We start from the raw sequence: 44,548 nt of genomic DNA, 5'->3' as shown, positions 1-44,548 counted from the left end.
ACATCGCGGGGATGCGGGTGGTGGATGTCTCGGGCGTGGATGCGGCGCATTATCCGATGGGTTTGGTTGCGCACGTGGACGATCGGCTGCACCTGTCGATCAAGTACCTGCCCGAGTTGTTCGATCACCGGCAGATGGAGGAAATCCTCGACCGCGTGCTGCGCATCGTCCACACCGTCGCGACCGAACCGGACGTGTGCCTGGACCGGCTGCACCTGCTCGGCCCCGTCGAGCATGCTCAGCTCGTCCCGGTGTTCGGCGAACCCGGCGTCTCGCCGGCGACGCTGCCCGACCTTCTCGCCGCGGGAACAGGTGATCGCTCGGCGACCGCGATCGTGTGCGGAGATCGTCGCGTGACCTACGGTGAGCTCGACGACCGGTCGAACCGTCTCGCGCGCAATCTGATTGCACTGGGAGCCGGACCCGAGACCTGCGTTGCCATCGGCATGGCACGGTCGGTGGAGTCGGTGCTGGCGGTGTGGGCGGTCGCGAAGACCGGAGCCGCGTTCGTCCCCGTCGACCCCGGATACCCGGCCGGGCGGATCGAGCACATGCTCACCGACTCCGGCGCCTCGCTCGGCCTCACCACACCCGACGCGGTCGATCGCCTCCCCGATTCGGTGCCGTGGCTGCTCGCCGAAACGCCGGAAGATGCGGGAACGCCGGAAGACACTGGAGCGCCGGAAAACCCGATCGTCGACGCTGAGCGGGTCCGTCCACTGCGGGTGGACCATCCCGCGTACGTGATCTACACGTCCGGGTCGACCGGGATCCCCAAGGGCGTGACGGTCACCCATGCGGGACTCGCGAACCTGGTGGCAGAACAGTGCGCTCGGTTCGGGCTCGGTCCGCACGCACGTGTGCTGCACGCGGCGTCGCCGAGTTTCGACGCGGCGGTGCTGGAGATGCTGTGGGCCTTCGGATCCGGTGGATGTTCGGTGATCTCCCCGCCCGGGGTATTCGGTGGTCGGGAACTGGCCGACCTGCTCGCCCGGGAACAGGTCACGCACGCGGCCTTGACCCCCGCGGCGCTGGGCACGGTGGATCCGGCCGGACTCGACCGGCTCGACACGGTGATCGTCGGTGGCGAGACCTGCCCGCCGGAACTCGTCGCCCGGTGGGCGCCGGGCCGGACCATGGTCAACACCTACGGCCCGGCGGAAACGACGATCCAGTCGAACGCGGGGCACGCACTGCAGAGCGGGGAACCCGTCACGATCGGCCGCCCCATCCGCGGATTCGCCGAACTCGTGCTCGACAACCGGCTGCGGCCGGTCCCCGTCGGGGTGGTGGGGGAGCTGTACCTGTCCGGTCCCGGCTTGGCCCGCGGCTACCGCAATCGCGCCGGACTGACCGCTTCGCGTTTCGTCGCGGGACCGAAGGGGCAGCGCATGTACCGCACCGGGGATCTGGTGCGGTGGCGCCGCCGCGACGACGGGACGCTCGAACTCGACTACGTGGGCCGCTCCGATCAGCAGGTGAAGGTCCGCGGGTTCCGCATCGAACTCGGCGAGATCGAATCCGCGCTGCGGGCGTGCGACGGTGTCCGAGAAGCCGTGGCGACGGTGCACCGGGGTGCCGGCGATCGGCTCGTCGGATACGTGGTGCCGGAACCAGCCGCGGAGCTGGATCCGGTGGCGGTGCTGGCGCAGGTGGGGACGCGGTTGGCGCCGCACATGGTGCCGTCCGTCGTGTCGGTGATCGACGCGGTGCCGGTGACGGCGAACGGGAAGGTGGATCGGGCGGCGTTGCCGGAGCCGGACTTCCGTTGCGGTGCAACCGAATTCCGGGTACCGCGCGAAGGAACGGAAACTGCGGTGGCCGAGGCGTTCTCGGCCGAACTCGCGGTGACTCGCGTCGGCGCGGACGACAACTTCTTCTCCCTCGGCGGGAACTCGTTGACCGCCACCGGTGTCGTTGCCCGCCTGCGGGAATCGATGGGGGCGGAGATTCCGGTGCAGTGGATCTTCACGTATTCGACCCCCGCTACCCTCGCCCGCCGAATCGACAGCGGCGGCGCATCGACCGACCCGGACGCGGCACGAGCGGCGGTCTCGGTCCTGTTGCCGCTGCGCCCCGGTACCGCGGAACCCCTGTTCTGCATCCACCCGGCGATCGGATTGGCCTGGTGCTTCGCCGGCCTTGCCCAGTACCTCGGCGACGACCGCCCCGTCTACGGACTGCAGGCGCCGGCGCTCACCGAACCCGACACCAGGTTCGCGTCCCTCGAAGACCTCGCCGACCGCTACGTCCGGGAGATCCGGTCCGTGCAGCCGACGGGCCCGTACCACCTGGTCGGTTACTCGGTCGGCGGGCAGATCGCACACGAGATCGCGATGCGCCTGCGCAGCACCGGCGACGACGTGGCGACCCTCGCCATGCTGGACACCCGCGTGCTGACCGGGACGATCGCCGAGCGGCCCACGATCGGCCGGTTGCTCGAAGAGTTCGGCGACGTCGACGACCTCCCGGCCACCGGTGCCGAGCCGACCTTCGAGACCGTCGCGGAACTGCTGCACGCGAAGGGCGGCATCTTCGCTGCCCTGACCGCGGCCGACCTCGAAACCCTCTACCGCGTGTACGGGGAACTCGTCGACCTCGCGCTCGCACACCACCCCGGGGTGCTCGACGGCGTCGACCTCCTGTACTTCAGCGCCGCCGCGGACAGCGGCCGGGATCTCGATCGGGACACCGGCGCCTCCGCCTGGAAGGAACACGTGACGCAAGGTGTGGTCGAGTGCCCGGTGCCGCTGTCCCACGAGCAACTCACCGGTCCTGCGGGTCTCGCGGTGATCGGCCCGATCCTCGAGCGGCATCTGTCGCGGGCGCCGAGGGGGCATGGGCAGGCTCCTATCATCGGGGCATGAGTCTCGACCGTGCCCCGGCGTTCACCATGCGACAGCTGGTCGCTTTCGTCGCGGTCGCGGAAACCGGCACGATCAGCGCCGCCGCGGACCGCCTGCTGGTGTCCCAGTCGGCTGTGTCGCTGGCCGTCACGGAGCTGGAGAAGGCGATGTCCGCCCAGCTCTGTGTGCGGCGGCGCGCCCACGGCGTGCAGCTCACTCCGACCGGCGAATCGGTCCTGGTTCGGGCGCGGGCACTGCTGCAGCAGGCTGCCGATATCGAGGCCGAGACCGCGGGCGCCGGTGGTGAACTGAAGGGCCGGCTGGTCATCGGGTGCTACGCCACCGTGGCGCCTACGATTCTGCCGCCTCTGCTGTACGAGTTCCGGCGTAGCCATCCGGGCGTCACCCTGCAGTTCCGGGAAGCGATGGCCGATGAACTCGAAGCTGCGCTGGAGCGCGGAGAACTCGATGCGGTCATCGTGTACGACCTCGATATTCCCCGCCAGTGGCGAACGGCGACCCTGTGGACGCGCAATCCTGCGCTGGTGGTGTCGGCGGAACACCGTCTCGCGGACGATCCCGGGCCGGTCGATCTCGTATCCGTGGCCGACGAGCCGATGGTGTTGCTCGACGCCGCGCCGAGTTCGAACCACGCGCTGCAGGTGTGCGCCCTGGCGGGTTTCACTCCCCGGATCGGCTATCGCTCGGCGAACTACGAGACGGTGCGCGCGTTCGTCGGCCGCGGCTTGGGTTGGACCGTGATGCTGAGTCGGCCGAAGCTGGATCGCACGTACGGGGGCATGCAGATCGTTCTGCGTCCCATCGAGCGGCCGGCACTGGAACCGGTCCGCCTCGTGATCGCGTGGCGGCCCGATGTCCTGCTGAGCAGGGTCGCGCGTGCATTCCTCGCGTTCGCGACCGAGCGCGCGGCCACACTCTGACGCAATACACAGTTTTACTCATAAATATCACTCGGTTCTTGTTCTTTTCAGTGTTAGTGACGGCGGACATACTGGGTCCATCGCACCGCACCGCGGATGGGACGCACGCGCAGTCGCAGCGGATCCGACCGTCCGTTGCCATCCAGCAAGATTCGAGGAGATTTCCATGTCGTCAGACACGTCCGCTCTGCACCCCCCGGTCCTCTTCGCTCCCGAGTACGACGAATTCGCCCAATGGGTACGGGAATTCGCTGCGCCGCATGCGGACAGCTACCTCGAGCGGGCTCACAGCGAGGAATTCCCGTGGGATCTGGCCGAGAAGATGGCGGCCCAGGGCCTTCTGGGACTCGGGGTGTCCGAGGAGAACGGCGGGGTGGGGAGGATCGGCGAGAGCATGACCAAGACACACCTCGGAATCGCGCACGAGGAACTCGCGTACGCGAACTTCTACGCCTCGCAGCTCGCCTACACCAACAACCTCACCGGACCACTGCTCGAGCGCTTCCTCGCGCCCGACGTGGCGCGCGACTGGGTGCGCGGCATCGTCGAGGGCCGCCACGTCGTCGCACTCGGGTTGACGGAACCGGGATCGGGCTCCGACGCGATGGCCATGCGCGCCAAGGCCGAACGCGTGGAGGGCGGCTGGAAGCTCAACGGTGAGAAGACCTCCATCACGTTCGCGCCGCACGCCAAGGCGATGATCACGTTCGTCAAGGCGCGGGGCGAGGGGCCGGAGGACTCCGGCGTCACCGCATTCCTCGTGCCGCTCGACGCAAAGGGCGTGAGCATGCAGAAGTTCCCCGACGCCGGATGGAAGCCGCTCGGCCGCGCCGGGGTGTTCCTCGACGACGTGTTCGTTCCCGACGAGTACGTGATCGGCGGTGTCGGGAACGGATTCCGGCTCGTGATGAGCGAATTCGACTACACGCGCTCGGTCATCGGTCTCATGTCCACCGGCGTCGCGCGCAAGGCGCTCGACATCACGATCGAATATGTCAAGAGCCGCAAGGCGTTCGGGAAGCCCGTCTCGTCGTTCCAGGGGGTCTCCTTCCCCATTGCCGAGAACGCGACCAAGCTCGAGGCCGCGCGGTGGCTGACCTATCGTGCCCTGTCGCTCGCCGACGCCGGCAGGCCCTTCACGAAGGAGGCCGCGATGACCAAGCTCTATGCCACCGACGTGTCGCTGCAGACCATCCGCGATTGCGTCGTCGCCCACGGGCACTCCGGGTTCGCGGAGGAGCTTCCGCTGCAGGCCATGTTGCGCGACGTGTCCGGCCTCGAGATCGGCGAGGGTACTCCGCAGATCCAGAAGGTCGTCATCGGACGTGCCCTGCTCGGACGTGAGGCCACGCTGTGAGCCGCCGGGCCGCCGGACGGCGTGCTCTCGACGGGGTGCGGGTGATCGACCTGACCCAAGCGCTCGCCGGACCGTTCTGTACTTCGCTTCTTGCCGATCAGGGCGCCGATGTCATCAAGATCGAGCCTCCGCGTGGCGATTTCCTCCGGTACACCGGGCCGTTCGGCTCCGACGACGAGCCTCGCGACTACGGCGGGGTGTTCCAGTCCGCCAATCGCAACAAGCGCAGCGTCGTGCTCGACCTCAAGAAGCCCGAGGCCCGCAACGTTCTGCTGCGCCTGGTGAACGATGCCGACGTGCTCGTCGAGAACTTCAGTGCGGGCGTCATGGAACGCCTCGGACTCGGCTACGAGACCCTCGCGGCGCGGAATCCGAGACTGGTCTACGCCTCCATCCGCGGTTTCGGGGACAAGCCCGGCGGCGAAAGCCCGTACGCGCACTGGCCCGCATTCGACATCGTCGCACAGGCCATGGGTGGGCTGATGTCCATCACCGGCCGCGATGCCGAGCACCCCGTCCGTGTGGGTTCCGGTGTCGGTGACACCGTTCCCGGGCTGTTCGCGGCATTCGGCATCCTTGCCGCCCTGCGTGAGGCGGAACGCAGCGGTCGTGGCCAGTACGTCGACGTCGCGATGGCCGACAGCGTGCTTGCGATCTCGGAGGTCGTCGTCAACACGTACGGGCACACCGGGCAGGTGCCCACACCGATCGGCAACCAGCTGCAGGGTTTCGCCCCCTTCGACACGGTGGAGGCGTCGGACGGTGTCGTCGCACTCGGTGCTCCGCACAACCCGCAGTGGGCGAAACTCGCCGCGATCATGGGCCGGCCGGAGCTCGTGGACGATCCGAGATTCGCTACCGATCACGCTCGCTGGGAGAACCGCGAAGCCGTGTACGAGGTGGTCAACGACTGGACCCGCCGGCACACGGTTGCGGAACTGATCGACCTGCTGGGCGGCAAGGTGCCGCTGGGTCCGATCTTCGACGCCGAGGACATCTTCGCCGACCCGCACTTCGCGGCCCGCGACATGCTCCCGACCGTGGAGCACCCGGTCAGCGGCCGGGAAGTCACGGTGCCGGGGATCCCCGCCAAGTTGTCCCGCACCCCCGGGGCGATCACACGTCCGGCCCCGCTGACCGGTGAACACACCACCGAGGTTCTGAGAGAACTCGGTCTCGACAGCAACGATCTCGGTGCACTGGCCGCTGCCGGCGCCACCGTCCTTCCCACACTGCAGGAGCAGACCTCATGATCATCACCAAGGTCGAACTGACCCCGGTCTCCACCCCGCTGGTCAAGCCGTTCATCATGCCGGGAACCCGGATCACACACATTCATTCGGTGGTGCTCAAGGTGTACACCGACGAGGGCATCGTCGGCTACGGCGATTCCGGGGACACCTCGACGTGGTACCGCGGTGAGACACAGGATTCGATGATCGCGATGATCGCCAAGCACATCGCGCCGCAGTTCCTCATCGGCCAGGACCCGCTCAACATCGAGAAGATCGTCGGGCAGATGGACACCTTCGTCCGCGACAACAACCAGGCCAAGGCGCTCGTCGATTTCGCGTTGCACGATCTCAAGGGCAAGGCGTTCGGCGTTCCGGTCTACCAGTTGCTGGGCGGCAAGAACATCGAGGCATCGGTGCAGGGCTGGGTGGCGTCCGCGGGGCCGACGGACCAGATCGTGGCCGAGGCGGTTGCGGCTCACGAGCAGGGGTACTCGCTGATCAAGCTCAAGTCCGACGGCAACTCCGACCACGATGTCGACAATGTCCGCGAAGTACGCGCCGCACTCGGTCCCGGTGCACGTATCGTCGTCGATGCCAACGGTTTCTGGAACTACGATCAGGCACTCAAGACGATGCGCCGTCTCGACGAGTTCCGGATGGAGTGCATCGAGCAGCCTGTTCCGCACTGGGACATCGAAGGTATGGCCCGGCTGCGCGGCCGGATCGAGACACCGGTGTTCGCCGATGAATCCGCTCAGGAGCTGTACAACATCCGTGAGATCATCGAGCGCCGCGCGGCGGACGGACTGTTCATCAAGATGCAGAAGGCCGGCGGTCTCGTCAAGGCGCAGCGCTGGCTCACGATGGCGCGCCTCGCCGACATGGCGGTCTACAGCGGCTGCATGATCGGATCGGGTCTCGAGGCCAGCCCGTCCGCCCATCTGATGATCGCGAACAACTGGGCTTCGCAGTTCACCCACGAAAATCTCGGTCCGCTGATCATCAACAACCAGTGGGAGAACGAGAAGCAGGTCATCGAGAACGACATCGCCGCGAACGTGCCGATCTTCAAGGACGGCAAGCTCTTCCCGAACGAGGGCCCGGGTTACGGAATCGAGCTCAACGAGCGGTTCATCGCGGACCACATCACCCCGGGAATGGAGATCGTCACCGTCGGGCAGCTCGTCAGCGCCTGACACCCATCGGTATCGGCGCCGGCGGTCGGGGCATCCCGCCGCCGGCGTACCCAACTCGAGGAGAGCAAGTCCATGACAGAGCACCGAGCGGGCCCGCTGGCCGGCCTCAAGGTCGTCGAACTCGCGGGACTCGGGCCTGCCCCGTTCGCGGCGATGTTCCTCGCCGACCAGGGCGCCGATGTCGTCCGTGTCGAGCGGGCGGGTGCGGGATTCGCCATGCCCATCGACCCGCGCTTCGACACTCTCCAGCGTGGGAAGCGGATGCTGTCCCTCGATCTGAAGAGTGCCGACGGCCTCGCCGCCGCGCTCGAACTCGTCGAGCACGCCGACGTTCTCATCGAGGGATACCGGCCCGGCGTCACCGAACGTCTCGGACTCGGGCCCGACGCCTGCCTCGCTCGCAATCCCCGGCTCGTCTACGGTCGGATGACGGGATGGGGGCAGGACGGTCCGCTCGCGCAACGTGCCGGACACGACCCGACCTATCAGGCGCTGGTCGGGTCACTGCACGCGATCGGCCGCGCCGGGGGTCCGCCGCAGCTTCCACTGAGCCTGGTCGGTGACTTCGGCGGTGGGGCAATGTATCTGGTGTCCGGAATCCTGGCCGCGTTGTGGGAGCGTGAGCGGTCCGGGAAGGGTCAGGTCGTCGACGCCGCGATCGTCGACGGTGTGGCTCATCTGATGGCGAACCCGTTCTCGATGCTCGCCGGTGGTGCCTGGAACGACGAACGGGGCACGAACCTCATCGACTCGGGAGCGCCGTTCGTCGACGTGTACCGCACCTCCGACGGCCGGTACGTGGCCGTCGCGGCCCTCGAGCCGCCGTTCTACGCCCAGCTGCTTGCCGGTCTCCATCTCGACGGGGACGAAACGCTGCCCGGGCAGTGGGATCGGCGCCGCTGGCCCGAACTTCGAGATCGATTCGCCGCGGCATTCGCGACCCGGACCAGAGACGAATGGTCGGAGGTGTTCGCCGGTTCCGACGCGTGCGTCGCACCGGTCCTCTCCATGAGCGAGGCCCCCGCGAACGAGCACCTCGTCGCTCGCGGAACCTTCCTGGAACGTGAAGGGTGCCCGGAACCTGCACCGGCACCGCGATTCTCGCGGACGCCTTCGGGGTTTCCCGCCGCGCCTCCCGTTGCGTCCGAAGATGATCCGGCGCAGATACTGAGCGACTGGGCGGCGATGTCGCTACCGGGTCGCTGACCCGGGCGAACCCTCACCGTCCAGCGCGGCCGATCCGGCCGCGCTGGACGTTTTCGTGAAGGCATTCTTGAGTTTTCCTGTGCAATATCCCTAGTTGATTCTGCTATTCACATCATGTGATGTGACCCATACTGGTGCGGCACCTTCGAGTGCCCCGGACGCCGGCGTTCTGCTCGTCGCCGTTCTCTGTTCCGCCGGCAGGTCCGGCACCCGCAAATCAAGGAGTTCCTGATGGCATTTCTGGACGAATCCGCATGGCAGGGCCGGATCTTCACCGGGAGTTGGACGGCCGGCGGCGCGGGGGAGATCAAGGTCGTCGAACCCGCGACGGGTACGACTCTCGGAACCGTCGGGCTCGCGAACACCGATGATCTCGACGCAGCCGCCGCGCGAGCCGTTGCCGCACAACGGGAGTGGGCGTCCCTTCCCCATCCGGAGCGGGCCGCGGTGATGCGTCGTGCCGGCGAGTTGTGGCAGACCCACGCGGACGAGATCCAGCGTTGGATCATGCGTGAGTCCGGCTCGCTGCGGCCCAAGGCCGCGCTCGAGACCGACGTCGCCGCCCAGGAGTGCTTCGAGGGTGCAGCACTGCCGTCCCACCCGCACGGCGAGATCCTGCCGAGCGTCACTCCGCGGCTGCTGAGCACGTCCAAGCGGGTCCCGGTCGGAGTGGTCGGCGTCATCGCACCCTTCAACTTCCCGCTGATCCTGTCGATCCGATCGGTCGCCCCCGCACTCGCGACCGGCAACGCAGTCATCCTCAAGCCGGACCCGCGCACCGCCGTCTCCGGCGGCGTCGTACTGGCCCGGATCTTCGAGGAGGCGGGGCTCCCCGCCGGCGTCCTGCAGGTTCTTCCCGGTGGCGCCGATGTGGGAGCAGCTCTCGTCGAGGATCCGCGAGTCCGCGCCATCTCCTTCACCGGCTCCACCTCCGCGGGCCGCCACGTCGGAGCCGCCGCGTCCCGCCACCTCAAGAAGGTGCACCTGGAGCTCGGGGGCAACTCGGCGATCATCGTCCTCGACGACGCCGATCTCGACGCGACGGTCTCCGCCGCCGCTGCCGGCTCCTTCCTCCACCAGGGACAGATCTGCATGGCCACCGGCCGTCACCTCGTTCACACGTCCGTGTACGAGGAGTTCGTCGCCAAGCTCGCCGAGAAGGCGGCCGCGCTTCCGGTGGGTGATCCGATGACGGAGCAGGTCGCTCTGGGCCCCATCATCGACCGGGGGCAGCTCGACAAGATCCATGCGCTGGTCACCGCCTCGGTCGATGCCGGAGCCAGACTCGCCGCCGGCGGCACCTACGAAGGTCTGTACTATCGGCCCACCGTCCTCGCGGACGTGCCCCTGGACGCGCCGGCCTACGCGCAGGAGGTCTTCGGCCCCGTCGCGTCGGTCGTGGAGTTCACCACGCCGGACGAGGCTGTCGAGCTCGCCAACGACTCCGAGTACGGACTGTCCCTCGGCATCTTCACCCGCGACATCGGAAGGGGGCTCGAATTGGCGGATCGGATCCCTACCGGTATCGCCCACATCAACGACCAGACCGTGGCGGACGAGGCCAACATCCCGTTCGGCGGCTTCGGAGCTTCCGGCAACGGGGCTCGCTTCGGTGGCGCTGCGAACAGCTTCGAGGCCTTCACCGAGACACGCTGGATAACCGCGGTCCGTCAGGTCCCGTCCTATCCCTTCTGAGATCCCGCACCGAATTCCCCCGGTCGGCGCGCCTGCCCGGCCGCCCGACAGTTCCCCTCCGGACAAAGGACCATCCATGACGCTCGCAGAATCGGAGTCGTCCGCCCCCGTCGATACGATGAAACGGCGAAGCGATCTTCGTCGTGTGGTGTTCTCCAGCTACCTCGGCAGCACCATCGAGTTCTACGATTTCATCCTCTACGCGACCGCTTCGTCACTCGTCTTCGGACCGGTGTTCTTCTCGAACCTGAGTCCGGCAGCGGCGTTGATCGCGTCCTACGCGACCTTCGCGATCGGCTACATCGCGCGCCCCCTCGGCGGCATCGTATTCGGGCATTTCGGTGACCGGATCGGCCGCAAGAAGATGCTGCTGCTGTCCATGTCGATCATGGGCGCGGCCTCGTTCCTCATCGGGCTGGTGCCCGCGATCCCGACCTGGGGCGCGGTCATGCTGATCGTGCTGCGCGCCGTCCAGGGCGTCGCGATCGGTGGGGAGTGGGGAGGGGCGGCGCTGATGTCGCTCGAGCATGCCGGCGACCGCAATCGCGGATTCGCTGCCGCCTTCACCAATGCCGGAGGCCCGACCGGTGCGGTGCTCGGCACGCTTGCGCTCGCACTGGCGGCGACGCTTCCCGAGAACGACTTCCTGTCATGGGGCTGGCGCATCCCGTTCCTGTTCTCGGCGGTGCTGCTCGCCGTCGGTCTGTTCGTCCGCGCCCGGGTCGCGGAGAGCCCGCTGTTCCGAGAGGCAATGAAGGCGGCGGCCGAGAAGAAGGACCGGGCGGCGGAGCCGATGCCTCTGCTGGCGATCCTGCGTGCCCCGCGCACCCTCGTCCTCGCCGGGCTGGTGTGCACCGCTCCGTTCGTGATCCAGGCGTTGTTCTCGACATTCGTCATCGGTTACGCGGCCGAGAACGGTGTGTCCCGGTCGGAGGGTCTGAATGCGTTCGCGATCTGCCAGTTCTTCGCGATCTTCGGCATCCTCGGCGCGGCGCGACTGTCGGACCGCTACGGGCGCAAGCCTGTCATGCTGAGCGGGTTCGTCGGCATGGTGGTGCTGGCGTGGCCGCTGTTCCAGCTCGCGTCCTCCGGCAACTTCCTGCTGGTCGTGCTGGCCTTCGTGATCAGCTGCTCGGTGCTGCAGTCGCTCACCTTCGGCCCGATGCCGGCGTTCCTGGCCGAGCAGTTCGGTACCCGGTCCCGATACACCGGGGCGTCCCTCGGCTACCAGATCGGCAGTCTCCTCGGCGCCGGGTTCACCCCCGTCATCGTCGCCTCGTTGTTCGCGAGTTCGGGAACGATCACCTCGGTCGTCGCCTACCTGGTCGCGTTGTGCGCGATGAGCGCCGTGATTCTCGCCGTGTTCGTCAGGGAGAGCAAGGACGTCGACCTGACCGCCGGCTGACGGCCCCGTGCCCGGTCCCCGCACCGCATCGTCGGTGCGGGGACGTCGGTGCGCCTACGGTGACACCATGAGCCCAGTCGATCCGGTGCCCCACTACACGCTCCGTCAGCTCGCGGCGTTCGTCGCGGTCGCCGAGTGGGGGTCGATCGCCGGTGCCGCGGACGTGCTGAGCATGTCGCAGTCGGCGGTGTCCTCGTCGATCACCGAGCTCGAACGTTCCCTCGGTGCTCGCCTGTGCATCCGCCGGCGTGCCCGCGGCGTCCAGCTCACCCCCACCGGCGAAGGCGTTCTCGAACGGGCCCGGATCCTGCTGCATCAGGCGGGGGAGTTGCAGGCCGACGCGCGCGCCGAGGCGGGTGAGGTCGTCGGGCGCGTCAAGGTCGGGTGCTATCCGTCGCTGGGACCGACCGTCCTGCCCCCGCTGCTCGAGGGGTTCATCCGCACCCACCCGCGCGTGCAGCTCGATTTCCACGAGGACGACCAGACCCAGCTCACCGCCCAGCTCGGGTCCGGGGAGGTGGATGTCGCCGTGATGTACGCCCTGGATCTGCAGCCCGGGCTGGGCACGGTCGTGATCGGGCACCGCAACCCCCGGGTGCTGCTGCCCGCTGCGCATCCCCTGGCGGTGGACGGTGGGCCCATCCGGCTGCGGGACCTCGGGGACTCGCCGATGGTGTTGCTCGATTCACCGCCGAGTTCGAGCCACGGGCTCGGGGTGTGCCGTGCGGCCGGTTTCACCCCGAACGTCGTATACCGGACCCGCAACTTCGAGACGTCCCGGGCGTTCGTCGGGCGGGGGCTGGGCTGGACGCTGCTGTTGTCGCGGCCGCGCAGCGACATCACCTACGAGGGCCTCGAGATCGCCGTCCGCAACGTCACCGACCCCGTCCCCGAGCCGGTCGACGTGGTGGTGGCCTGGAAGGACGGGGCCCTGTTGAGCCGGGCGGCCCGGGAATTTCTCACCTTCGCCACAGGGCCGATCGTCCCGTCCGAAGTGCAGAAACAGCCCTACTTCGAGAGAGTCGTGGAATAACCGGGAAATTTCGCGCTTTTCACGGGGTTGTGGGGGCGTCATCGTGGTGTCGGCGGTCACGTTTCCCGCCCTCCTCGAAAGGTCCCCATCCATGACGGTTATCGACAAGCGCGACGCGTCCGGCACTGCCGCGACCGCGCGTAAGGCCGCTGTCGGAAGTTTCGTCGGCACCGCGATCGAGTGGTACGACTTCTTCATCTACGGCACCGCCGCGGCACTCGTCCTCGGTCCCCAGTTCTTCCCCGGGTCCTCCGACCTGGCGGGCACGCTCGCGGCGTTCGCGACCCTTGCCGTCGGATTCGTCGCCCGTCCCATCGGCGGCGTCGTCATGGGCCACTTCGGCGACAAGGTCGGCCGCAAGTCGATGCTGGTGATCTCGCTGCTGCTGATGGGATGCGCGACCGTCGCGATCGGCCTGCTGCCGAACTACGCGGCCATCGGTGTCGCCGCTCCGATCCTGCTCGTCGCCCTGCGTTTCGTGCAGGGACTCGGCGTCGGCGGCGAGTGGGGTGGCGCGGTGCTCGTCGCCACCGAGAACGCCCCCGCGGGCAAGCGCGGCCTGTACGGCGCCGCACCCCAGATCGGGGTGCCCGCCGGTGTCCTGCTTGCCAACCTGGTCTTCCTGCCGCTGTCGGTGTTCATGGACGACGCCACGTTCGACTCGTGGGGCTGGCGCGTTCCGTTCCTGCTCTCGGCCGTCCTGGTCGGTGTCGCGATGTGGATCCGCCTCGGCCTCGAGGAGAGCGCGGAGTTCCAGACGGCGAAGGACGAGACCGTCGAGACCCACGCGAAGCTGCCGATCGTCGAGGTCCTCACCAAGCACTGGAAGACCGTGCTCCTGGCCGGCGGCACGTTCATCGCCACCAACGGCATCGCCTACGCCTACATGGTCTACGTGCTCAAGTACGGCGAGAAGGAACTCGGCTTCTCGCAGACGACGATGCTGAGCCTGCTGATCGCCTCCTGCCCCGTCTGGATGGCGGGCATGGCGTTCAGCGCCTGGCGCTCCGACCTCATCGGCCGCCGCACCGTCTACATCCGCAGCTCCGCCGCGCTCGTCATAGCCGCCGCCCTGTTCTTCCCGCTCATGGACACCGCGATCCTGCCGGTCATGTTCCTGGCGATGGCCGGACTCGGCTTCACACTCGGCTGCTGCGCCGGACCCCAGTCGGCACTGTTCGCCGAGCTGTTCCCCCCGGCCGTGCGCTACAGCGGCGCGTCCCTGGGCTACCAGATCGGCGCGATCCTGGGCGGCGGTCTGGCCCCGATGATCGCCACCACGCTGTTCGCGAAGACCGGCACCTCGTGGTCGATCACCGGCTACTTCGTGCTGATCGCGCTGATCAGCCTCGTGAGCATTCTCGTCCTCCGCGTGCCCTCCACGCCCGCACGTCCCGCCCGTCTCGAGAAGGAAGGGATCTGACCTCGTGTCGACCTACTACCAGCCACGCAAGTACCCCGCATCCTCGTTCGCGTCGATGGAACCCACCGACGACGCGCTGCCCGTCGTCGTCGTGGGTGCCGGCCCCGTCGGCATGGCCACGGCACTCGGCCTGGCCCAGCGCGGCATCCCGGTCACCGTCATCGAGGCCGCCGATCAGGTTTCCTTCGGCAGCCGCGCGATCTGCATCTCCCGCCACAGCCTCGAGGCCGCGGCCCGTCTCGGCTTCGGCGAGGAGCTCGAGAAGATCGTGCTGCCGTGGGTCGGCGGCCGCAGCTTCTACCGCGACCAGCAGGTCCTGCAGTTCAAGATGCCGCTGCGCGATTTCGACGTGCGCCCGCCGATGATCAACGTCTCCCAGTCGGAGTACGAGCAGATCGTCGTCGACACCATCGAGCAGAACCCGCTGATCACCCTGTACTGGTCGGCGAGCATCGCCGGCATCCTGCGCGGCGAGGACGAGGTCACCCTCGAGGTCGACACCGCCGACGGCAAGCGCCACCTGCGCGCCCGCTGGGTCGTCGCCGCGGACGGTGGACGCAGCCGCATGCGTGAACTCGCCGGGTTGCGTCTCGAGGGCACCAACTACGAGGGCCGCTACGTCATCGCGGACATCCACTGGGAGTCCGAGCTGCCCGCCGAGCGCATGGTCTGGTTCGACCCGCCGAGCAACCCCGGCTCGACGATCATCATGCACAAGCAGCCCAAGAACATCTGGCGCATCGACTACCAGCTCGACCCGTCCGAGGACGCCGAGATCGAGACCCAGGAAGACGCGATCCGGGCGCGGATCACCAAGCACCTGGACTGGCTGCAGAACGACCTGCCGTGGACGCTCGAGTGGCACGGGTTCTACAACGCCCGTGCGCTGGCCCTGCGCGACTTCACCCACGACCGCATCCTCTTCGCCGGCGACGCCGCGCACCTCGTGCCGATCTTCGGCGTGCGCGGGCTCAACTCCGGCATGGAGGACGCCGAAACCCTCGCCTGGCAGCTCGCCGCCGTGATCCACGGCAACGCCGAGCCGGCACTGCTCCGGGCGTACTCGGCCGAGCGGCACCACGCCTGGGAACAGAACGTCGCGAACGCCGGCAAGTCCACGCTCATCATGTCGCCCGGCAGTCACGGCTACCGCACGACCCGCGATGCCGTGCTGGCCCTCGCGGTGCACCGTCCCGAGTTCGGGCACCTCATCAACCCGCGGCAGTCCAGCGCGACGCACGCGCGGCTGTCCCCGCTGACCTGGCCCGTCGCCGCGGGCGTCACCGGTGTGCTGCCGGGCGACCCGGTGGACGACCGGAAGGTGCGCGTCGTCACCGCGACCGGCACGGAGGACTCGTCGCTGAACGTGGTTCGCGGTACCGGTTTCGCGGTGCTCGGTGTCGGCCTCGACGCCGACGGCAGCTCGGCCCTGGTGGCCGCAGCGGCCGAGCTCGGTGCGGCACTGTCCCCGGAGAGCGTGCGGGCCGTCCTCGTCGGCGGTGCGGTCGAGACCGCCCCGGCCGAGGCGACGGTGCTCGACGCACCGGATCTGATCGAGGCTCTCGGCGCGACCGCCGGTGAGGCGTTCGTGATCCGCCCCGACGGACTGCTGCTCTGCCGCGTCCCGGTGGCCGAGCTGTCCGGTGTCGCCGCCGCCCTGCGTTCCGGCACCGCCCCCGACGGTCCGGCCGTTCCGGCACGTCCCGCCGAGGCCGTCACCGAGGACGAGGCGCGCCGCGAGAACGTGTGGCTGGGCCTGTCCGCCGCGATCGACCAGGCCGACGAGTCCGACCGCGAAGGCTTCCTCGCCCGGCTCGCCCTGGTGCTCGGTTCGCAGGTCGGACGCCGCGAGTTCGAGGAGGCCGTGGCTGCTGCGGCGGACACCTCCCCGGTCCGGGTCGCGGAGCTCACCCCGCAGGCCTGACCGACCACACCCGAATGCCGCACCGGCCGCGCCGGTGCGGCATTCGGCTTCCAGGGATTTCCAGTGCTTTCGGGACCGTCTCAGGGGTCGAGAAAGTCCAGCACGTCGCCGGGCAGCTGCCTGATGCGCACGACACCCACGTGCCCGACCCCGGGGTAAAGCGCCAGCTGTCCGTTCGCGACGCCGTCCGCGGTCTTCGCGAAGAGATCCGGGCTGTAGAAGCCGTCGCGGTCGCCGCCGACGACCAGCACCGGGCACCGGATGTCGGCGAGCCGGTCCGACAGGTCGAAGCGGTCCTCGGCATCGATGACGATCAGCATGTCGTCGTAACTGTGTCCGTCGTGCCCGCGCCCGCGCATGGCGGGTTCGAGCAGCCAGCCGGCGATCCACAGCAGACGTCGCGACCAGCCGTGCGCGGCGGTCGCGGCGGCGAGCCCGGCCATCGCGCGGCGTGGACGACCCGCCCGTACCTCCGCGGCCGCATCCCGCTGGACCCGACGCCCGGGGCCGAGCCGATGTGCCGAGGAGATCAGGACGAGCCGGCGCACCACGTCCGGGTGGTCCGCGGCGAGCTGGAGCGCGATGCTCCCACCGGTGGAGGTGCCCATCACGTCGACGGGCACGTCGAACCTGGCACGTAGCGCGGTGGCGTAGGCACGAGCCAGGTCCGCGATCGTGGTGCCCGCGGCCAGGCCCGTCGGCCGGTTGACCCACCACACCTCCCGGTGTGCGGCGTACGGAGCCATCGCACCGAGCTGCGCCTTGCGGTCGAATCCCTCCGGCGCCCGATGATCAGAGCTCAGGCCCGGTAACAGCACCAACGGCGCACCCGACCCGAGCCGCATGCAGGCCATGCCCGAATCCCAGGTCTCATCGGATGCCTCCATCGGCCGTGCCCCCGTCGCCGTGTGTGCGGTCGCGAACTACGGGGGAATCTAGCGCCGGTGGCGCTACCGCGATCGCGGGTTCACGAATTCGTGCCGAGAGCGTCGAGGAACGCGGAGATCGGTGTCAGACCGTTGTTGAACTCGATGGTGCGGTGCACCGTCGCGGGACGGTCGAGCACCGCGGCGGCGACCGCTGCGACGTCGGCCCGGCTCACCGTGCCCCCGGCCGCGGCCGAACCCGTGTCGATCAGCCCGGTCGGCGGATCGGACGTCAGCGACCCCGGACCCAGGATGGTCCAGTCCAGGTCGGTGCCACGCAGATGGGCGTCGGCGGCCGCCTTCGCCTCCGCGTACGGGAAGAAGCTGTTGTCCTCGGCGACGCCGTGGTCCGGTCCGGCCCCGAAATAGGACACCATCACGTAGCGCCGCACACCCGCCTGCTGCGCCGCGGTCATCGAGGCGATCGCGGCATCGCGGTCCACCGCGTAGGTGCGCGCCGGGTTGCCGCCGCCCGCGCCCGCAGACCACACCACCGCATCGTGACCGCGCAGCAGATCGGCGAGCGCCGTGACGTCGAGGTGCTCCACGTCGGCGACCAGCGGGTTGCCGCCGGCTGCGCGTACATCGTCGGCGTGGTCGGGATTGCGGATGAGAGCAGTGGTCTCGTGCCCCGCCTCGGCCAGGAGCCGTTCGAGGTGCAGGGCCACCTTCCCGTGTCCGCCGACGATTGCGATGCGTGCCATGCCTATTCCTCCGGGACGTTCGAACCGAGCAGGGTGATCATCATCAGATTGTGGATGCGCGGTGCTTCCTGCTGTGCGGCGGCGGGCCCGAGGAACACGCCGAGATCGGACACCAGGTTGAGCGCCCCGTACATCAGGAACCGTGATTCGACGACGGACAGACCCGGGCGGACTTCGCGGAGGAGGGCCGCCCACTGCTCGATGTTCGAGCGTTGCCGCAGCCGCAGGTCCGCGCGGGGGCCGGGTGCGACGTGGACCAGCTCCGCAAAGTACACGGACATCAGCTCTCGTTGCGAGAACGACAGTTCCACGTACACCGCGGTCAGTGCCCGCACCGCGTCGACCGGATCGGAGGCGGTGCGAAGCTTCTCGGCGACCGCCGCTTCGAGCCCGTCGATGGCCCGGTAGAACGCGGCCGCGAGAATGTCGGCCTTCGACGGGTAGTAGCGGTAGACCCCGGACGCCGGCAGGCCGACCGCGGCGGCGATCTCCTCGACCCCGATCTCGGCGTACCCCCGATCGTGGAAGAGATGGACCGAGGCCCGCAGCAGATCCTCACGTATGTTGCTCACCGCGGCCGGCTCGGGGACGGCCGCGGGAACGGTCACGCTCGTGCCGGACGAGCCGGCGTCGCATTCGGCGATCGCGGTGCATGCGCCGAGCAGGAGTTGCTCGGTGCGTCGCGGGGAGAGCACGAGGCTGTGCGCAGTGATGCTCCCGATCACACTGAGCATCGCGGCGACGGTGACGAAGGCGTCCCGGTCGGACAGCTCCGGCCGGATCCGCATGACGCATTCGCGGATGACGCGGTTCACCTCCCACGATCGCGTGCGGATGGGCAGCCGGTCCTCCTTCTGCAGGTACCGGCGTTTCCACCGGTAGATGCCCGCGGTGCGGCGATGCGTGATCGTGGTGCCGATGATCGCGGACAGATGTGCGCGGAGCTGATCGTAGGCGCTGCCCGGGAGCGGATCCGACGATTGCTCGAGTGCGGCTTCGAGTGCGTCGAGGAGGATCAGGGCCGAGTTGAGGAAGAGCGCGTACTTTCCCGGAAAGTGGCGATAGAGAGCGGATTTGGTGATTCCCACTTCGGCGGCGATGTCCTCGACGCTCACCCCGTGGTAGCCGCGCTCGGCGAAGGCGATCGCGGCAGCGGTCGCAATCCGGTCGCGACGGTCCTTCGGCCGCGACCGGCGCTCGACCCGGGGGGAGGAAGTCTTGCTGACCACGCGCACCTGCCTCTGTTCGCTCGGTTTGCCCTGTCGGTGTTGCCCGGATGACGCTCGCTGGGGTGTGTCGCTCCGTGAGAGCATATGCCAATTCCACGATTGCGAATCGCTGTCCACATATATTCGGCCTCGCCCCGTTCCTGTTACAGGGTCTTTCGGCCTGCACTGCTGTGAGCAGGAATTACTCGCGAAGAGGGATGCCCGACCAACGAACAACTCCTGCGGAATGATTGTTCACAAAAGTGGAAGTTCTGCGGCTGGGTGGTGATAGCCTCCTCCGCGTCCGTCGCATCCGGATCTGCAACGGATGCACATCCGAGGGGGTAGGGCATGGATGCGCTGCAGGGGACACCCGGCGTCCCGACCTACTGTCCGCCCATCGTTCAGGAGTCCGATCGGTGCTCGATGTCGCACGCAAAGTCCTGTCCTACGAGATGTCCGTCGCCGAGTTCATCGGTCTCGTCGTCCTGGTCGCCATTCCCTACGGCCTGATCGGTGTCGTCTGGACGCTCACCCACACCTCGCATCTCTCCGACATGGAGGGTGTCGACCTGGTGATCTCGTTCCTCGGTTCCATCGTCTGCTGGCCGGTGCTGACGTTCTCGAACGTGTGCATGACCTAGTCGCCTGTGCGACGGGCTGCCTGCGCGGTGCGGCGGGCAGTATCGGCGTTCTCCTAACCGTCCGATCGGTGCATCGTAGTCAACGTCCGCCGCTCGGCGAAAAGCGCTGACGGAAAACAGATATTCCCAGGTTGTGAGCGGTGCGGTACGTCTTGGCTTCCATGGGCACACCCGCTCCGTCTGATGAGAATCGCGGTTCACTTAGATCTTGCCCAGCGTCGGTGGGTGTGTCACACTTCACCCTGAATCGACGTCTGCTTCCGTACCCGATCGACGGAGCCACCCCTGTGTGAAAACCGAAGGGATGCAGTAGATGACCTATGAATTGCCGGCTCCTCGTGGGCCGGTTCGCGACGTCGCGACCGAGGGGGGTTTCCTCATCGGATTCGCCGTGCAGTCGCTGGTCGTTCTCGCCGTCGCCGTGCTGCGACGCCGGCTGTCGCTGTACGAGACGGTGACCCAGACGCTCTTCATCGGGCGCGTGTGCACGGGACCGTCGCTGCTGCTGATGATTCCGGTCGGCGTGTTCATCGCAGTGTCGGTCGGCGAACTCGCCGGCCGGATCGGTGCCGGTGGCTACTCCGGCGCCGTCGTCGCCTTCATCATCGTCGGCCAGGCCTCCGCCCTCGTGTGCGCGCTCATGCTCGCCGGTGTGGCGGGCTCGGCGATCTGCACCGATCTCGGCTCGCGCAAGATCCGCGAGGAGATCGACGCGATGGAGGTCATGGGTCTCGACGTCCTCGAGCGCCTCGTCGCGCCCCGCCTCGTCGGTGCCGTCGTGGTCTCGCTCGCGCTGTGCTCGATCGTCACGCTCGGTGGTGTCGGCGCCTGCTGGCTCTACCACATCTACGTCCAGCATCTTCCCGCCGGTACGTTCATGGCGACCTTCGCCGAATACGGCCGTCCCGCGGATTTCGTTATGGCACTGGTCAAGTCGGCCGTGTTCGGTCTGCTCTCCGCGCTCGTCGCGACGTTCAAGGGACTGCACACCAAGGGCGGCCCGCGCGGTGTCGCCGACGCGGTCAACGAAGCGGTCGTCATCGCGTTCGCGCTCGTGTTCATCGTCAACACCGCGCTCTCGGCGCTGTACACGGTCATCGTTCCGGCGGTGGGTGAATTCCGTTGACCCTGACCGCCCGAGAACCTGTCCACACCGCGACCCGCGCGGTTCACCGCGTCGGCGACAATCTCGCCACGCTCGGCATGCACGTTTCGTTCTACTTCCGCACGATCGCGTCCATTCCGTACGCGCTCAGCAAGTTCCGCAAGCATGTGATCGCACAGATCAGCGAGGTCAGCTTCGGTACCCAGTCCTTGCTGTCCGGTGGCGGCACGATCGGCATCGTGTTCGCGATGTCGCTGGCCGCAGCCATGATGCTCGGTGTCGAAACGCAGCGCGGCCTCGAACTCGTCGGCATGACGACGATGTCGGGCATGCTGTCGGCGGTCGCGAACACCCGCGAGCTCGCGCCCGTGGTCGTGGCGATCGCGTTGTCGGCGAAGGTCGGTGTCGGCTTCACCGCGCAGATCGGTGCGATGCGGATCTCCGACGAGATCGACGCACTCGACTCGATGGCCATCAAGTCGATACCGTTCCTCGCGGCCACCCGCACGCTCGCCGCGATGGTCTGCGTCATCCCGATCTACATGATCGGCCTGCTCGCCAGCTACCTGTCGACGCGCCTCGTCGTCGTCGTGTTCAACGGCGCATCAGCCGGCACGTACGACTACTTCTTTCATCTGGTCCTGACACCCCAGGACCTGCTGTACTCCGGAATCAAGGCCATGGTTTTCGCGATGGTCGTCAGCCTCGTGCACTGCGCCTACGGGTACTACGCGTCGGGTGGTCCGGCGGGTGTGGGTGCCGCGGCCGGCCGTGCCCTGCGCACCGCGATCCTGTCGATCGGTGTCCTCGACGTGTTGCTGACGTTCGCGCTGTGGGGTCTGGTTCCCGAAGTTCCCGGAATGGGGGTGTGACGTGGATCGACCCACATCACGTGAAAAGACCAGGTACGTCCTCGTCGGAGCGGTCAGCGTCTGTGCGGCGCTGGCCGTCGCGGTGGGCATGGTGCTGCGCGGAACGGGAACCTTCGAGGACACGAACGACGTCTTCGTCGAGGTGCCCGCGGCCGTCGGTCTCGTCAACGGGGGCGCACCCGTGCGGTACCACGGCGTAGAGATCGGGCGGATCGCTTCCGTCGAGGCCGGTTCGGCCGAATCCCAGGTGCGCTTGGCGATCGACTCCGCTGCTGCGGAACTCGTGCCGTCGTCGGTGCTCGCCCGGGTCGTGCCCCGCACGTTCTTCGGTGACATCTACGTCGAACTCGTCGACCCGGTCGACGATCCGGCCGGCAGCCCGGACGGCATCGAGACCACCGCGGCGTCCGGCGTCGGCACGCTCGGGCAGGTCGAGACGATCGCGGTCGATTCCGGCCCGGAAGCCGTTGCGATGTACGACGTGTTCACGAAAATGGCCGGCGTGCTCGACGACATGCGCCCCGACCAGCTCTCCGTCGCTCTGAGCGCCCTGAGCAGCGCACTCGACGGCAACGGCGAGACCATCGGCCGCACGATCGACCGGTTCGCCGCGGTCAGCGATCAGATGGCCCCGGCCGCAGCCGAATTCCTCGACACCACACCGCAGTTCGTGGAGGTGATGCGGTCGCTGTCGGACGCCACCCCGGACATCGTCGGCATGGTCGCGTCCGCGGCCGAGGTCTCCGGTGCGATCGTCGAGAACCGTGACCGGCTGGCCGATGCCTTCGGCGCGGCGACGCTGCTCGCCGCCTCGGTCGACGGATTCGCCGGTGAGCGCCGGGACGCGATGATCACCGTCACCGACTCGATCGGGACGATCCTCGCGACGACCGCCGCCAATCCGAGCGGCTTGTACGAAACCCTCGAGAACGCCGGACTGTTCGGCAACGCCGGCGCACGGGTCTTCGCCAGCGGGCGGTTCAACATCACCGCGGTGCCGTCCTTCGCCGATCCGATGCCGTACACGTCGGCGGACTGCCCGGTATACGGTCCGCTCACCGGCCTCGAATGCAACAGTCCCGGCAACGGCACCTACGACGCGCCGAAGCGAATCGTCGGCGGCCCCGAGGAAGCCGAACCGCTGAGTCTGCTCGAGGACGCACTCGGTGTGGCCGAGGCGACCGTCCCCGCCTCGCTCGACGAGGCCGGCGCAGCGCTGAACCCGGCGCTCACGTTCATCCTCGGCCCGCTCGTCCGTGGAAGCGAGGTGCAGATCCCGTGAAACTGAAGCGTTCCCAGATGGTGTCGCTCGTCGGTTACTGCGCCGTCGGTGCGATCTGCGGATCCCTGGTGTTCAACACCCTCGCGGTCCCGGTCCGCGGTTCCACCGACCACTACGTCCTCGAATTCACCGACGTCGAAGGTCTCAACGTCGGCAACCCCGTCACGTTGTCCGGTGTTCGGGTCGGCCGGGTCGACGCGGTCGACGTCGCCGACGCCGACGGTGGTGCTGCGCTCGCGCGGGTGACCGTCGAGATCGAGGGCGATCAGGTGCTCACCCGCGACGTTCAGGCCGCGGTGCGCTACGGCGACATGCTCGGCGCCCGGTACGTGGCCATCACGATGCCCGAACCGCACGTCGACGCGCCCGGCTCGTCCGAGGTGCTCGAACCCGGATCGGTGGTCCCGATTTCGCAGACGACCCCGCCGGTCGATCTGACGGCGCTGATGAACGGGTTCCGGCCGCTGTTCGAGTCGCTGCCGCCCGAGGAGGTGAACGTCCTCGCGCGCAACATCACCGACACGTTCAACGGGCGCAGCGACGCCGTCGCACAGTTCCTGGACCGGGTCGCGACCCTGACCGGCAGCCTCGGCGACCGCGAGGGCATCCTCGGGGAGGTCGTCGACAACATGACGCGGCTGCTCGGCACGCTCGACAACCGCAGCGACGAACTCACCTCGCTCGTGAACGGGCTTGCCGTACTGGGTGATTCCGTCGTCGGTGACGGCACGCGCATCGCCGGGTTCCTCGACTCCGGAACCGCGACGGTCGACGAGCTCGCCGACATCATGGCACAGTCCGACGGCGCGTTCGCGCGCTCGCTCGCGAGCCTGGCCTCCGTCACCGACACCTGGATCGCGAACACCCCGGAGTTCGAACGCATGGTGGCGAATCTCCCGAACTTCGCACACCAGATCAACCGCACCGGTCAGTACGGCAGTTTCGTCAGCCTCTACCTGTGCAACTTCACCCTGAAAGCAGGCGACGCAGAAGTGAACATCTTCGGTCCTACCCACTCGCCGGTGTGCCGATGATCCTACTGACACGACTCATCGACCTCATCGTCCGCGGCGTCCGATCGCTCGGCGGGCACAACGGGCGGATCCTGCAGAGCTTCGCCTGGATGTTCGTCCTCGTCGGCCTCGGCGCGGGTGTCGCCCTCGTCGCGATCGGGATCACCTACATCGACGATCTCGTGGACGTGCTGGAGAACTCCGCGGCAGCTGCGGCGGGGGAGGGAACGCTGCCATGATGTTCCTGGTCAAACTCATCGACGTGTTCGTCGGCGCACTCGAATTCCTGTTCGGGTTCGGCCGCCGCCAGAACACCACGCACATGCCGCTGGTGCTCGGCACGATCGGCATCGTCGTCCTCGTCGTCGGTCTCGGCGCCGCGATCGGCATCCCTCGATTCTGGTACCACGCCCGAACCGAGCCGTACACAGCGGAATTCGCGAACGCCGCCGGTCTCGCGACGGGCGATCCCGTGTACGTCGCGGGTGTCCCGGCCGGCCGGGTCGAGAACATCGAGCTCGCAGGCGACCACGTCGACGTCGAGTTCCGCCTCGAGGACAACCGCACGGTCGGCAACACCTCCACCGCGTCGGTCCGCCTCGAAACCGTCCTCGGCAAGCGTTATCTCGACGTCCGCCCCGGCGGTGTCGACGACGGCGGCGACACCATCCCGCTCGAGCGCACGACCGTTCCGTACTCGCTCGACGAGGTCGGTGCCGGTGCCGAGCGGGTCTCCCGGGAACTCGATCTCGAGGCGATGGAACAGATGATGACCACGCTGTCGCAGGTGATGCCGTCCGACAGCGGCCAGGTCGAACGCACCCTCACCGGGATCAGCGCGGCCTCCACCGCGTTCGGACGTCACAGCGAACAGTTCGACCAGCTGCTCGAGATGTCGCGCCGGCTGTCGGTGATGGCGGTCGACCAGCAGGACTCCCTCGTCGAAACCGCCGCGGACGCACGCACTCTGGTACAGACCATGTCGGTCCGTAAGGAAGCGCTGACCGGGCTCGCGAACAATCTCCGCGCCGTCATCTCGACCCTGTCGCAGACGTTCACCGAGAACCGTGAGGAGGCCGACCGGCTCGTGGCCAACCTGGTCGCCGTCACCGGCACGTTGCAGCGCAACTCGGACAACATCGCCGCGCTCATGACGCAGCTGCCGCCGGCGCTGCGCACGGTCACCGACGCCACCGGCAACGGCACCTGGGCCGACGTCACCACACCCGCTGCGGTTCTGCCCGACAACCTTCTGTGCGCGATGGGAGTGATGCAGGAATGTCGGTGATTCAGGACATGCCGGGGAGCGAACAGCCCACTCCGGCCCGCTCGTCGAACCGCAAGAAGATCGTTTCGCTCCTCGTGGTCACGCTGCTGCTGATCGTCGCGCCGATCTGGTACATCTTCGGGCGCACCGATCGGGTCACCACGGTGCACGCCGACTTCGAGTACGTCAACGGAATCTACACCGGCAGCAAGGTCGCCGTCCTCGGCGTCGGTGTCGGCACCGTCACCGACATCGAACCGCAGGGCACCTCGGTGCGGGTGACGATGACCGTGCCCGAATCGGTGAAGCTTCCCGCCGACGTGAACGCCTACGTGATGAGCCCGGCGATCATCAGCGAGCGCTACATCGAACTGGGCCCCGCCTACACCGACGGCCCCCAACTGCCCGACCAGTCCACGATCCCGGTCGAACGCACGCATTCGCCGATCGACATCGACGGCATGCTCGGCAGTCTCTCGACCCTCGTCGACTTCATGGGACCGGAGGGCGGCGACGTCGGCTCGGTGCTCGCGAGCGGCGCGCAGACGTGGGGCGGCCAGGGCGAGGCGTTCAACAACGCCGTCCGCGACCTCAGCTCCGCCTCCGGTGTCATCGGGGGAACCTCCGAGGACTTCTCGGTGCTCGTCGAGAACCTGTCGACGCTCATCGAGGCGATGGATGCGCGGCAGGTGTCCCTGGACAGCATGGTCGACGACATGTCCACGCTGTCGACGGTGTGGCAGGACGCGGACCTCGACATCACCGTGCCGCTCGAGGAACTGCAGACGGTCTTCGCCGAACTCGACAGCTTCGTCACCCAGCACCAGGAGAGCTTCGGTGCGATCTCGGCGAACCTGGAGGGACTCGGCGACGCCCTGACCGGCAACCAGGCCGGACTCGCGGAGTTCATGGATCTCGTGCCGCTCATGATGCAGAACCTCGAGAAGACGGTCGGCCCCGACGGACGCAGCCGCATCCGGCTGAACGTGTCGACGAACCTGACCCAGTTCGCGGTCGCCGGCCCGCTGTGCGCCGAGCATCCGCTGCCCCTGTGCACCGGCGCCGGATTGACCAACCCCATCACGTTCCCGATCAGCGCATCCGACCCGCTGGGAATCGTCACCGCCATCACCGGAGGGAACCCGTGACCCCGACATCCACCGTTCCGTCCCGGCGAGCGGTCCGTCTCGCCGCGCTGGCGGTCGCGGTCGCCGGCACGGTCGCCGTGTCGGGCTGCGGTTACGGCATCCAGGACCTTCCGGTCGGCCGGTCCGCGGGTGCCGGTGCGTTCGACGTCGATGTGCATCTGGCGAGCGCCGACGGCATCGTCCTCGGTGCCGACGTCCGGTACGGGCAGCAGATCGTCGGCCGCGTCGCGTCCCTGAACACCACGACCAGCGGTGCCGGCCTGCAGGTGTCGCTGCAGCGCGAACTCGAGGTCCCGAGCAATGTGCTTGTCTCGGTGGAGATTCCGTCCGCGCTCGGCAGTCCGTACCTGCGGCTGATCAACCCTGTCGACGCGGCGCCGGACCGGTTGTCCGACGGAGACGTCATCGACGTGGACAACACCGATCTCGGGCCGCGTGTCGAGACGATGCTCGCCTCCCTGGGCAACGTCGTCAGCGGCAGTGGGATGGATCAGCTCGCGACCGTCGTCGACGAACTGAACGTCGCGTTCACCGGACGGTCCGACCGGGTGCAGGCACTCGCCGACACCGCGACCGACCTGATGACGCGGGCGATCGACCAGCAGACCGCGTTCGACGAGGCGATGACGCTGGCCGCCGACGTCACCCGCCGCATGGCGGACGAAGAGCAGACGATGGACGCATATCTCGCGAACACCGCCGAAGCGGTCGAAGTGCTCGTCACACAACGTGATTCCATCTCCGCGCTGCTCGACTCGACGACCCGCCTCGCCCTCAACGTGCAGGCGCTGACCGGTGCCGTGCCGCAGGGCCCGGCAGGGTTCCTGGCCGACGCCGGGACGGTCGCGTCCACCCTGCAGGCGTTCAACGACCGCATGGGCGGCACCCTCGCCGCCATGAACGCGTTCATGGACGCGTTCGGAAAGTCCGTGCGCGGTGACTACCTGGTGTTCGACGGTGCGCTCGAGATCCCGGAGAGCATCGACACGATCCTGGCCGGCGGCTACTTCACCGGGACACCGCCGGAACCGTCACCCACGTCGCTGCAGGAGATGCTCGGAGGAGGCACCCGATGAAGAGAATCGTCCTCGTCCAGCTTGTTCTGTTCGTGCTGACCGCCCTGATCGTGGTGCCCTACGGCATCTACTACATCGTCGGCCCGCGGGGACTCGGCGACGAGATGCGGCTGTCCGCCCACGTCGACGACGCGCTCGGGGTCTCGGAAGGCACCGTCGTCACCTATCGCGGTGTCCAGGTCGGTGTCGTGTCGGCAGTGTCGGTCGACCCGCAGAGCGGTGGCGCCCGGCTCGAGTTCGAGCTCGAAGGTGGCACCGAGATCCCGACCGACTCGATCGCGAAGATCACGCAGGGAACGCTCGCCGGCATGCTCAACGTCGACATCTTCCCGCGCGTCGATCACGGTCCGTACCTCGCGGACGGTGATTCGATCGAGATGCCGGCCGAGGAGCAGCCGGTTCAGATCGCCGAAACGCTGGCGAGCACGGCGGCGCTCCTCGACACGGTCGAACCCGGCACCATCGCCACCGTCGGTGCCGAACTCGGCGCCGCGTTCCAGGGTCTGGGTCCCGATCTGGCGCGGCTCATCACCGACGCCGACGATCTGTCCGGCCGCCTCGAAACCCACGCGACCGATCTGACCCAACTGCTCAGCCGCACAGCAGGTTTGATGTCGACGATGGCGAACAACTCGGAGGAATTCGTCGACGGGATGGCCGCGGCGCGCACGATCGCGGACACGTTGTACGCCAACGAGGACCGGATCAACGAGATGATGACGACGACCCCGGACGCCATGCGCCGCGCCGACGGTGTGCTTGCCGCCAACGAGGAGTCGTTCGCGGCGGTGCTCGCCAACCTCGTCGACGTCGCACCGATCATCTCGGATCGTTCGGCCGCGCTGCAGACCGGCCTGGTCGCCCTTCCTCGTGGCCTGGCCGCGCTCGAATCCATCGTGCACGGCGACCGCGCGGACTTTGCGCTCATCGCCACCCAGGGTCCGGTGTGCGTGTACGACACGCCGCGCCGTGCGCTCGGTGACGAGTCGTCGGTCACGGTCGACCTCACGCACTACTGCCCGCCCGGCGAGGACCACGGCCAGCGCGGCGCCCAGAACGCGCCGCGGCCGAACGATCTCGGTGTGGCGAACCGGACGACGCCCGGCACGCTCATCGGACCGCCGGCCGTCGCCGATCCGATCCTCATCCCGGCAGGCGAAGAACTCGCGGCCTTCTGGCGGATGCTCCTCCAGGGCATCGGCAGTGGAGGGAACTGACAAGTGGTAAACGCACATCCCGCGCCGGTCCGGCGCACCCGTCCGAACAGAATCTGAGGAGGACCCGATGCCCGCGCATTACCTCGACGACGCCGTGGATACCGAACCCGTGCTGACCTCCGCCCGCACGCGAATCAAGATCACCAGCGGCCCGAACCGGTGGAGCCGCAAGAAGCACGCCCTGTCCGACGCTATTGACTTCTGGTCGTTCGCCGGCGCCGCCGCGAACGTCATCATGCAGCTCGGCTGGCCCGAGGTCGCATACGGCGTCATGGAGAGCAAAGTGACGTCCGGCTCGCTCGTCCACCATCCGTGGAAGCGGGCCCGCACCACGACGCAGTACCTCGCGGTCGCGATCCTGGGCACCGACGAGGAACGCCTGGCGTTCCGCGAGGCGGTCAACGGTGCGCACCGGCAGGTGCGTTCGGACGAGAACAGCCCGGTCAAGTACAACGCGTTCAACCGTGAGCTGCAGATGTGGGTCGCCGCGTGCCTCTACGTCGGCATCGAGGACAGCTACCAGCTGCTGCACGGTACCCTCGACGAGGAGCAGATCGAGGACTTCTACGCGACCGCCTCGAAACTGGGTACGACCCTGCAGGTCACCGAGGACATGTGGCCCGCTACGCGTGCCGACTTCGAGCGGTACTGGAACCGCGGCTGCGAACGGGTCGTGTTCGACGAGACCACCAAGCAGTTCCTGAACGATCTCGTCGGGTTGAAGATGATCAACTTGCCGATGCGGCTCATGTTCGGGAATCTGCTGAAGTTCCTCACGATCGGGACCCTGCCGCCGTACTTCCGTGAACAGCTCGGGTACAGCTGGAGCGAGGACGACCGCCGCCGTTTCGAGCACCTGTTCGTCTTCGTCTCGTTCGTCAACCGGTTCATCCCGAAGTTCATCCGGCACGGCGGCAGCCTGGCGCTGATGGTGGACCTCCGCCGTCGCATCCAGTCCGGCAAGAACATCATCTGAGGTCGGGAGTCCGAGCTCACGGTGGTTGCGCACTCGACCGACATCGACCCGGACGGGCTGCTGCTCCGGTATCTCGGCGATCGGCGGTTCCTGCTCGCGTTGCCGCGCGCGGTGGGGCTGCAGATGCTGCATCCGGCAATCGCCGCGGGAATGGAACATTCGCGTACCCCGCGCCGGCTGTGGCTGCACAAACGGCACACCGTTCCGCTGCTGATCCGGATGGCGTACGACGACACGGACCTGTCGTCGATCATCCGGCGCGGGCACGAACACATCAAGGGCGTCGACGATCTCGACCGCCGTTACCACAGTCTGAACCCGGACCTGTTCCAGTTCCAGCACGCCACCTACGTGGACACGCTCGTCACGATGATCGAGACGTTCGTGCGACCGCTGACAGTCGGCGAGCGGGAGGATCTGTACCGCGACTGCGGCGCGTGGTTCCGGCGGTACGGGATCAGCGACCGGGGGTTGCCGGACACGTGGGCCGAGTTCCCCGGCTGGTTCGACGACACCTGCCGCACGGTGCTGCAGCGGACCCCGCGCGGCGACTTCTACCGGGATCAGGTGTTTCGTCCGCGGGACTGGGTACAACGCCGGGTGCCCACCCGTGCGGTGCGCGCGTTGATGCATCCTGTCGCGCAGGAAATGTGGGGGATCGAGGTCACCGCGGCCGACCGGCGGGCGTTGCGCCGCTATGTGCTGCGGCGCAAGGCGGTCGCCGCACTCTCGCGTCGCCGGCCCGCCGCTCCCCGGCTCTGAAACCGACTACCGCCCGTAACATACGGCTGCCATGATGTGCCGATGACAACTGGCTTCCTGGAACTGCGGCACGTCGAATGCGAGGGTCCGGCGGACTACCTGCCGGCGCTGGAGGAGTTCGGTCCGGTGCACACGGTCCGGTTGTGGCGAGAGCCACTGCCCGAGACGATCGACTACCCGGGCATCGTGGTCATGGGTGGCCCGATGGGCGCGAACGACGGTGCGGTCGTTCCGTGGATCGACGACGAGATCGCTTACCTGCGTTCGGCTCTCGCAGCGGACGTTCCGGTGTGGGGTGTGTGTCTCGGGGCGCAGTTGCTGGCCGCTGCGCTGGACGCGAAGGTCTACTCCGGTCCGGCGCCCGAGGTCGGGGTGTGCGATGTGGAACTGACCGCGGCGTCCGCTGCGGACCCGGTGTGGGGTGAGCTGCCGGCGAGTTTCCCCACCCTGCAGTGGCACGGCGACACGTTCGATCTGCCGCGCGGGGCGACGCTGCTCGCGTCGTCGCCGGCGTATCCGAACCAGTTGTTCCGGCACGGCCGCAGTTACGGCGTGCAGTTCCACCTCGAGGCCGGTCCCGATGTCGCCGCGGAGTGGCTCGCGATCGACGAATACCGTCGCGCACTCGAGGAGACCCTCGGCGCCGGCGCCGCCGAGTCGGTGCTCGCCGAACTCCGGTCGGTGCATTCGCAGTCGTCCGCGCAGGCACACGCGGTCATGACGCGGTGGCTCGAATCGATCGCCTGAGCGTCGAGCGTCCGATCAGCGACCGACCCGCTCCAGCGCGGCGTCGACGAGATACTCGGCGATCGCCATCGACGACGTCGCGCCGGGGGAGGGCGCGTTGCGCAGGTGAACGAGCCGTCCGTGCCCGGTGACGACGAAGTCGTCCTCGAGGCTGCCGTCGGCGTTCATGGCCTGGGCGCGGATTCCTCGTGGTCCGCGCACCACGTCGGCGACGGTGAGGCCGGGAACGTATTTCGCTGCCTCGACGACGAATTCGCGAGTGCTCACCGCGGTCCGCAATTCGCGTAGAGCGGCGGGTACGTTGCGCACGGCGAACCGCGCGAAGCCGGGGAAGGCGAGTGCCTCCCACAGGTCCCGCGCGGAGCCGGATCGCCGGTCGTAGGCCTCCCGTCCGGGGGAGAGGAATGCGTTGGGGCCCAGCATGATCGAACCGTCGATACGTTTGGTCAGGTGCACGCCGAGGAACGGATAGCGCGGGTCCGGCACGGGGTAGATCAGCCCGCGCACGGTCGTCGAGAGTTCGGGTCGCAGCAGGTAGTAGTCGCCGAAGAACGGCACGATCCGTGGCGTCGCCGCATCACCCGCGGCGCGGGCGAGCCGGTCCGATTGCAGTCCCGCGCAGGTGATCACGAGATCGAAGGCGTCGGTGCCGGATCGGGTTCCGACGAGGACCTCGTCGCCGCGCGTAATCAGTTCGGTGACCTCGGTGCCCGTGCGGATGGTGCCGCCCGCCGCGGTGACGTCACCCGCGAGAGCGGTGGTGATCGCGACGTAGTCGACGATCGCGGTGTGAGGGGAGTGCAGCGCGGCGATGCCGCGGGCGCGCGGTTCGATCGCCTCGATCTCGTTCGGCCCGATCCTCCGGATGCCGGGCACCCCGTTCTCGGTGGCCCGGGCGGTGATCGCGTCGAGGCGGCCGAGTTCGGAGTCGTCGAGTGCGACGACGAGTTTGCCGCACTCCTCGTAGGGCAGATTCCGCTCGGCCGTGTAGTCGCGCAGCAACTCCACGCCGCGACGGCACAGTCGTGCCTTGAGGCTGCCGGGTGTGTAGTACAGCCCGGCGTGGACCACGCCGCTGTTGTGTCCGGTCTGGTGCGCGGCGAGGTCACGTTCCTTCTCGAACACGGTCACGGTGGCACCGCACTCGGTGAGCCGGCGTGCCGTTGCGGCACCGATGATTCCGCCGCCGACGACCGCGGCCCGTAGCGCACTCATGCGCGCAATGGTAGGTGCCCGCCCCGAAAAGAGAATGTCAGTTGTACGGAAAAGTGTTACGGTCGGGCATGGGTTACAAGTACGAGAACGTCGCCACCGACCTGAAGCACCGGCTGGCGTGGAAGGAATGGGCCGTCGGGGACCAGCTTCCCGGCGTGCACGAACTCGCCGCCCACTACGGGGTCTCGCCGTCCGTCGTGAAGGACGCGCAGGACGTGCTGCGGATGGAAGGACTGATCGAGACGCGCCGCGGAAGCGGGTCCTATGTCCTGGCGATCCCGGAACCGGGGGACATGACGCTCGGGATGCACCGGCAGCTCGCGGCTCTGCGCGAAGACCTGGCCACCGCCCGGGAAGCGCTGGCGAGCGCCGAGCGCCGCCTCGCGTCACTCACGGGCGGGGAGTGAGGCGAGGCGGCGCTCGACGACAGGATCAGCGGTTGCGGTCCGAGCTGTAGCCCCACAGCCAGTCGGTGTACTTGTAGCTGGACGTGTCGCGCGTGCGGAACAGCTCGTTGCGGGCTTCGCGGCCGGCTCCGTCGAGGTGCCACAGGTCGCCCCACATGCGTCCGGTCGTCAGGATGCGGTTGCAGCGCGGTGCACGTTCGGCGTTGACGTCCTGGAGGATCTTCGGCCAGTTCTTCGTGTCGCCCTGCAGATCCTCGGCCGCGTAGTCGGCGAGGCACTTGGCGTCCTCGAGCGCCATGACGGCGCCGGACGCGAGGTACTGCAGCGGCGGGTGCGCGGCGTCGCCGAGCAGGATCATGCGGCCGTCGACCCAGTTGTCGATGGGGTTGCGGTCGAACATCGGCCACCAGCGGTCGGTCCACAGGTACTTCAGCGCGGTCTGCACGCTCTCGTGGCAGTGGTCGTAGGCGTGGGCGAGTTCCTCGGGGCTGCCCCACATCTCCTCGCCGCGCAGGAACGCGGGCGACTGGAACACCGCGACCTGGTTGAGCATCTCACCCTGACGCAGCGGGTACTGGATGAAGTGGCAGCGCGGGCCGATGTAGCCCACGACGTCCTCGATCTCCTCGTCGAGCGGCACCTCGTGCATCGGGAAGGTGCCGCGGAAGGCGACGTACCCGGAGCCGACCGGCTTGTCGTCGGAGAGCTTCGGACGCAGCCGCGAGTGCAGACCGTCCATGCCGAGCGCGACGTCGCCGACGTGTTCCTCGCCGTTCTCGAGGATGACGCGCACGGTGTCGCCCTCGGTGACGACGTCCTGCACCGGCGCGTTGACGCGCAGGTCGGCACCGGCCTTGCGGGCCGCGTCGACGAGGACCGAGTGCAGATCGGAGCGGTGCACCACGAAGTACACGCCGCCGTAGTGCTGCTGGTAGTCGCGGCCGAGGTCGACCTTGGTGAGGATCTCCGCGGTGACGGCGTCCCGGAACACGAGGTTCTTGGGGAGCACGCCCTTGGCGATGACCTCGTCGTACACCCCGAGCGACTGCAGGATGCGGGAGCCGTGCGGGCCGATCTGAAGGCCGGCGCCCACCTCGCCGAACTCGGGAGCACGCTCGAACAGGGTGACCTGAGCACCCTTCTGGGCGAGGGCCAGGGCGTTGGCGACACCGCCGATGCCGCCACCGGCAATGAGAACTCGTGCGTCCTTCAGATCGGACATGACGCTCCTTCGGTCGTGAAAGCGGGGATGTGGAGTCCGGGATCGCGGCGCGATCGGTGACTCGGGATCGCAGGGCGATCGGTGACTCGGGATCGCAGGGCGATCGGTGATCAGTGGGTCAGGATCGGACCGCGCAACGTCCGATCGCTGGTGGGGAACTTCTTCCAGATCACGGTCAACAGCAGCGACGAGATCAGTGCGCTGATGCCGAAGAGGACGAAGTTCGAGTCGGCGCCGAGTCCGGCGGCGAGCAGCCAGCCACCGAGCTGCGGGGCCGCGACGGCGCCGATGCGTCCGACGCCGAGTGCCCAGCCGAGTGCGGTGCCACGGAGATGGTCCGGGTAGTAGGAGGCGACCGCCGCGATGATCAGCGCCTGCGTGCCGTGGGTGCCGACACCGGCGAGCACGAAGATCAGGTAGACCACGGCGACCGGCGGGTCGAGCAGCAACGTCAGCAGGGCGGCACCGGCGACGAGCGCCGCGACGATACTGGTCGGCACGGATCCGAAGCGCACCCCGCCCCAGGCGGTGATGAACGAGCCCGCGACCGCCCCGAGGTTCAGAGCCAGCGAGAACGTGAGCGCGTTGCCGAGATCGGTGCCTTCACCCTGCATGAGCTTGGGCAGCCACGTGCCGAGGCCGTACCAGGCCAGCAGCGTCACGACGGTGACGGCCGCGAACATGATGCTGATCGTGCGGAACCGCGGGCCGAGGAGTGCCTTGAACCCGCCCTCGGAACTGTCGGGATGGGCCTCCAGCAGCGAATGATTCGGCAGCACCTTCACCGCGAGCGGAACGAGGATCACCAGGGGAACCAGGGCGAACGCGAACATCGGGCGCCAGCCCCAGTGGGGGATCACCGGGATACCGATCAGGGCCGCGATCGAACCGCCGATCGGGACGCCCGACATCATCATGGTCGCGACGGCGGCGCGCCACTTGTTCGGCACGAGTTCGGCGGCCAGTGCGTTCGACGTGGGCACGAGACCGCCCAGCCCGATACCGGCGATCAGCCGCAGCAGGCCGAAGACGATCGGTCCCGGTGCGACCGCGCAGAGTGTCGTGAAGACCGACAGAACGACCACGCAGCCGATGACGGCCTGCTTCCGTCCGATCGCATCCGACAACCGGCCGGCGAGGACCGCGCCGATCATCATGCCGACGAACGCGAGGCTTCCGAGGGTGCCGGCGGTCGACGCGCTGATGCCCCACTCGGCCTGCAGGCTCGAGATCACGTTGCCGTAGACGATGAGGTCGTATCCGTCGAAGACGACGAACAGCCAGCAGACGATCACCGCGATCACGTGGGCGCGGGGCAGGGTGATGCTGCCGGTGGCCCGCGCCGGTGAAGCCTCGTTGGGGGAAAGCATTCTTCAACGGTGGGTGCGGGGCACCTGTCCGTGCAATAAAGTTCTGCTATGCAGAACAAGCCGAGGGACACGATCCGGAAGCCGACGTACATGCTCGAGTCGGTCGACAACGCCTTGCGCCTGCTCCAGTTGCTCCGCGACGCCGGGGCGCTCCGGTTGAAGGACGCGGCCCAGGAACTCGGTACGGCCCCGTCGACCGCGCACCGTCTGCTGGCGATGCTCGTGTACCGGGGGTTCGCCGTGCAGGACGAGAAACGGATGTACCACCCGGGGCCGGCGCTGGGTGTCGGTCCCGCCCGGCAGGGATGGACGCGCGACTTCACCGACATGTGCCGGCCCCACATGGAGGCACTCGCGGCACTCACCGGCGAGACGATCAACCTCGTGATCCGCGTGGGATCCCAGGCCCGGTTCTTGTGGACCGCCGAGACCGAATCGATCCTGCGTGTGGGCGATCGCCGAGGTCAGGTGCTACCTGCGGAGCTCACCGCCGGCGGGCGCATCCTCCTGGCGGAACTCCCGCGTTCGGTCCTCGAGCAGCTGTATCTGCGGCCCGCGGACGAGCCGAAGATCAGCCAGGGGCCGACGCCCGCGTACGAGACCGACCGCCGGATGGCCATCGGCGAGTTCGAGGAGTTCGTGCACGAACTCGAGGCCGCGCGCCACGTGGGGTTCGCGGTCAACGTCGAGCAGACGGAGGCCGGCGTCGCGGCGTTCGGAGTGGCCATCCGCAACGCGCGCGGCACGGCCATCGGGGCGATCACGGCCGCGGTGCCGATCACCCGGTACCGGCAGCACCTGCGGGGAAAGCTTGTCGCGCAGATGCAGGCGGCGGTGCGGGGGATCGAGGTCGACATCGCCGACATCGAGGGAGCGGACGCCCAGTATTCTGCACAGCAGAAATAGTTGGCTTGTCGTGATTCGACCCACCTAGGTTGGGAACAGCGCCGGACAACGAGATGCACCGTTGCCGAGAGGAGAATTCATGACTGCCACCGAGCCTGTCGATCCCGAGCTTCTGAAGCTGTACGACGACTTCGAGACGGAACACCTGAATCCGTTGTGGACCCAGCTCGGCGATCTGATGCCGATGGTCCCGACCTCCAAGGCCGTGCCCTTCGTCTGGAAGTGGTCGACGCTGTACCCGCTGGCGCAGCGCGCCGGCGACCTCGTGCCGGTCGGGCGCGGTGGTGAGCGTCGTGCGATCGCGCTGGCCAACCCCGGTCTCGGCGGCGTCCCGTACGTCACCCCGACGTTGTGGGCGGCGATCCAGTACCTGGGCCCGAAGGAAACCGCGCCGGAGCATCGTCATTCGCAGAACGCCTTCCGCTTCGTCGTCGAAGGTGAAGGCGTGTGGACCGTGGTCAACGGCGACCCGGTCGCCATGCGCCGCGGCGACTTCCTGCTCACGCCGGGCTGGAACTTCCACGGCCACCACAACGAGACCGACCAGCCGATGGCGTGGATCGACGGCCTCGACATCCCCTTCGTGAACTACACCGACACCGGATTCTTCGAATTCGGCTCCGACGGCGTGACCGACGAGGGCACCCCGGACATCTCCCGCTCGGAGCGGCTGTGGGTGCACCCGGGTCTGCGTCCGCTCGTCGGCGTCGACCGCAAGACCAGCTCGCCGATCGCGTGCTACCGCTGGGTGTACACCGACCGCGCGCTCAACGAGCAGCTCGCCCTCGAGGACGAGGGTTACGCGGCCACCCCGGAGCCGGGCCACGCCGCGATCCGCTACACCAATCCCACCACCGGTGGCGACGTCATGCCGACGATCCGCGCCGAGTTCCACCGCCTGCGGGCGGGGGCGCAGACCCGCGCCCGCCGCGACGTCGGCTCGGTGGTCTTCCAGGTCTTCGAGGGACAGGGCCGTTTCCACCTCGCGGACAAGAGCCACGACGTCACCAAGGGCGACATGATCGTGGTGCCGTCCTGGACCGAGTGGTCGCTCGAAACCGACAACGGCATCGACCTGTTCGCCTTCTCCGACGCGCCGATCGTGGAGCGTCTGCATTTCAACCGCACCATCATCTCCGAAGGAGCCTGACCCCCATGCGACTTGCCACCCTCCGTCTCGACGGCGGCACCGCCGCTGTCCGCGTCGACAGCGATTCCAGCGCCACCGTGATCGACGGCTACGCCGATCTGTCGGCCCTGCTCGCCGACGCCGACTGGAAGTCCGTGGCCGAGCAGGCGTCGGGCAAGACCGTCGACCTCGCCGCCGCCGACTACGCGCCGGTCGTTCCCGCACCCGGCAAGATCGTGTGCGTCGGACTGAACTACGCGACCCACATCAAGGAGATGGGCCGCGACCTGCCGGAGTACCCGACCCTGTTCTCGAAGTTCAAGGAAGCCCTCACCGGCCCCTACGACGACGTGGTCGTCCCCGCCTACGCCGCGTCGCAGCTCGACTGGGAGGCCGAGCTCGCCGTCGTCATCGGCAAGCAGGCCTACCAGGTCGACGAGGCCGACGCCGCGGAGTACATCGCCGGCTACTCGGTCATCAACGACTACACGATGCGCGACTACCAGTACCGCACGCTGCAGTGGGATCAGGGCAAGACCTTCGAGAAGACCAGCGGTTTCGGTCCGTTCCTGGATACCGACTACCAGCTCGGTACCGCCATCGAGACCCGTCTCGAGGGTGAGGTCATGCAGTCGTCGAACACCAACGATCTGGTGTTCACCCCGGCCAAGCTCGTCGACTACATCTCCCACATCGTGACCCTGCAGCCGGGTGACGTGATCATCACCGGTACGACCGGTGGTGTCGGCCACGCCCGCAAGCCCGCCCGCTACATCCAGGACGGGGAGGTGTGCGAGGTGACCATCGAGGGCCTCGGCACCGTCAAGAACAAGACCGTGATCAAGTAGGACGTCGTGGGATTCAACGATCTCGAACTGTCCGAGCGGCTGCTCATCGCACGTCGCGGAACCGCCTACCTCTCGCAGCGTCTCGCGGAACTGACCGACGACGAGCTCGACGGCCCCACCCTGCTCGAAGGATGGACCCGTCGTCACCTCGTCGCGCACCTCGGCTACAACGCCGCGGCGCTGTGCCGGCTGATGGATTGGGCCGCAACGGGTGTCGAGACCCCGATGTACGAGTCGACCGAGCAGCGCGCGCAGGAGATCGCCGAGGGTGCGACCCTCAACCCGGCCGCATTGCGAAACCTGTTCGCGCACACCGTCGCCCGGTTGGATGAGAAGTGGCGGAACCTTCCGGAGTCGGCGTGGCAGGCGCAGGTCCGCACCGCGCAGGGTCGGACGGTGCCGGCCGAGGAGACCGCCTGGATGCGCACCCGTGAGGTGTGGATCCACGCCGTCGACCTCGGCAACGGCGGCCGCTTCGGCGATTTCCCTGCGGTGGTTCTCGATTCGCTGCTCGACGACATCGTCGGCATGTGGCGGAAGAAGGACCTCGGTGCGGGTCTCGTCCTCGAGGTCGACGGACGCGAACCGCTGCGGGTGATCGAGGACGCACCCGTCGAGCACACCGTGCGCGGTACGCTCGCCGGCGTCGTGCGCTGGGCCGCCGGCCGCGGCGCCGTCGGTGTCACCGGTGGAGAGGCCACTCCTCCCCGCTGGCTCTGACGCCCGCCCCCACTCCCGGTGATGGGACCGTTCACCTGCTCAGACCGGGTGAACGGTCCCGTCATCGGTTTCGGGCGGAGTCGTCGGCAACTTCATCAGGTCGACGATGTCGTCGTCGATCCCGAGTTGCAGCGACGTGAACATGCGGGCCAGCGTGTCGTAGCTGCCGATGGTGAAGATCAGATCGAGGATCTGCTGCACATCCAGGTGCTCTGCCAAAGTCTGCCAAGTGGATTCGCCGATTCCACCGTCGAGGACGAACTCGTCGACGATGCCGAGATCATCGGAACCGTGTACTTCGCCGCGCTGCAGGGGATCGCGGTGATGGCGAACAACAGAACGATCGACCCGCTGCGTGACGAGTTGATCGTCGAGGTCGTCGATTCCCTGCTGCACGGCTTGGCTCCTCGCACGCGCTGAGGGGCAGTTCCCCGGAGATCCGGGAAACTGCCCCTCGTTACGAGTGCGGTGTCGGAGCCGTCAGCGTGGATCCTTCTCGCAGGCGATGCCGTCGCTGTCGCCGTCGAGCTTCGGCGCGTAGCCGGATTCCCCGCGGTAGAGCGGGGCGACACCGGCGTTCCACGCCTCGGTGCAGTTCTTGTAGCCGGTGCTCGGGGCGGGCCTCGGCGCGGGCTGGGCCGGTGCCTGAGCTGCAGGAGGTGCCGGGGGAGCGAGCGGTGCCGGAGCCGGGGCCGGAGCCGGGGCCGGAGCCGGCGGCGGAGGCGGAGGCGGTGCGAACAGACCGGCGGATCCGCTCGGGAAGATGTCGGCGACACCCTTCGGCAGCAGATCCGTGAGGCTGAACGCGTTCGCGGTCGTGGGGGCGACCACGGTGAGCGAAACGCAGCCGAGCGCGGCAACCGCGATACGGCGGAACTTCATTCGTGCTGTTCCTTTCGGGAAACGGTTCGGTCGGCCGATCGGCCGACCGAACCGGACTATCGCGGCATCCGGGACTGTCGTTACGAAGTCCCGGATGCCGTGCGCGGCTCCCGAATTCCGCGCGTGTCGCGTATCAGGCCGGCGCGACGACCGCCGGATCGATACGCATGACCGAGAATCCCGCGACCGCTCCAGCACCGAAGCCGGGCGCGAATACTCGGACGGGCTCCGTGATCACACCGTCGCGGACGGCGTCGGCGACCGCGAGCGGGATGCTCGCCGACGACGCGTTGCCGACCTTGTCGATGTTGAAGTACAGCCGGTCGGCTGCCAGGCCGGACGCGGCGGCCAGTTCGAGCACCATCGTCTTGTTGGCCTGATGCGGAACGACCACGTCGATGTTGTCGAGCAGGGTGCCCTGCCGTCCGTCGGGCGCGGGGAGTTCCTTCAGCTCGTCGAGCATCTGCCCGAGGTACCGGCCGGCCAGCGACTTCACCTCGGGTCCGTAGACCGTGATGGCGTTGTCGAAGTCCGGGTTCGGCCAGATGATCGAGTTGATCTCGCTGGCCGGACCTCCGGCGAAGGTCTGCAGGTACTCGATGTCGCCTTCGGTACCCTCCGGCGCGACACCGAGGACGATCGCAGCCGCGCCGTCACCGAAGATCATCCGCGACGGTCGGACGTTGCCGACCTTGTCGGAGAACTTCTCGACACACACCACGAGCACCGGTCGCTGGACCTGCTGCAGAATGCGGGTCGCCTCGGAGAGGCCGTACGGCAGGCCCGCGCACGCCGCGACCAGGTCGTACGCCGCGTGCGTCTGGCCGATACCCAGTTCGCCGCAGAGCCAGGTGGCCAGCGACGGAATGGGCCGGGAGCTGGTGCACGTGCACACGAGGACGCCGCCGATTTCCTCGGGGCCCCGATTTGCATGGGCGAGAGCCGATTTCGCGGCCTTCAGTGCGAGCTCCTCGAAACTGCCCGAGGTGTAGCGGCGCTCTTCGATCCCCGTCTTCGCGGTGATCTCGTCCGCCGTCATCGGCGACCAGCTGTAGGCCGAGTTGCGGATCAGGTCCTCGTTCGTGCAGACGGTGTCGCCGTGCACCGCCGACAACGCCTCGATCCGCGGCTGGACGGCGAAGTCGCGCCGCACGTCGATCGGCGGGAACGGACGCACCGGTTCGACCGGCTCCTGCGCCGAGTACGGGGACACCGGTGCGAGCAGCGTGTCGGACGCAGGCTCGGCCAGTGCCTTGGCGATGAAGCGCTGGACATGACGATCACGCGGATGCAGGACCACCACGTAGTCGTCGTCCTTCAGGTCCTCGACCGCAACGAGCTCGGCCTGGGTGCGATCCCACGGCTGCTGGTTGTGCAGCACCATCGCCCAGCGGTGCAGGGCCTCCAGCTCCGCGACGTCCTCGCTGACGTCGAGGATCTCGTCGTAGCTGTAGCGACGGAAGTCGGGGTCGTAGTCGCCGAGCCGCAACGTCATGTTGCTCGGATCGGCAAGCAGTTGCGCGACGGTGGGCTTGACCGTCGGAAGGTCGGACGCGACGTTCTTGCGCGCGGCGAACACGTCGAAGAGGACGTCGAAGACGTGCTCCTCGGCGGTGGCGTCAGGCCCGGAGGGAAGTGCGCGGAACGCGTCCTCGATCTCCGCGGCGCGGGCTTCGCTGCCGGGCCACGGGGTCATCACCGGCATGTAGACATCGTCGCGGGTGCGCGGGACGTCCGCCCAGCGCATCGGACGCTTCTCGAACATGGTGATGACGAAACGATTCGCCCAGTACACGTTCAGTGCCATGTCGCGCATGAGGTCGGTCTTCGACCGGTAGGCACCTCGTTCGTTGCGCGCGATCATCTCCGAGACCGTCGGCGCCTTCGTGTCGAAGTCACGCCGGATGATCGAGTCGAGCTGCTCGAGACTTGTGATCGTCGAGAAGTCGAGATCGGGAAAGAAGTTGCACGGAAATACGATTCGACCGTGTCGATTCACTTCGAATTGCTGCATGTGGACGATTCGCCGTTCGGGATAGTTGTGGAACTGGAGATGATCACATGTCGAGGCCGCCGTTGACGCCCCACACCTGGCCGGTGATGTAAGAGGAGGCGTCGGCGGCGAGGAAATGCACGACTCGTGCGATCTCGTCGGGATGGGCGAGGCGCTTGACCGGGATGCTCTCCTTGATCTGGTCGAGCACCTTGTCCGGGATGGCGTCGACCATTTCGGTGGCGACGAAGCCGGGGGTGACGGTGTTGATGGTCAGGCCGATGCCACCGTCGTTGAGCTTGCCGGCGCGGGCGAGGTGGAACGCCGCCTCGCGGGCGAGGGTCTTGGTGAGGCCGAAGAGCCCGGCCTTGGACGCCGCGTAGTTCGCCTGGCCGATGTTGCCGGTCTCGCCGATGACGGACGAGACGTTGACGATGCGCCCGGTGCCGCGGGGGAGCATGTGCTTCATCGCGGCCTGCGCGAGGTAGAAGGCCCCGGACAGGTTCACGGAGATGACGGTGTTCCAGTCGTCGTCGGTCATCTTCGGGACGGTGCGGTCGATCGTGATGCCGGCGTTGTTGATCAGGATGTCGAGACGGCCGTGGCGCTCGATCACCTCGTCGATGGTACGGCGGCACTCGGCGGGGTCGGACACGTCGCCCTGGTGCACGCTCATGCCGGCACCTTCCCCGGCCTCGCGGTTGAGAACGTCGAGGAACTGCGCTGCCTGTTCGGTGTTGCGGCCGTAACCTGCGGCCACGGTTGCACCCTGGGCGGCGAGGCTGCGGCTGATGGCCGCACCGATCCCGCGGGTTCCGCCTGTCACGAATGCGACGCGTCCGCGGAGCTTGTTACCGGGTGCGGTGGCAGTGGTGGTCGACGGTTCGAGGGTGCTGGTCATTTCGTATTCTCCTGCTCTGGTCGTCCTCGACGCGAGGTGGTGTGTCGATGCGAGCGCGAACCGTCGTCGGGTTCGGCCGGCACCCCGGCCCCTCTCCTCGGATGCCCCTGCTGCTTTCCGAGGTTGCGGCGAAAACCGCTGTGGGCCGAAAGGATCGAAATCTCAATCGCGGGGGTGGTTGCTGACAACAACGATCCTGCAGCATCCCCCGCGGTTTGTCATGTCTGTCTCGCGGTCAGGACTTTGGGCCCCACCGAAGCGGTCTGAAATTCGAAAAATGCGGGTGCAGAATAGATTTGGACGTTCGATGGGCCCGTCTCGGGCATCGAACTGGTCATACGTCCAGCATGTACCGATGGGTACGTGCCAACGGCATGTTCGGGTGGACTTCACCAATTGTTTACCTGCCGAGGGGAACTGGCGTACGTGAGTTTCGAGGTTGAAGTATCAAGATAATGAGCAACATTCGGTCGGTATGTTTTGAAAATCGTTGGTACAAGCGAAAGTACGACGTGCGAGTGCATCGGTGGCGGGTAAGGCTGCCGACCGCGTGTGGAATGCACTGAGTGCAGCAATAGTTCGAGGTCACGGACCGGAAACATTTGTCCGTGTTGACTCCTCAAGAAGTGACCCGTCCGATGTGAACATGGTCACATTGGGGTTTGACTGGCGCTCGGTGCCACACCGATCCGAGGTATCCGTCCGATTTGACACGCCGTGCCGGAGAGGGGGCCATCGGGTGCACCCACAAGGGCCCACTAGGGTGACGGACATGGGTGACAACCAGACGGTCCGATTCGGCGACGTCCGGATGGAGGTGCTCGTCGACGGCGCCGGTCCCACCGTCGTCCTGCTGCCGTCCCTCGGACGCGATTCCCTCGACTTCGATCCTGTCGCACACGATCTCGCCGCAGCCGGTTTTCGGGTGCTGCGTCCCCAGCCGCGTGGCATCGGCGCGAGCACGGGCCCGATGGACGGTCTGGACTTCCACGATCTCGCTCGGGACGTCGCGGAGGTGCTCGAGCGCCTCGATGCGGCACCGGCCGTGGTGGCCGGTCATGCCTTCGGCCACTACGTCGCCCGTGTGCTGGCGGCGGACCGGCCCGACCTGGTGCGCGGCGTCGCCGTCCTCGCCGCCGGCGCCCGACGTTTCCCCGGTTCGCTGACCGCACGCGTCGCCCGGTGCTCGGATCTGACCCTGCCGGACGAGGAACGCCTGGAAGAACTCGCCGCGGTGTTCTTCGCGCCCGGTCACGACCCGTCCGAGTGGCTGGGAGGCTGGTGGCCCGAAGCGATCATCGCCCAGCGTGCCGCGATGGCGGCGACCGACAAGGAATCGTGGTGGACGGTCGCGCCGTCGCCGCTGCTGGACGTACAGGCCGGTGAGGACGTCTTCCGTCCGGCCGAGACCCGCAGCGAGCTCGTCGACGAATTCGGCGCCGACAAGGTCACCACGGCCCTGATTCCGGGCTGCGGGCACGCGCTGATCCCCGAGGCTCCCCACGACGTCGCGCGAGTGGTCGCGGACTGGATCCGCACCCTCGACTGACCCCGGTTCTCCCGAGCGAACCTGCCGCCCTTCCGAGCGAACCCCGCCCCCTTCCGAGCGAACCCCGCCCCCTTCCGAGCGAGTGGCACATTCGGTCGGTCTGCGGGCTGTTGCAGAATCGCGGGTCGGTCTCGCCGTGACGCGGCGGGGCCGACCTGCGGCTTTGTGTAGAATCCGTTGGTGGCCAAAGGATATCGA

The 44,548-nt window shown here is 67.7% G+C and carries 40 protein-coding genes; 30 read left to right on the top strand and 10 right to left on the bottom strand.

The genetic code is table 11. From position 1 onward, the window contains the following. The 11 genes from ACWDTS_RS25870 to ACWDTS_RS25820 all read left to right on the top strand — a co-directional run. On the top strand, positions 1-2,867 hold a 2,867-nt coding region (locus ACWDTS_RS25870), incomplete at its 5' end, for an amino acid adenylation domain-containing protein (RefSeq protein WP_450119298.1). Continuing rightward, on the top strand, positions 2,864-3,787 hold the full coding sequence (locus ACWDTS_RS25865; RefSeq protein ID WP_197253108.1) for a LysR substrate-binding domain-containing protein: 924 nt from the start codon (positions 2,864-2,866) through the stop codon (positions 3,785-3,787). The genes ACWDTS_RS25870 and ACWDTS_RS25865, both read left to right, overlap by 4 nt. 166 nt (positions 3,788-3,953) lie before the next feature. Then, positions 3,954-5,144 (top strand): acyl-CoA dehydrogenase family protein, encoded by a 1,191-nt coding sequence (locus ACWDTS_RS25860; protein ID WP_197253107.1) that lies wholly within the window; start codon positions 3,954-3,956, stop codon positions 5,142-5,144. Next, positions 5,141-6,397 carry a CaiB/BaiF CoA transferase family protein gene (locus ACWDTS_RS25855; RefSeq protein WP_197253106.1) on the top strand — a complete coding sequence of 419 codons (1,257 nt, stop codon included), beginning with the start codon at positions 5,141-5,143 and terminating at the stop codon, positions 6,395-6,397. Before ACWDTS_RS25860 ends, ACWDTS_RS25855 begins: the two co-directional genes overlap by 4 nt. After that, complete coding sequence (locus tag ACWDTS_RS25850) at positions 6,394-7,575, top strand: mandelate racemase/muconate lactonizing enzyme family protein (protein ID WP_420750764.1); 1,182 nt, start codon at positions 6,394-6,396, stop codon at positions 7,573-7,575. The genes ACWDTS_RS25855 and ACWDTS_RS25850 overlap by 4 nt, the downstream gene beginning before the upstream one ends. Positions 7,576-7,647: 72 nt before the next feature. Then, positions 7,648-8,781, top strand: a complete 1,134-nt coding sequence (locus ACWDTS_RS25845) for a CaiB/BaiF CoA transferase family protein (protein ID WP_450119297.1) — start codon at positions 7,648-7,650, stop codon at positions 8,779-8,781. 231 nt (positions 8,782-9,012) lie between these two features. Further along, on the top strand, positions 9,013-10,476 hold the full coding sequence (locus tag ACWDTS_RS25840; protein ID WP_450119296.1) for a benzaldehyde dehydrogenase: 1,464 nt from the start codon (positions 9,013-9,015) through the stop codon (positions 10,474-10,476). A 76-nt stretch (positions 10,477-10,552) separates the two neighbouring features. Further along, entirely contained in the window at positions 10,553-11,881 is a 1,329-nt protein-coding gene (locus tag ACWDTS_RS25835) for an MFS transporter (RefSeq protein WP_197253102.1), read from the top strand. A gap of 67 nt (positions 11,882-11,948) precedes the next feature. Next, a complete protein-coding gene (locus ACWDTS_RS25830) occupies positions 11,949-12,914 on the top strand; it encodes a LysR family transcriptional regulator (RefSeq protein WP_450119295.1) in 966 nt (321 codons plus the stop codon). Between the two features lie 91 nt (positions 12,915-13,005). Then, positions 13,006-14,337, top strand: coding sequence for an MFS transporter (locus ACWDTS_RS25825; protein ID WP_450119294.1), 1,332 nt, complete (start codon positions 13,006-13,008; stop codon positions 14,335-14,337). A 4-nt stretch (positions 14,338-14,341) separates the two neighbouring features. Then, entirely contained in the window at positions 14,342-16,261 is a 1,920-nt protein-coding gene (locus tag ACWDTS_RS25820; RefSeq protein WP_197253100.1) for an FAD-dependent oxidoreductase, read from the top strand. An 80-nt stretch (positions 16,262-16,341) separates the two neighbouring features. Here ACWDTS_RS25820 and ACWDTS_RS25815 read toward each other — a convergent pair whose 3' ends face one another. The 3 genes from ACWDTS_RS25815 to ACWDTS_RS25805 form a co-directional block, all read right to left on the bottom strand. Further along, entirely contained in the window at positions 16,342-17,148 is an 807-nt protein-coding gene (locus ACWDTS_RS25815; protein WP_231610899.1) for an alpha/beta fold hydrolase, read from the bottom strand. Positions 17,149-17,228: 80 nt separating this feature from the next. Then, a complete protein-coding gene (locus ACWDTS_RS25810; protein ID WP_197253099.1) occupies positions 17,229-17,891 on the bottom strand; it encodes an SDR family oxidoreductase in 663 nt (220 codons plus the stop codon). A gap of 2 nt (positions 17,892-17,893) precedes the next feature. Continuing rightward, positions 17,894-19,120, bottom strand: coding sequence for a TetR/AcrR family transcriptional regulator (locus ACWDTS_RS25805; protein WP_450109080.1), 1,227 nt, complete (start codon positions 19,118-19,120; stop codon positions 17,894-17,896). Between the two features lie 434 nt (positions 19,121-19,554). Here ACWDTS_RS25805 and ACWDTS_RS25800 point away from each other — a divergent pair, with 434 nt between their 5' ends. The 13 genes from ACWDTS_RS25800 (at position 19,555) to ACWDTS_RS25740 (ending at position 31,208) form a co-directional block, all read left to right on the top strand. Beyond that, positions 19,555-19,743 carry a hypothetical protein gene (locus ACWDTS_RS25800; RefSeq protein WP_231610900.1) on the top strand — a complete coding sequence of 63 codons (189 nt, stop codon included), beginning with the start codon at positions 19,555-19,557 and terminating at the stop codon, positions 19,741-19,743. 313 nt (positions 19,744-20,056) lie between these two features. Next, positions 20,057-20,869, top strand: a complete 813-nt coding sequence (locus ACWDTS_RS25795; protein WP_248675354.1) for an MlaE family ABC transporter permease — start codon at positions 20,057-20,059, stop codon at positions 20,867-20,869. Further along, positions 20,866-21,720, top strand: coding sequence for an MlaE family ABC transporter permease (locus ACWDTS_RS25790; protein WP_197255530.1), 855 nt, complete (start codon positions 20,866-20,868; stop codon positions 21,718-21,720). Before ACWDTS_RS25795 ends, ACWDTS_RS25790 begins: the two co-directional genes overlap by 4 nt. A gap of 1 nt (position 21,721) precedes the next feature. After that, positions 21,722-23,002 (top strand): MCE family protein, encoded by a 1,281-nt coding sequence (locus tag ACWDTS_RS25785; RefSeq protein ID WP_450109081.1) that lies wholly within the window; start codon positions 21,722-21,724, stop codon positions 23,000-23,002. Beyond that, positions 22,999-24,036, top strand: a complete 1,038-nt coding sequence (locus ACWDTS_RS25780; RefSeq protein ID WP_248675351.1) for an MCE family protein — start codon at positions 22,999-23,001, stop codon at positions 24,034-24,036. Before ACWDTS_RS25785 ends, ACWDTS_RS25780 begins: the two co-directional genes overlap by 4 nt. Beyond that, a complete protein-coding gene (locus tag ACWDTS_RS25775) occupies positions 24,033-24,254 on the top strand; it encodes a hypothetical protein (protein ID WP_197255532.1) in 222 nt (73 codons plus the stop codon). The genes ACWDTS_RS25780 and ACWDTS_RS25775 overlap by 4 nt, the downstream gene beginning before the upstream one ends. Continuing rightward, positions 24,254-25,303 (top strand): MCE family protein, encoded by a 1,050-nt coding sequence (locus tag ACWDTS_RS25770; protein ID WP_197255582.1) that lies wholly within the window; start codon positions 24,254-24,256, stop codon positions 25,301-25,303. The genes ACWDTS_RS25775 and ACWDTS_RS25770 overlap by 1 nt, the downstream gene beginning before the upstream one ends. Positions 25,304-25,311: 8 nt before the next feature. Further along, on the top strand, positions 25,312-26,430 hold the full coding sequence (locus tag ACWDTS_RS25765; RefSeq protein WP_197255584.1) for an MCE family protein: 1,119 nt from the start codon (positions 25,312-25,314) through the stop codon (positions 26,428-26,430). After that, entirely contained in the window at positions 26,427-27,506 is a 1,080-nt protein-coding gene (locus tag ACWDTS_RS25760) for an MCE family protein (protein WP_197255534.1), read from the top strand. Before ACWDTS_RS25765 ends, ACWDTS_RS25760 begins: the two co-directional genes overlap by 4 nt. Further along, entirely contained in the window at positions 27,503-28,723 is a 1,221-nt protein-coding gene (locus ACWDTS_RS25755; protein WP_197255536.1) for an MlaD family protein, read from the top strand. The genes ACWDTS_RS25760 and ACWDTS_RS25755 overlap by 4 nt, the downstream gene beginning before the upstream one ends. 67 nt (positions 28,724-28,790) lie before the next feature. Continuing rightward, positions 28,791-29,699 (top strand): oxygenase MpaB family protein, encoded by a 909-nt coding sequence (locus tag ACWDTS_RS25750; RefSeq protein ID WP_450119293.1) that lies wholly within the window; start codon positions 28,791-28,793, stop codon positions 29,697-29,699. Between the two features lie 21 nt (positions 29,700-29,720). After that, positions 29,721-30,461, top strand: coding sequence for an oxygenase MpaB family protein (locus tag ACWDTS_RS25745; protein WP_450119292.1), 741 nt, complete (start codon positions 29,721-29,723; stop codon positions 30,459-30,461). A 42-nt stretch (positions 30,462-30,503) separates the two neighbouring features. After that, the gene (locus tag ACWDTS_RS25740) at positions 30,504-31,208 is read left to right on the top strand and encodes a type 1 glutamine amidotransferase (RefSeq protein ID WP_450119291.1); all 705 of its coding nucleotides are present in this window, start codon (positions 30,504-30,506) and stop codon (positions 31,206-31,208) included. A 15-nt stretch (positions 31,209-31,223) separates the two neighbouring features. Here the strand turns inward: ACWDTS_RS25740 and lhgO are convergent, their stop codons facing one another. Next, on the bottom strand, positions 31,224-32,423 hold the full coding sequence (lhgO, locus tag ACWDTS_RS25735; protein WP_450119290.1) for an L-2-hydroxyglutarate oxidase: 1,200 nt from the start codon (positions 32,421-32,423) through the stop codon (positions 31,224-31,226). A gap of 68 nt (positions 32,424-32,491) precedes the next feature. On the opposite strand from lhgO, the gene ACWDTS_RS25730 reads away from it, so the two are divergent. Then, a complete protein-coding gene (locus ACWDTS_RS25730; protein ID WP_450119289.1) occupies positions 32,492-32,830 on the top strand; it encodes a winged helix-turn-helix domain-containing protein in 339 nt (112 codons plus the stop codon). Positions 32,831-32,855: 25 nt separating this feature from the next. On the opposite strand, the gene ACWDTS_RS25725 is transcribed toward ACWDTS_RS25730, so the two are convergent. Further along, the gene (locus ACWDTS_RS25725; protein WP_450119288.1) at positions 32,856-34,052 is read right to left on the bottom strand and encodes an FAD-dependent monooxygenase; all 1,197 of its coding nucleotides are present in this window, start codon (positions 34,050-34,052) and stop codon (positions 32,856-32,858) included. A gap of 110 nt (positions 34,053-34,162) precedes the next feature. Further along, complete coding sequence (locus tag ACWDTS_RS25720) at positions 34,163-35,422, bottom strand: MFS transporter (protein ID WP_450119287.1); 1,260 nt, start codon at positions 35,420-35,422, stop codon at positions 34,163-34,165. 48 nt (positions 35,423-35,470) lie between these two features. Between ACWDTS_RS25720 and ACWDTS_RS25715 the strand changes: the two genes are divergently transcribed. The 4 genes from ACWDTS_RS25715 to ACWDTS_RS25700 all read left to right on the top strand — a co-directional run bounded on the left by ACWDTS_RS25715 (position 35,471) and on the right by ACWDTS_RS25700 (position 39,025). After that, entirely contained in the window at positions 35,471-36,328 is an 858-nt protein-coding gene (locus ACWDTS_RS25715; protein WP_450119286.1) for an IclR family transcriptional regulator, read from the top strand. A 79-nt stretch (positions 36,329-36,407) separates the two neighbouring features. Further along, positions 36,408-37,478 carry a cupin domain-containing protein gene (locus ACWDTS_RS25710; RefSeq protein ID WP_450109087.1) on the top strand — a complete coding sequence of 357 codons (1,071 nt, stop codon included), beginning with the start codon at positions 36,408-36,410 and terminating at the stop codon, positions 37,476-37,478. Positions 37,479-37,483: 5 nt separating this feature from the next. Further along, positions 37,484-38,305 carry a fumarylacetoacetate hydrolase family protein gene (locus ACWDTS_RS25705; RefSeq protein ID WP_420750789.1) on the top strand — a complete coding sequence of 274 codons (822 nt, stop codon included), beginning with the start codon at positions 37,484-37,486 and terminating at the stop codon, positions 38,303-38,305. 6 nt (positions 38,306-38,311) lie between these two features. Beyond that, complete coding sequence (locus ACWDTS_RS25700; protein ID WP_197255558.1) at positions 38,312-39,025, top strand: maleylpyruvate isomerase family mycothiol-dependent enzyme; 714 nt, start codon at positions 38,312-38,314, stop codon at positions 39,023-39,025. A 39-nt stretch (positions 39,026-39,064) separates the two neighbouring features. On the opposite strand, the gene ACWDTS_RS25695 is transcribed toward ACWDTS_RS25700, so the two are convergent. From ACWDTS_RS25695 to fabG, 4 genes are all read right to left on the bottom strand, one after another. Next, positions 39,065-39,421, bottom strand: a complete 357-nt coding sequence (locus tag ACWDTS_RS25695; protein WP_197255561.1) for a carboxymuconolactone decarboxylase family protein — start codon at positions 39,419-39,421, stop codon at positions 39,065-39,067. A gap of 84 nt (positions 39,422-39,505) precedes the next feature. After that, on the bottom strand, positions 39,506-39,907 hold the full coding sequence (locus tag ACWDTS_RS25690) for an excalibur calcium-binding domain-containing protein (protein ID WP_450119285.1): 402 nt from the start codon (positions 39,905-39,907) through the stop codon (positions 39,506-39,508). A gap of 133 nt (positions 39,908-40,040) precedes the next feature. Next, positions 40,041-41,921 carry a 3-oxoacyl-ACP synthase III family protein gene (locus ACWDTS_RS25685; protein WP_450119284.1) on the bottom strand — a complete coding sequence of 627 codons (1,881 nt, stop codon included), beginning with the start codon at positions 41,919-41,921 and terminating at the stop codon, positions 40,041-40,043. Between the two features lie 43 nt (positions 41,922-41,964). Continuing rightward, positions 41,965-42,801 carry a 3-oxoacyl-ACP reductase FabG gene (gene fabG / locus ACWDTS_RS25680; protein ID WP_450119283.1) on the bottom strand — a complete coding sequence of 279 codons (837 nt, stop codon included), beginning with the start codon at positions 42,799-42,801 and terminating at the stop codon, positions 41,965-41,967. Positions 42,802-43,573: 772 nt separating this feature from the next. Here fabG and ACWDTS_RS25675 point away from each other — a divergent pair. Beyond that, on the top strand, positions 43,574-44,350 hold the full coding sequence (locus ACWDTS_RS25675; RefSeq protein ID WP_450119282.1) for an alpha/beta fold hydrolase: 777 nt from the start codon (positions 43,574-43,576) through the stop codon (positions 44,348-44,350). The last annotated feature ends 198 nt before the right edge of the window (positions 44,351-44,548 follow it).

It is taken from the genome of Rhodococcus sp. NPDC003383 (assembly GCF_053589115.1).
This window is presented reverse-complemented; position numbering and strand designations above follow the sequence as displayed.

Bases quoted from the DNA above. Each gene is read 5' to 3' on its own strand.
- ACWDTS_RS25865 (WP_197253108.1), top strand. From the start codon at position 2,864: ATGAGTCTCGACCGTGCCCCGGCGTTCACCATGCGACAGCTGGTCGCT.
- ACWDTS_RS25860 (WP_197253107.1), top strand. From the start codon at position 3,954: ATGTCGTCAGACACGTCCGCTCTGCACCCCCCGGTCCTCTTCGCTCCC.
- ACWDTS_RS25850 (WP_420750764.1), top strand. From the start codon at position 6,394: ATGATCATCACCAAGGTCGAACTGACCCCGGTCTCCACCCCGCTGGTC.
- ACWDTS_RS25845 (WP_450119297.1), top strand. From the start codon at position 7,648: ATGACAGAGCACCGAGCGGGCCCGCTGGCCGGCCTCAAGGTCGTCGAA.
- ACWDTS_RS25840 (WP_450119296.1), top strand. From the start codon at position 9,013: ATGGCATTTCTGGACGAATCCGCATGGCAGGGCCGGATCTTCACCGGG.
- ACWDTS_RS25835 (WP_197253102.1), top strand. From the start codon at position 10,553: ATGACGCTCGCAGAATCGGAGTCGTCCGCCCCCGTCGATACGATGAAA.
- ACWDTS_RS25830 (WP_450119295.1), top strand. From the start codon at position 11,949: ATGAGCCCAGTCGATCCGGTGCCCCACTACACGCTCCGTCAGCTCGCG.
- ACWDTS_RS25825 (WP_450119294.1), top strand. From the start codon at position 13,006: ATGACGGTTATCGACAAGCGCGACGCGTCCGGCACTGCCGCGACCGCG.
- ACWDTS_RS25815 (WP_231610899.1), bottom strand. From the start codon at position 17,148: ATGGAGGCATCCGATGAGACCTGGGATTCGGGCATGGCCTGCATGCGG.
- ACWDTS_RS25810 (WP_197253099.1), bottom strand. From the start codon at position 17,891: ATGGCACGCATCGCAATCGTCGGCGGACACGGGAAGGTGGCCCTGCAC.
- ACWDTS_RS25800 (WP_231610900.1), top strand. From the start codon at position 19,555: ATGTCCGTCGCCGAGTTCATCGGTCTCGTCGTCCTGGTCGCCATTCCC.
- ACWDTS_RS25795 (WP_248675354.1), top strand. From the start codon at position 20,057: ATGACCTATGAATTGCCGGCTCCTCGTGGGCCGGTTCGCGACGTCGCG.
- ACWDTS_RS25775 (WP_197255532.1), top strand. From the start codon at position 24,033: ATGATCCTACTGACACGACTCATCGACCTCATCGTCCGCGGCGTCCGA.
- ACWDTS_RS25770 (WP_197255582.1), top strand. From the start codon at position 24,254: ATGTTCCTGGTCAAACTCATCGACGTGTTCGTCGGCGCACTCGAATTC.
- ACWDTS_RS25765 (WP_197255584.1), top strand. From the start codon at position 25,312: ATGCCGGGGAGCGAACAGCCCACTCCGGCCCGCTCGTCGAACCGCAAG.
- ACWDTS_RS25755 (WP_197255536.1), top strand. From the start codon at position 27,503: ATGAAGAGAATCGTCCTCGTCCAGCTTGTTCTGTTCGTGCTGACCGCC.
- ACWDTS_RS25750 (WP_450119293.1), top strand. From the start codon at position 28,791: ATGCCCGCGCATTACCTCGACGACGCCGTGGATACCGAACCCGTGCTG.
- ACWDTS_RS25740 (WP_450119291.1), top strand. From the start codon at position 30,504: ATGACAACTGGCTTCCTGGAACTGCGGCACGTCGAATGCGAGGGTCCG.
- lhgO (WP_450119290.1), bottom strand. From the start codon at position 32,423: ATGAGTGCGCTACGGGCCGCGGTCGTCGGCGGCGGAATCATCGGTGCC.
- ACWDTS_RS25730 (WP_450119289.1), top strand. From the start codon at position 32,492: ATGGGTTACAAGTACGAGAACGTCGCCACCGACCTGAAGCACCGGCTG.
- ACWDTS_RS25725 (WP_450119288.1), bottom strand. From the start codon at position 34,052: ATGTCCGATCTGAAGGACGCACGAGTTCTCATTGCCGGTGGCGGCATC.
- ACWDTS_RS25720 (WP_450119287.1), bottom strand. From the start codon at position 35,422: ATGCTTTCCCCCAACGAGGCTTCACCGGCGCGGGCCACCGGCAGCATC.
- ACWDTS_RS25715 (WP_450119286.1), top strand. From the start codon at position 35,471: ATGCAGAACAAGCCGAGGGACACGATCCGGAAGCCGACGTACATGCTC.
- ACWDTS_RS25710 (WP_450109087.1), top strand. From the start codon at position 36,408: ATGACTGCCACCGAGCCTGTCGATCCCGAGCTTCTGAAGCTGTACGAC.
- ACWDTS_RS25705 (WP_420750789.1), top strand. From the start codon at position 37,484: ATGCGACTTGCCACCCTCCGTCTCGACGGCGGCACCGCCGCTGTCCGC.
- ACWDTS_RS25690 (WP_450119285.1), bottom strand. From the start codon at position 39,907: ATGAAGTTCCGCCGTATCGCGGTTGCCGCGCTCGGCTGCGTTTCGCTC.
- ACWDTS_RS25685 (WP_450119284.1), bottom strand. From the start codon at position 41,921: ATGCAGCAATTCGAAGTGAATCGACACGGTCGAATCGTATTTCCGTGC.
- fabG (WP_450119283.1), bottom strand. From the start codon at position 42,801: ATGACCAGCACCCTCGAACCGTCGACCACCACTGCCACCGCACCCGGT.
- ACWDTS_RS25675 (WP_450119282.1), top strand. From the start codon at position 43,574: ATGGGTGACAACCAGACGGTCCGATTCGGCGACGTCCGGATGGAGGTG.